Source organism: Ruegeria sp. AM7 (genome assembly GCF_056535965.1).
This window is the reverse complement of sequence record NZ_JBQFJE010000001.1, coordinates 688613-741138: the sequence shown is the minus strand read 5'-3', so window position 1 is coordinate 741138 and position 52526 is coordinate 688613. Positions and strand designations below refer to the sequence as shown.

At 53.6% G+C, this 52526-nt stretch carries 56 protein-coding genes, 1 tRNA gene and 3 pseudogenes (1 of these 60 cut by a window edge); 38 read left to right on the top strand and 22 right to left on the bottom strand.

All coding sequences use genetic code 11. The features are described from left to right. A pseudogene (locus tag ACR3EG_RS03255) lies at window positions 1-959 on the bottom strand (pyridoxal phosphate-dependent aminotransferase); the annotation flags it as partial. After that, window positions 956-1603: a TetR/AcrR family transcriptional regulator gene (locus ACR3EG_RS03250; protein WP_480482838.1), complete on the bottom strand. Its 648-nt coding sequence runs from the start codon at window positions 1601-1603 to the stop codon at window positions 956-958. The pseudogene ACR3EG_RS03255 and the gene ACR3EG_RS03250, both read right to left, overlap by 4 nt. Window positions 1604-1696: 93 nt before the next feature. Here ACR3EG_RS03250 and ACR3EG_RS03245 point away from each other — a divergent pair, with 93 nt between their 5' ends. From ACR3EG_RS03245 to ACR3EG_RS03230, 4 genes and pseudogenes are all read left to right on the top strand, one after another. Continuing rightward, window positions 1697-2491, top strand: a complete 795-nt coding sequence (locus ACR3EG_RS03245; RefSeq protein WP_480481861.1) for an ABC transporter ATP-binding protein — start codon at window positions 1697-1699, stop codon at window positions 2489-2491. Window positions 2492-2527: 36 nt separating this feature from the next. After that, the gene (locus ACR3EG_RS03240; RefSeq protein WP_480481859.1) at window positions 2528-3292 is read left to right on the top strand and encodes a transporter substrate-binding domain-containing protein; all 765 of its coding nucleotides are present in this window, start codon (window positions 2528-2530) and stop codon (window positions 3290-3292) included. A gap of 9 nt (window positions 3293-3301) precedes the next feature. Then, window positions 3302-4048 (top strand): ABC transporter permease, encoded by a 747-nt coding sequence (locus ACR3EG_RS03235; RefSeq protein WP_170356311.1) that lies wholly within the window; start codon window positions 3302-3304, stop codon window positions 4046-4048. Beyond that, window positions 4045-4804, top strand: a pseudogene (locus ACR3EG_RS03230) (ABC transporter permease). The gene ACR3EG_RS03235 and the pseudogene ACR3EG_RS03230 overlap by 4 nt, the downstream one beginning before the upstream one ends. Before the next feature lie 70 nt (window positions 4805-4874). Here the strand turns inward: ACR3EG_RS03230 and ACR3EG_RS03225 are convergent. Further along, entirely contained in the window at window positions 4875-5810 is a 936-nt protein-coding gene (locus ACR3EG_RS03225; protein WP_480482836.1) for a helix-turn-helix domain-containing protein, read from the bottom strand. A 204-nt stretch (window positions 5811-6014) separates the two neighbouring features. Here ACR3EG_RS03225 and ACR3EG_RS03220 point away from each other — a divergent pair, with 204 nt between their 5' ends. The 7 genes from ACR3EG_RS03220 (at window position 6015) to ACR3EG_RS03190 (ending at window position 10636) form a co-directional block, all read left to right on the top strand. After that, the gene (locus ACR3EG_RS03220; protein ID WP_480482834.1) at window positions 6015-6665 is read left to right on the top strand and encodes an amidohydrolase family protein; all 651 of its coding nucleotides are present in this window, start codon (window positions 6015-6017) and stop codon (window positions 6663-6665) included. Window positions 6666-6711: 46 nt separating this feature from the next. After that, a complete protein-coding gene (locus ACR3EG_RS03215) occupies window positions 6712-7161 on the top strand; it encodes an amidohydrolase family protein (protein WP_480482832.1) in 450 nt (149 codons plus the stop codon). Then, window positions 7149-7409, top strand: coding sequence for a Xaa-Pro dipeptidase (locus ACR3EG_RS03210; protein WP_480482830.1), 261 nt, complete (start codon window positions 7149-7151; stop codon window positions 7407-7409). The genes ACR3EG_RS03215 and ACR3EG_RS03210 overlap by 13 nt, the downstream gene beginning before the upstream one ends. Before the next feature lie 86 nt (window positions 7410-7495). Then, window positions 7496-8200, top strand: a complete 705-nt coding sequence (locus ACR3EG_RS03205; protein ID WP_480481852.1) for a DUF3299 domain-containing protein — start codon at window positions 7496-7498, stop codon at window positions 8198-8200. Beyond that, window positions 8197-8520 carry a hypothetical protein gene (locus tag ACR3EG_RS03200; RefSeq protein ID WP_480482828.1) on the top strand — a complete coding sequence of 108 codons (324 nt, stop codon included), beginning with the start codon at window positions 8197-8199 and terminating at the stop codon, window positions 8518-8520. Before ACR3EG_RS03205 ends, ACR3EG_RS03200 begins: the two co-directional genes overlap by 4 nt. Window positions 8521-8633: 113 nt before the next feature. Beyond that, window positions 8634-9374: a carbohydrate porin gene (locus ACR3EG_RS03195; protein ID WP_480482827.1), complete on the top strand. Its 741-nt coding sequence runs from the start codon at window positions 8634-8636 to the stop codon at window positions 9372-9374. Between the two features lie 50 nt (window positions 9375-9424). Further along, window positions 9425-10636, top strand: coding sequence for a dipeptidase (locus tag ACR3EG_RS03190; RefSeq protein ID WP_480481848.1), 1212 nt, complete (start codon window positions 9425-9427; stop codon window positions 10634-10636). Between the two features lie 510 nt (window positions 10637-11146). Here ACR3EG_RS03190 and ACR3EG_RS03185 read toward each other — a convergent pair. Continuing rightward, window positions 11147-11926, bottom strand: coding sequence for a site-specific integrase (locus tag ACR3EG_RS03185; RefSeq protein WP_480482842.1), 780 nt, complete (start codon window positions 11924-11926; stop codon window positions 11147-11149). A 682-nt stretch (window positions 11927-12608) separates the two neighbouring features. Here ACR3EG_RS03185 and ACR3EG_RS03180 point away from each other — a divergent pair. Further along, window positions 12609-13037 carry a hypothetical protein gene (locus ACR3EG_RS03180; RefSeq protein WP_480481846.1) on the top strand — a complete coding sequence of 143 codons (429 nt, stop codon included), beginning with the start codon at window positions 12609-12611 and terminating at the stop codon, window positions 13035-13037. Between the two features lie 94 nt (window positions 13038-13131). On the opposite strand, the gene ACR3EG_RS03175 is transcribed toward ACR3EG_RS03180, so the two are convergent. After that, window positions 13132-13431, bottom strand: a complete 300-nt coding sequence (locus ACR3EG_RS03175; protein ID WP_480482825.1) for a recombinase family protein — start codon at window positions 13429-13431, stop codon at window positions 13132-13134. A 504-nt stretch (window positions 13432-13935) separates the two neighbouring features. On the opposite strand from ACR3EG_RS03175, the gene tnpB reads away from it, so the two are divergent. The 5 genes from tnpB to ACR3EG_RS03150 all read left to right on the top strand — a co-directional run bounded on the left by tnpB (window position 13936) and on the right by ACR3EG_RS03150 (window position 16594). Then, window positions 13936-14286 (top strand): IS66 family insertion sequence element accessory protein TnpB, encoded by a 351-nt coding sequence (gene tnpB, locus ACR3EG_RS03170; protein ID WP_170779991.1) that lies wholly within the window; start codon window positions 13936-13938, stop codon window positions 14284-14286. A gap of 20 nt (window positions 14287-14306) precedes the next feature. Next, window positions 14307-14549: a hypothetical protein gene (locus tag ACR3EG_RS03165; protein ID WP_480481841.1), complete on the top strand. Its 243-nt coding sequence runs from the start codon at window positions 14307-14309 to the stop codon at window positions 14547-14549. A 304-nt stretch (window positions 14550-14853) separates the two neighbouring features. Continuing rightward, window positions 14854-15678 carry a hypothetical protein gene (locus ACR3EG_RS03160; RefSeq protein ID WP_480481839.1) on the top strand — a complete coding sequence of 275 codons (825 nt, stop codon included), beginning with the start codon at window positions 14854-14856 and terminating at the stop codon, window positions 15676-15678. Next, complete coding sequence (locus ACR3EG_RS03155; RefSeq protein ID WP_480481837.1) at window positions 15675-15857, top strand: hypothetical protein; 183 nt, start codon at window positions 15675-15677, stop codon at window positions 15855-15857. The genes ACR3EG_RS03160 and ACR3EG_RS03155 overlap by 4 nt, the downstream gene beginning before the upstream one ends. Before the next feature lie 260 nt (window positions 15858-16117). Further along, complete coding sequence (locus tag ACR3EG_RS03150; protein WP_480481835.1) at window positions 16118-16594, top strand: hypothetical protein; 477 nt, start codon at window positions 16118-16120, stop codon at window positions 16592-16594. Window positions 16595-16668: 74 nt separating this feature from the next. Here the strand turns inward: ACR3EG_RS03150 and ACR3EG_RS03145 are convergent, their stop codons facing one another. The 4 genes from ACR3EG_RS03145 to ACR3EG_RS03130 form a co-directional block, all read right to left on the bottom strand. Continuing rightward, complete coding sequence (locus ACR3EG_RS03145) at window positions 16669-17130, bottom strand: helix-turn-helix domain-containing protein (RefSeq protein WP_480481833.1); 462 nt, start codon at window positions 17128-17130, stop codon at window positions 16669-16671. A 53-nt stretch (window positions 17131-17183) separates the two neighbouring features. Beyond that, window positions 17184-17516 carry a DUF4258 domain-containing protein gene (locus ACR3EG_RS03140; protein WP_480481832.1) on the bottom strand — a complete coding sequence of 111 codons (333 nt, stop codon included), beginning with the start codon at window positions 17514-17516 and terminating at the stop codon, window positions 17184-17186. Between the two features lie 365 nt (window positions 17517-17881). Then, entirely contained in the window at window positions 17882-18913 is a 1032-nt protein-coding gene (locus ACR3EG_RS03135) for a hypothetical protein (protein ID WP_480482823.1), read from the bottom strand. A gap of 872 nt (window positions 18914-19785) precedes the next feature. After that, window positions 19786-20940 carry a hypothetical protein gene (locus ACR3EG_RS03130; RefSeq protein WP_480481828.1) on the bottom strand — a complete coding sequence of 385 codons (1155 nt, stop codon included), beginning with the start codon at window positions 20938-20940 and terminating at the stop codon, window positions 19786-19788. 222 nt (window positions 20941-21162) lie between these two features. Here ACR3EG_RS03130 and ACR3EG_RS03125 point away from each other — a divergent pair, with 222 nt between their 5' ends. Then, complete coding sequence (locus ACR3EG_RS03125) at window positions 21163-22131, top strand: hypothetical protein (RefSeq protein WP_480481826.1); 969 nt, start codon at window positions 21163-21165, stop codon at window positions 22129-22131. Window positions 22132-22882: 751 nt separating this feature from the next. After that, window positions 22883-23101 carry a hypothetical protein gene (locus ACR3EG_RS03120; RefSeq protein WP_480481824.1) on the top strand — a complete coding sequence of 73 codons (219 nt, stop codon included), beginning with the start codon at window positions 22883-22885 and terminating at the stop codon, window positions 23099-23101. Window positions 23102-23307: 206 nt separating this feature from the next. On the opposite strand, the gene ACR3EG_RS03115 is transcribed toward ACR3EG_RS03120, so the two are convergent. Continuing rightward, window positions 23308-23865 (bottom strand): hypothetical protein, encoded by a 558-nt coding sequence (locus tag ACR3EG_RS03115; protein WP_480482821.1) that lies wholly within the window; start codon window positions 23863-23865, stop codon window positions 23308-23310. Between ACR3EG_RS03115 and ACR3EG_RS03110 the strand changes: the two genes are divergently transcribed. The 6 genes and pseudogenes from ACR3EG_RS03110 to ACR3EG_RS03085 all read left to right on the top strand — a co-directional run bounded on the left by ACR3EG_RS03110 (window position 23841) and on the right by ACR3EG_RS03085 (window position 29041). Continuing rightward, entirely contained in the window at window positions 23841-24260 is a 420-nt protein-coding gene (locus tag ACR3EG_RS03110; RefSeq protein ID WP_480482819.1) for a helix-turn-helix domain-containing protein, read from the top strand. The genes ACR3EG_RS03115 and ACR3EG_RS03110 overlap by 25 nt on opposite strands. Before the next feature lie 175 nt (window positions 24261-24435). Beyond that, window positions 24436-25886 (top strand): annotated as a pseudogene (gene tnpC / locus ACR3EG_RS03105) (IS66 family transposase); the annotation flags it as partial. After that, on the top strand, window positions 25869-26072 hold the full coding sequence (locus tag ACR3EG_RS03100; protein WP_480482870.1) for a transposase domain-containing protein: 204 nt from the start codon (window positions 25869-25871) through the stop codon (window positions 26070-26072). The pseudogene tnpC and the gene ACR3EG_RS03100, both read left to right, overlap by 18 nt. 670 nt (window positions 26073-26742) lie before the next feature. Next, window positions 26743-27045, top strand: coding sequence for a helix-turn-helix transcriptional regulator (locus ACR3EG_RS03095; protein ID WP_480481818.1), 303 nt, complete (start codon window positions 26743-26745; stop codon window positions 27043-27045). Then, entirely contained in the window at window positions 27029-28003 is a 975-nt protein-coding gene (locus tag ACR3EG_RS03090) for a reverse transcriptase family protein (protein WP_480482817.1), read from the top strand. Before ACR3EG_RS03095 ends, ACR3EG_RS03090 begins: the two co-directional genes overlap by 17 nt. 69 nt (window positions 28004-28072) lie before the next feature. After that, entirely contained in the window at window positions 28073-29041 is a 969-nt protein-coding gene (locus ACR3EG_RS03085) for a hypothetical protein (protein WP_480482816.1), read from the top strand. Between the two features lie 255 nt (window positions 29042-29296). Here ACR3EG_RS03085 and ACR3EG_RS03080 read toward each other — a convergent pair whose 3' ends face one another. The 5 genes from ACR3EG_RS03080 to ACR3EG_RS03060 all read right to left on the bottom strand — a co-directional run bounded on the left by ACR3EG_RS03080 (window position 29297) and on the right by ACR3EG_RS03060 (window position 35118). Continuing rightward, window positions 29297-29740, bottom strand: coding sequence for a recombinase family protein (locus ACR3EG_RS03080; RefSeq protein WP_480482814.1), 444 nt, complete (start codon window positions 29738-29740; stop codon window positions 29297-29299). Window positions 29741-30009: 269 nt separating this feature from the next. Further along, on the bottom strand, window positions 30010-31137 hold the full coding sequence (locus tag ACR3EG_RS03075) for a hypothetical protein (protein WP_480482812.1): 1128 nt from the start codon (window positions 31135-31137) through the stop codon (window positions 30010-30012). Continuing rightward, window positions 31134-32975: a DNA cytosine methyltransferase gene (locus ACR3EG_RS03070; protein WP_480482810.1), complete on the bottom strand. Its 1842-nt coding sequence runs from the start codon at window positions 32973-32975 to the stop codon at window positions 31134-31136. Before ACR3EG_RS03070 ends, ACR3EG_RS03075 begins: the two co-directional genes overlap by 4 nt. 458 nt (window positions 32976-33433) lie before the next feature. Continuing rightward, window positions 33434-34669: a hypothetical protein gene (locus ACR3EG_RS03065; protein WP_480482808.1), complete on the bottom strand. Its 1236-nt coding sequence runs from the start codon at window positions 34667-34669 to the stop codon at window positions 33434-33436. Further along, a complete protein-coding gene (locus tag ACR3EG_RS03060; RefSeq protein WP_480482806.1) occupies window positions 34666-35118 on the bottom strand; it encodes a plasmid mobilization protein in 453 nt (150 codons plus the stop codon). The genes ACR3EG_RS03065 and ACR3EG_RS03060 overlap by 4 nt, the downstream gene beginning before the upstream one ends. A gap of 310 nt (window positions 35119-35428) precedes the next feature. Between ACR3EG_RS03060 and ACR3EG_RS03055 the strand changes: the two genes are divergently transcribed. Together ACR3EG_RS03055 and ACR3EG_RS03050 are read left to right on the top strand one after the other, a co-directional pair. Then, the gene (locus tag ACR3EG_RS03055; protein ID WP_480482804.1) at window positions 35429-35551 is read left to right on the top strand and encodes a hypothetical protein; all 123 of its coding nucleotides are present in this window, start codon (window positions 35429-35431) and stop codon (window positions 35549-35551) included. Then, the gene (locus ACR3EG_RS03050; RefSeq protein WP_480482802.1) at window positions 35548-35748 is read left to right on the top strand and encodes a hypothetical protein; all 201 of its coding nucleotides are present in this window, start codon (window positions 35548-35550) and stop codon (window positions 35746-35748) included. The genes ACR3EG_RS03055 and ACR3EG_RS03050 overlap by 4 nt, the downstream gene beginning before the upstream one ends. A 26-nt stretch (window positions 35749-35774) precedes the next feature. Here the strand turns inward: ACR3EG_RS03050 and ACR3EG_RS03045 are convergent, their stop codons facing one another. The 4 genes from ACR3EG_RS03045 to ACR3EG_RS03030 all read right to left on the bottom strand — a co-directional run bounded on the left by ACR3EG_RS03045 (window position 35775) and on the right by ACR3EG_RS03030 (window position 39121). Then, a complete protein-coding gene (locus ACR3EG_RS03045) occupies window positions 35775-36155 on the bottom strand; it encodes a hypothetical protein (RefSeq protein WP_480482800.1) in 381 nt (126 codons plus the stop codon). Between the two features lie 266 nt (window positions 36156-36421). After that, complete coding sequence (locus ACR3EG_RS03040) at window positions 36422-36766, bottom strand: hypothetical protein (protein ID WP_480482798.1); 345 nt, start codon at window positions 36764-36766, stop codon at window positions 36422-36424. Window positions 36767-37840: 1074 nt separating this feature from the next. After that, window positions 37841-37917, bottom strand: a tRNA-Pro gene (locus ACR3EG_RS03035). An 88-nt stretch (window positions 37918-38005) separates the two neighbouring features. Further along, a complete protein-coding gene (locus ACR3EG_RS03030) occupies window positions 38006-39121 on the bottom strand; it encodes a THUMP domain-containing class I SAM-dependent RNA methyltransferase (RefSeq protein WP_480482796.1) in 1116 nt (371 codons plus the stop codon). Between the two features lie 288 nt (window positions 39122-39409). Here ACR3EG_RS03030 and ACR3EG_RS03025 point away from each other — a divergent pair, with 288 nt between their 5' ends. Genes ACR3EG_RS03025 through nqrF form a run of 6 tightly spaced genes read left to right on the top strand, consistent with a single transcriptional unit; the run spans window position 39410 to window position 45270 of the window. After that, window positions 39410-40753: a Na(+)-translocating NADH-quinone reductase subunit A gene (locus tag ACR3EG_RS03025; protein WP_480482794.1), complete on the top strand. Its 1344-nt coding sequence runs from the start codon at window positions 39410-39412 to the stop codon at window positions 40751-40753. A 5-nt stretch (window positions 40754-40758) separates the two neighbouring features. Continuing rightward, complete coding sequence (locus tag ACR3EG_RS03020; protein ID WP_480482792.1) at window positions 40759-41967, top strand: NADH:ubiquinone reductase (Na(+)-transporting) subunit B; 1209 nt, start codon at window positions 40759-40761, stop codon at window positions 41965-41967. After that, window positions 41960-42775 carry a Na(+)-translocating NADH-quinone reductase subunit C gene (locus ACR3EG_RS03015; protein ID WP_480482790.1) on the top strand — a complete coding sequence of 272 codons (816 nt, stop codon included), beginning with the start codon at window positions 41960-41962 and terminating at the stop codon, window positions 42773-42775. Before ACR3EG_RS03020 ends, ACR3EG_RS03015 begins: the two co-directional genes overlap by 8 nt. After that, entirely contained in the window at window positions 42775-43428 is a 654-nt protein-coding gene (locus tag ACR3EG_RS03010; protein WP_480482788.1) for an NADH:ubiquinone reductase (Na(+)-transporting) subunit D, read from the top strand. Before ACR3EG_RS03015 ends, ACR3EG_RS03010 begins: the two co-directional genes overlap by 1 nt. Continuing rightward, window positions 43428-44036, top strand: coding sequence for an NADH:ubiquinone reductase (Na(+)-transporting) subunit E (nqrE, locus tag ACR3EG_RS03005; protein WP_039526851.1), 609 nt, complete (start codon window positions 43428-43430; stop codon window positions 44034-44036). Before ACR3EG_RS03010 ends, nqrE begins: the two co-directional genes overlap by 1 nt. Window positions 44037-44046: 10 nt before the next feature. Continuing rightward, on the top strand, window positions 44047-45270 hold the full coding sequence (nqrF, locus tag ACR3EG_RS03000; protein ID WP_480482786.1) for an NADH:ubiquinone reductase (Na(+)-transporting) subunit F: 1224 nt from the start codon (window positions 44047-44049) through the stop codon (window positions 45268-45270). Between the two features lie 35 nt (window positions 45271-45305). Here nqrF and tviB read toward each other — a convergent pair whose 3' ends face one another. The 3 genes from tviB to ACR3EG_RS02985 all read right to left on the bottom strand — a co-directional run bounded on the left by tviB (window position 45306) and on the right by ACR3EG_RS02985 (window position 48218). Continuing rightward, window positions 45306-46589 carry a Vi polysaccharide biosynthesis UDP-N-acetylglucosamine C-6 dehydrogenase TviB gene (gene tviB / locus ACR3EG_RS02995; RefSeq protein WP_480482868.1) on the bottom strand — a complete coding sequence of 428 codons (1284 nt, stop codon included), beginning with the start codon at window positions 46587-46589 and terminating at the stop codon, window positions 45306-45308. Between the two features lie 5 nt (window positions 46590-46594). Beyond that, window positions 46595-47608, bottom strand: a complete 1014-nt coding sequence (locus ACR3EG_RS02990) for a GDP-mannose 4,6-dehydratase (RefSeq protein ID WP_480482784.1) — start codon at window positions 47606-47608, stop codon at window positions 46595-46597. Between the two features lie 85 nt (window positions 47609-47693). Then, window positions 47694-48218 (bottom strand): CBS domain-containing protein, encoded by a 525-nt coding sequence (locus tag ACR3EG_RS02985; protein WP_480482782.1) that lies wholly within the window; start codon window positions 48216-48218, stop codon window positions 47694-47696. A 110-nt stretch (window positions 48219-48328) separates the two neighbouring features. On the opposite strand from ACR3EG_RS02985, the gene ACR3EG_RS02980 reads away from it, so the two are divergent. The 5 genes from ACR3EG_RS02980 to gpmI form a co-directional block, all read left to right on the top strand. After that, the gene (locus ACR3EG_RS02980) at window positions 48329-48514 is read left to right on the top strand and encodes a hypothetical protein (protein ID WP_170773143.1); all 186 of its coding nucleotides are present in this window, start codon (window positions 48329-48331) and stop codon (window positions 48512-48514) included. A 66-nt stretch (window positions 48515-48580) separates the two neighbouring features. Beyond that, window positions 48581-49606 (top strand): FAD:protein FMN transferase, encoded by a 1026-nt coding sequence (locus ACR3EG_RS02975; RefSeq protein WP_480482780.1) that lies wholly within the window; start codon window positions 48581-48583, stop codon window positions 49604-49606. A 12-nt stretch (window positions 49607-49618) separates the two neighbouring features. Further along, window positions 49619-49861, top strand: a complete 243-nt coding sequence (gene nqrM / locus ACR3EG_RS02970; protein ID WP_480482778.1) for a (Na+)-NQR maturation NqrM — start codon at window positions 49619-49621, stop codon at window positions 49859-49861. Between the two features lie 65 nt (window positions 49862-49926). Continuing rightward, window positions 49927-51600, top strand: a complete 1674-nt coding sequence (locus ACR3EG_RS02965) for a sulfatase-like hydrolase/transferase (RefSeq protein WP_480482776.1) — start codon at window positions 49927-49929, stop codon at window positions 51598-51600. Window positions 51601-51689: 89 nt separating this feature from the next. Further along, on the top strand, window positions 51690-52526 hold the 5' portion of the coding sequence (gene gpmI, locus ACR3EG_RS02960; RefSeq protein WP_480482774.1) for a 2,3-bisphosphoglycerate-independent phosphoglycerate mutase. It continues 681 nt past the right edge of the window; 837 of the gene's 1518 nt are visible here — the first part of the coding sequence; it begins with the start codon at window positions 51690-51692; the stop codon falls past the right edge of the window.

Genomic DNA, 52526 nt, shown 5'->3' with positions numbered 1-52526 from the left:
CCGGCCTCTGGGCGGTGTACGACAAGCCCGGCTTCGGCGTGTAGCGTGTTCAAGGATCAGGGCGCGGCTTGCAAAGCGGGACGCCATGCCCGCCGCAACCGACGATCCGTCCCGGACTGCTTTTTCCGTCATGTCTGCGATGAAGGGTTGGTTACCGAACAGCATTGTCTCGGAGACCGGCAGAAGCGCTGCACAAAACTCGGCTGGGCCAACACACCAGCCGCTGCGAAAACCGGGGGCGGCGTGGGATTTTGATATCGACGATACCGCGATGACCCGGTCTGCCAGCTGCGGATCAGAAAGCGGCGACACAAAGTTGGCATCATCGAACACCAGATGCTCGTACACTTCGTCCGAGATGATCCACAGGTCATGTTGTTGCGCAATTTTACCGATTTTACTGATATCTTCCGCGGCTAGGATCGCGCCCGTCGGGTTGTGAGGAGTGGTCAACAGTATCGCCCGGCTGCGCGGCGTGATACGCGCGGCAAGATCGTCGGCCTGAAGTCGAAACCCGTTTTCAGCGCGCAGCACCGGAACCGGTTCAGCCCGCTGGCGCGGATGACGCCCTCATAGGTCGCATACATGGGATCGCCGACCAGAACTTCGGACCCGGCTTCGGCAACGCCCTGCATCACCGCATAAAGCGCTGTCTGCGTGCCGGGAAAACACAGAATGTTTTCAGGCAGAAACTGCCGCCCACGGCTTTCGGTGTATGTTTCGGCCAAAGCTGCACAAAGCCCGGCCTCTCCGCGCCCGTTTGAATATCCGGTACGGCCCGATTGCAATGCCAAGGCCGCCGCGTCGCACAACTCTTGCGGTGTTGGCACGTCCGGTTCGCCGATCGTCATTTCCACGAGATCTGCGCCTGCCTCGGCCAATGCGCGCGCCTTCAGGTGGACTTCCCACTTGCCGCCGCCCAATCCGGCCAGCCGTTCGGTGATTGCTGTCAGCCTCATTTGGGCTTGCTCTCCTGCGTTAGATCCAAATCGAGAATGGCGGAAACGGATTGCAGCCCGATTTCAACCAGTTCACCTTGTTCAAATGCGTCCGGCAGCGCCCCGCCTTCAAGCCACAGACCATCGATCACCGCGTTGCACGCAATGGCCAGTTGCCGCAAACGGGCAGGGGGCGCGGGCCGGTCAACTTCGTTCAGCGAGGCTGCAATCAGTTCCTCAAGCTGGTCCCGAAAATAGGCATATGTCCGTTCATGCGTCGCTTTCATCTGCGGGTCGTGCTGCACCTTGTTCAGAAAGCTGGCCCACAGGGCGATGGCGCGGGGGTCGACAACGGGTGGTGTCAAAGACGCCGTCACGAAAGCGACCAGCCTGGTTTGCGCGCCGACCTCTGTGCCCGTCGCAGGTGCAAAGGTCTGGTCGGTCATCGTGTTCATGTGGTGCTCGTAGGCGGCGACGATCAGATCTTCTTTGGAGCTGAAGTAGTGGCGGATCAGCCCCCCCGTGACATTTGCGCGTTCTGCGATTCCCCGCACCGTGGCGCCGCGCACGCCCTGCTCGGCAATCAGTTCCAGCGTGGCTAGAATCAAAGCTTCCTGCCGGGATTCGGCCGACTCGCGCCTGAATTTTTTGCGTTCTTCGCTCACAACTGGTTCGTTTTCGCTGATTGCATTAATTATACGCTTGCATAATTACGATGTTCACGGCTTACTGCAATCGGAAAATTGGGGTCGCAAAATATGGACACAGCCGCTGCCGCATCAGCACAGCAACCTGACACCCGCCGTGAGGCGATCCGGGTGGAGGATTTGCATAAATCCTTTGGCGATTTAGAAGTGCTGAAAGGCGTAGATCTGATCGCGCATCAAGGTGATGTTGTTGCGATCATCGGCGGTTCGGGTTCTGGTAAGTCGACCATGCTGCGCTGCATCAATTTTCTGGAGACGCCAACGTCGGGCAAAATCGTCATAGGCGGCGAAGAGGTCGCGATGCGTTCAGATGGCAGCCCGGCCAGCCAGAAGCAAATCGAACGTATACGCACCAAACTGGCGATGGTGTTCCAGCAATTCAATCTGTGGACGCACCGCACCTTGTTAGAGAACGTGATCGAGGTGCCGGTGCATGTCCTGAAGGTCCCAAAGGCAGAAGCGATCGAGCGCGCGCGCGAATTGCTGGTCAGGGTTGGCCTAGGCGGTAAAGAGGACACGTTTCCCGCTTACCTTTCGGGTGGTCAGCAGCAGCGAGCCGCGATTGCACGGGCGTTGGCCGTTGATCCGTCTGCCATGCTGTTTGACGAACCCACATCCGCGCTGGACCCTGAACTGGTCGGAGAAGTTCTGACCGTGATCCGTGACCTGGCCGCTGAGGGGCGCACCATGCTGCTGGTCACGCATGAGATGAAGTTCGCCCGCGAGGTCGCGAACCACGTCGTCTACCTATATCAAGGTCGTATCGAAGAGCAGGGCCCACCTCCCGAGCTTTTCGGAAATCCGCAATCCGAGCGGCTGAAACAATTCCTCAGCTCGGTCGGATAAAACAAAAAAATAAACACTATCAACATGGAGAAACTTATGAAAATCAAAGCATTCCTGACTGCAATCTCTGCCGCAGCCATGCTGGCGGCAGGCGGTGCTGCAGCCGAGCAAGTCAAGATTGGTATTGCAGCTGAACCCTATCCACCATTCGCCTCGCCGGACAGCGCGGGCAACTGGATCGGCTGGGAAATCGAGGTAATCGAAGCGGTTTGTGCCGCGGCCGAGCTGGACTGCGTGATTACGCCTGTTGCCTGGGACGGCATCATCCCATCCCTGACCGGTCAGCAGATCGACGCGATCATGGCCTCGATGTCGATCACCGAAGACCGGTTGAAAACCATCGACTTCAGTGATGCGTACTACAATACGCCTGCGGTGATTGTTGCCGACAAATCAATTGATATCGAGCCTACGCCTGAATCGCTGGCTGGCAAGATTATTGGCATTCAGGCCTCGACGATTCACCAAGCCTATGCGCAGGAATACTTCAAGGACGCCGAGTTGAAAGTCTACCAGACTCAGGACGAAGCCAATCAAGATCTGTTCGCAGGCCGAATTGATGCGACCCAGGCAGACAGCATCGCGATGGCGGATTTCGTGAACTCGGACAATGGCAGCTGCTGCGAAATCAAAGGAGCCGTTGCGGATGATCCCGCCATTCTGGGCCGTGGTGTAGGTGCAGGTGTACGTAAGGGCGATACCGAGCTTCTGGAAGCGCTGAACAAAGGGATCGCGGCGATCCTGGCTGACGGCACGCACGAGAAAATCACCGAGGGCTATTTCACCACCAGCATCTACTAAGGCGCTGTTGTGACCGGACTATTCGAGACACTGGGCCTCGGCGCCAGCGCCGAGTTGCTGTCGCTGTCAAGCTGGGGCGGCAACCTGTTGCGCGGGCTTGCCAATTCTCTGCAGATCGCCGTGGGCGCTTTTGGAATGGGGCTGGTAATCGGGCTGTTCGGTGCCTACGGGAAACTCTATGGGGGGAAGGTCACACGTGACCTTCTTGCCATTTATACAACGGTAATCAGGGCGGTGCCCGAACTGGTGCTGATCCTGATCCTGTACTATGTCGGCAGCGATATCATCAACAAGATCTCTGAGGCGTTCGGAGGAGGTCGAGTTGAAATCAGCGGTGTCGCCGCAGGCATCTGGGTCTTGGGCGTTGTACAGGGGGCCTATGCCACCGAAGTGCTTCGTGGGGCTATCAAGGCGGTTCCGGTCGGGCAAATCGAAGCGGCAAAATCCTATGGAATGCCCGCATTTATGATCATGCGTCGCGTGACGATCCCAGCAATGATGGGATTTGCGGTGCCAGGCTTGGCCAATCTGTGGCTTATCGCGACCAAGGATACGGCCTTGCTGGCTGTTGTCGGGTTCAGTGAATTGACACTTGAAACACGACAGGCGGCAAGCAGTACCCGAGCTTACTTTACCTTCTTTCTGGCTGCGGGCTTTCTGTATCTCATGGTCACCCTTTTCTCGGGTGCGGTTTTTGCCCGTATTGAGAAATGGGCGCGCCGTGGCCAGCCTTCGTTGAAAGGGGGTTCCTCATGATCACCGTGAAAGCGCTGATGCAGCCGCACCGCATCGTCATGATGCTGTTGTTTGCGGCCCTGATTATCTGGTGTGCCTTTTCGCTGCGATGGGATTGGATCCCGCAATACGCGCCGCTGGCGTTGCAGGGCCTTTGGACGACGATCTGGCTGCTGGTGGTGACAACCGTTCTGGGGTTTTTATTGGCGGTGCCGCTGGGCTTGGCGCAGGCGATCGGCCCTTGGTACCTGGCGACACCTGCCCGAGTGTTCTGCACCATAATCCGTGGCACACCACTGCTGTTGCAGATTTGGCTGTTGTATTACGGACTGGGTTCGCTGTTTCCGCAGTTTCCTTGGATAAGGTCGTCAGAGCTGTGGCCCTACCTGCGCCAAGCATGGCCTTACGCGGTGCTTGCGTTGACCTTGTCCTTCGCTGGTTATGAAGGTGAGGTCATGCGGGGTGCGTTTTCCAGTGTCGCGAAAGGGCAGCTTGAGGCTGCAAAGTCTTTTGGAATGCCACGTTTTACGATGTTCCGCCGGATATGGCTGCCCCAGGCTGTGCGCAACGTGCTGCCAACCTTGGGCGGAGAAACGATCCTGCAGCTCAAGGCGACCCTTGGTTGCAACGATCACGGTGGTCGAGATTTACGCCGTCTCTTCGCGGGTTCGATCTGACACGTTTATCGTATACGAACCGCTTCTGTTGTTGGCCTTGGTCTATATGGTCCTAGCCGGGTTGATCGCTTTGGCTTTTCGCCGATTTGAAGGTGTTTGAAGTCAGACACTGTCTTGTCGGCCCGCACTTGTTAAGTAGTGGATAACCAGTCCGGGTATTTGCAACTTAATTACAAGCCAAGGCGGAACTTGGTCGGTGTCATTCCGGTTTGACCTCGGAAAAAGCGAGTGAAGTGGGACTTGTCGGAATAGCCAAGCATCAGACCAATCTCCGCAATTGTCATCCGGTCTTCTTTTAGGTGCTTCTTGGCAATATCGACACGCAGCCGTTTGATTTCGCGGGGTAGCGTTGTGCCTTGCTGCTGAAGCGCTTTCAGGAACCGTTCCGGCTGTATTCCCAGCAACCTGGCCACCATCTCCGGCCCCAAATCGGTTTCATCCAATTTGTCGCGCAAGACAGAGCGCAATGCAGCCACCACGGTTACTTCTTCATCTTGTTGCGGCGAGGCTATTGGCCTGGCAGAGCCGTCAGAGACATGGTGCAAAAACAACCATTCCACAGGAAAACTAATTTGCATTCCGGGATCGGGTCCAAGGCCAACCTCGATCCCCTTGTAGTCGATCGGTAGACCATTGATGTATCTGCTTTCCCATCGTACGCGCGAAGAATCCCAGGAATCGCCGACGACGGTCTGCAATAGACGTACATAGATTGCGGCTCCAAAACCGGTCACCTGAACGGGTGGAACAGTTGGTTCTTGCTGCCTCTCGATACGATAAGTCGCTTTGTCCGCTTCAATGATAAGGCTGTGCCGTACAGAATTGGATTCCTGCGGCACAAGCCCAACAAAGCGGGTAAAGAACTCGAACAGCGTTTTTGTAGTTTGCAGGGCTTGAGCGAACGGAGGCCACTCTTGCAGGTTAAACGTCTCGCCTACATTCAGTCCAAGGTATCGGTCCCCTGACACTTCTGAGAAGGCATTTACCAAGCCGTAGACCAGCTCTGAGTGAACGAACACGGATGGGTCGGTCAACAGTTCGGCTTTCAAGCCGACCTGATCCAGTGCTGGTTGCGGATTGATCTTACGTTCGGTGAGATATTGCAAAAACGGAGCAGCTAAGGAGAGGCGAATAAAGCCCTCGCTATGCTCGGGAGGTGGCGTTGAAAGGCAAGCTCGTCATCCTTGTGAGGATTAGCAGTTATATTCAGTGGCCATTTTTATTATCACATTCGAACATCCTAATTCAAAAGTGGCAACCGAGGCAAAACTTTCCGGACTACAGTTGGCAGAACATGAATATGAGCACTTATGTCCGGTCTGCGAATGTCTCTTTGTTCGGTGGCAATTGTCGCTGCCGGTCTTTCTGTTGGAACCTCCGCGCACGCTCAGGATCAGGAAGAACCCCAAACGCTTTTCACCAACGTACATGTCTTCGACGGCGTCAATGAACAGCGTATCGAAAATGCGAGCGTTCTGGTTGAGGGCAACCTTATCAAGGCCGTCTCAACTGATGCGATCGATGCCCCCAATGCCGCGGTCATCGACGGAGAGGGACGGACCCTGACCCCTGGGTTTATCGAACTGCACGCGCACCTGATGCTGATGGGGCCGACCTTGCCCGCGATGGAGGCCAACACAACGTGGGAAGACTTTGCCATACACGGTGCGCGGATGGCCGAGATGTATTTGATGCAGGGCTTCACCACAGTCAGGGACGCGGGTGGAGCCAATGGCGGGTTACGCCGCGCAATTGACGCAGGCCAAATTGACGGACCGCGTTACTTTCCGTCCGGTGCATTTATCGGAACGCGAGGTGGTCACGCCGACTTCGCGAATTTCACCGCTCCACCGGGCTCGGAGACCAACATGAGCCGTCTGAACATGGCGCAGGAAGTTAGCGGGTGGACGACGTTTACAGGTTTGCACGCAACAATTTCCGCATGGGTGCGACACAGTTGAAGTTCATGCAATCCGGGGCGTCGTTTCGGCATTCGACCCATGGCAATTGCTGGCTGGATCGCCCGAAGAGATCAGGGCCGCCGTGCAAGTGGCAAATGAGTACGGCAGCTATGTCATGGCGCATTCCTATCGTAAGGAAGCGATCCTCAGTGCGCTTGATGCAGGTGTGATGTCAATCGAACACGGCTTTTCGTTTGACTGTGAAATTGCCCAAGTCATGAACGAAAAAGGGGCATACATTACCACCAACCTGACGGCCTTTGATCCAGGATTGCTTGATATTCCGGCAGTGGCTAACGTCCCGTCGAGCCTTGCCAAAGCAAAGTCCGCCTCGGCAACATTTGCTGGCTACATTGACAATATGAAGGAATGCCCGGTGAAACGAGGATTCCAGACCGACTGTGTTGGTTCCGTCGAGGCCTGCAATATCCAGATTGCCTATGAAAAGCACCTGAACAACGAGTTTTTCGAATTTCCACATCCATGGTCACGCTGACATCGACAGGTGGCGAGGTGGTCGCTTTGTCAGGTGACTTCATGAACCCGTATACCGCCGGAAAACTGGGTGTGATCGAAGAAGGCGCCTATGCCGACATCCTGCTGATAGACGGCAACCCCCTCGAAGACTTCTCTGTCGTCGGAACGGGTGATCAGTGGTTTGGTGCGGACCCGAGGCCGGACAGCCCGGAAACAATCCGCCTGATCATGAAGGACGGCGTCATCTACAAAAACACACTGGATTGACACCTCTAAAGAGCCGGAGAGCATCTATGCACCATGTGTTTCGCTCCGTAGTTTTGGCAGGCTTGGTTTGGTGTGGACAGTCTGCCATGGCGACGCCCGATACCGCGTTAGACTGGGCAGACCTGCCGGACCCATTCTGGCAGATCTTTAAAGACCCCTACCGTGATCTCAGCCCCGAACAATTCGACGATGTCCTCTACGTCGTGCGATTGCGTGGCAAGCTGCAGCAGGATGGTGGCAGTGAAGAAGAGAGGCAAAAGTGGCAAATGCTTTTGACTGAAACTGAGGATGCCTTGGCAGTTAATGGAATTGATGTCGACTGGTTGCTCGATCAGCGCGAGGTTGTCATGGAACGTCGAAGAAAGGCTGGGACGAACGGAAATCCACAATTCGATGGTCAAACAATCACAATCGCGGGCTTTGCCATTCCTGCTCCGAATGATCCGGACGGGCGGCCTGTCGCGTATTTGGTACCAGAACGCGGGATGTGCAGTCACATGCCTCCACCTCCGCCCAACCAGATGATCCGTGTGCGGTTGAATGGAGACTGGACGCCTAGCTATTTCCACGAACCCGTTCGGCTGACGGGCATGCTCACTATTGATCCTTCCACTCAGAATATGATGGTTGTGGATGGCCTCATGCCGATGATCGCGACTTTCCAGTTGGAAACGGAACGTGTCGAAACTCTGGAAACTGAAGCAGATAGGCTGGAATGGAAGCAGCGTGCCGCTGATCGCATCCGGGCGGCGGGAAATCGCAAGACCGGCGGAGCAAGGGCGCCTGAATGATAAGACTTTTGGTTGCCGCATTGAGCATTGCCTTCGCTGGCGCAGCGTCGGCTCAGGGATTATCTGGGCCATCTTCGGTCGAGGCTGATCTAGAGCCCGGAGATGGGCTGACCGACCCACAATACCGTTCCGATTTTCCGCGCAACATCGCACCGGGTTGGTTTGGGTGGAAAGACCGACTGGCTGAGGGTGGGTTTCGGTTCAACATTGATTACTTGGTGTTGGGTCAAACCACGAACGCGGATCTGGGAACCGGCGAAGCGCCAGCGGCATCGCTCGTTTCTACGGCAGTTGGCAGGCCACTGAACGGGGCTCCCTAACGTTCAAGATCGAAGACCGGCACAGTTATACGGACGTTGCTCCGCAATTCCTTGGGCTGGATGGCGGAGCCCTTTCAATCACGGGAACAGCCTTCAACGACAATGGTCTGCTATTGACTAACCTGTTCTGGACCCAAAGGACCGAGAACGGTTCATGGACGCTGCAAGTCGGGCAGATTGATGTAACAGACTTTGTGGATATCTATGGGTTGGTAAGCTCCTATAGTGGTTTCCAGAATCTGTCTTTCAATACCAACCCAACAATTAACACGCCCAACCAAGGCCTTGGTGTTGCCGGTGGGGTAAAGCTGAGTGAAAACCTTTACGCCGTTGCCAGCGTATCCGACGCAAACGCCGACCCGTCCGATCCAGACTTTGATGTGTTTAGCGACGGCAATCTCTTCAAATCACTCGAACTTGGTTACACCTCCGGCTTTGATCGCATCTACTTCGACAATATCCATCTGACCCTCTGGCATGCGGATGCGGCTGACGATGGCAGTCGAGCGGAAGACTACGGCGCTGCGTTCTCTGCCGCATGGTTCGTCGACAACAAGTGGATGCCGTTCTTTCGGGCTGGGGCCTCAAAGGGGGCCGCAGCGCTTTATGACCGGTCTATCTCTGCAGGTCTGGGCTACTATGGTCGCAATACCGATTTGGCGGGACTGGGCCTGAACTGGGCCGAGGCAAGAGGCATAGACGGTGACCAATTCACGCTCGAAGCATTCTACCGGTTTTCAATCTCGCCCGGGCTGCAGATCACGCCGTCATTTCAGTTCATTTCTGATCCGCTGCTGAACCCCACTCAGGATAGCATTACTCTCTTCGGCCTAAGAACACGGATCGTTTTTTGAGGTGGTTCGAAAGTGGCAGCTAAAAGCAAAACAGTTAAGGAGGTTTTGTCATGAAGACTCTGTTGGCCATCAGCGCTATCGCGGTCACCCTTGGTGGCGCTCTACGGGCGAGCGAGGAAAGCAAGACATGGGACGCCTCGCCCGAGGCAAAACAGTTCGTCATGGACACGATCGTAATCGGCATGCTGGCCAGCCCCTATGGCACCGGCTGGACCGAAAACAAACAGTTGCACGACTATTTCGCGCTCGCCCGCGAGAACGGTATCACCGGTCATGAAATGACCTTGGCCGCCGCCGATATGACTTTCGACACCCTGCTGGAGCAGCACTATCACTTTCGGGCCGCCATGGCGGAGCAATCGGACCAGTTTGTGATAGTGAACGAAACACGTGATATCGAGGCGGCGCATCTTCAGGGCAAGACGGCCGTTATCTGGAACAGCCAGACAGCGACAATCCTCGATGGAGATCTGAAGAAAATGGCGCTGTTCAAGGACATGGGTATCAAATCCATGAACCTTGCCTATAACGACATCTTCCGGACAGGGTCTGGCGGGCTTGCAGCTCAGAAGGGGCTCGATATCGGCCTGACGCGCTGGGGCAAGTCGGTGATCGACGAGATGGTGCGCTTCGGCATTATGCTCGATCTGAGCCATACCGGCATCAAAACCGCCAATGACGCCATGGACTACATGGACGAAAACTACCCCGGAGTGCCCTATATCTACACCCATTCGTTGCCCGCCGGTCTTTACAAAGATGCGCCGGAGGCCTCACCCAAGGGATGCTATCGGAACATTACTGATGAAGAAGCGATCCGAGCGGCGGAGTCCGGTGGCTATGTCGCGCCTACATTCACCGAGTGGATGATGGACGGGATCTGGCCCGAGGACATTTCGCCCAAGCAGGCTGCGGACATGATCGACTACTACGTCCAGCTGATCGGCGTAGATCATGTAGGTATTGCTTCGGATGATATGTTCTCCACCCAGTTGGTCGTGGATTTCGCCAAGGCCAATCCCACCATGTATGATGACGGCGGCTACATGATCGATGCTTTCAACAGGGGCGCGACGGGCAACGGCGAACTGGCTAAAATCCTCGCTGCCGTCACCGATGATCTCTGGGCGCGGGGCTATACCAATGAGGACCTTGCGAAGATTTATGGCGGTAACAAGATGCGAGTTTATGCGCAAGTTTGGGAGGGCAAACCACCCGAACTATTCCTGAAAGAGTACCCGGAGCGTCTGCGCCTAAGGTGACCTGAGCCCCTGAAACTCTTCCAGTTTTGTGTAGAGTCCGCCCAACCAGAGGATGGACACATGAAGGCGGGATTCACAGACGAGCAGATCATTCAGATGACGGGCAAAAGGTATTGTTGGTGAAAGCGCAGAAGGGAACGGAGCCAGCGTTTTTGGACGACACCTTTATGTTAGAACCAACCCTGCCACCGATAAGCTTCAGGGTGAGCGCCTCTACAAGTATCTATCTGAGCGGTTTTAATGCGAAATTCGGTAGTTGGTGTATGCCGGTAGTGAACGAACTGAGCACATCTATCGAACGAAACGTTGCGGATATCGTTGCGGCCAATCCTCTGAAAACAACAAAGGCGCCCTCAGGCGCCTTGTTTTGCTGGTCGGAGTGAGAGGATTCGAACCTCCGACCCCTGCCTCCCGAAGACAGTTCAAACACTTTTTTACTCTTTTTGTTTTTGTTTTTTCCATGCTTTGTTCGCATTTCCGACGTTCCTTTTCGATTGAAAGCGTGAGGTCTCACAGTTTCCGTCCTCCAGCTGAGACGGCATCTGCTGCACCTTCTTGGTAATCTGGGTGGTGATGAGCATAGACACGAAGCATAGTTTGCGGGCTTACACCAAAGAAGCCAGCAAGTTCCCAAGTGTTGGCGCGGCCTGTCCTCATTGCCCAAGTGATTGCTGTATGGCGCAATGTGTGCGGCGTAACTCCGGTTCCTTCCAGGCCCGCTGCTTCAACAGCTGTTTTCCACGCGTTTTTTACAGATCCGACGCCATTGCCCTTATAGTCAACAACCCAACGACTTCCGGAGGCCTCCCAGCGTTTTAGATGTGCCAGCAGGCGTGAAGGGATTGGAATTGGTGGTCGCCTTTTTTTTGTTTCGGTCTCCAAGGAGCCCCGGCGATACATAATTCGGCCTGTTGTGTCGACCCAGCCGCCCGACGTGTTGGCCATGAAGCGCATCCTAAGAACCGCGGTTTTTCGTGTTCCTGTGTACAGCGACACTAGAATAAACCTCGCCAGATGCTTGGTTCTAGGATTGCGTCGTGCTGCTCGCAGAAGCTTTGCTGCTTCATTGCGAGTCAACCAGCGATCATGCGGTTGCGGCTTTTCAGGAAGGTGTACTTCCGGAGGGTTTAGGAGGCGTTTTTTACTCACACAGAAATTTAGCGCTGCGCTTAGGGTTCCTAGCTCTTTCCGAATGGTGCCTTCTGAACACTGTTCGAACTCCAGCGCTTCCTTTGTAGCCGGGTCGCGTTTTACAACTTTGAACCTTTGGTCGCCGTATGCTTCGCACATTTCTTCAGTGATTGCCGATACTGGCAAGGCCCCCCAATAGGGCAGCAGCGCGGCGATAGCGTAGCCAATTCGAGCAGGGTCTTTCACTTTCTTTGCACGCTTTTCACCATAAAATGCAAGCGCCTCTGCAATAGTCATTTCGTCTTCGCTGAGTGGACCCGGCGGTCGACTTTTTTCTGCGACGTAGATGGCGAGAGCGCTTTCAGCTTCTGAGCGGTCTCTTGTGCCCGTTGAACACTCCCCGCGTCCGGTGTCGCGGATGAGGTAGATACCCGTGTCTTTGCGGCGATAGAGGCGGGGCCTTTTGCGTGCTGCGGCATGCGTTGATGATCTCCTTGAGGTCGTTTGGATCGATTTTCCTGCGGTTTCCAAAAACAATGAGCAGTCCGAGTTCATCAGCCACTCTTTGGACCACAGCTTTGGGTGCGCCGAGACGTTTGGCGGCGGCTGTGATTGTGATGGTTAGTTCGTCGTATTCAGATTGGGCCAAGGCAAAAACCTTCGTGTGTTCAGCATGACTGGAAGCCCGTAAGGACTATTTTGGCAGTTTCAAAAACGCCAAAATATCATGTAACCTACGAAGAAATTTAAATTATGGGTACGCATAGATACTACCTACAACTAGAAATCATGTTGCGCAACAACTTTTTTATGCGTACCCATAGAAGCGTGGAGGTCAGCCATGTTATTCATGTTTTTGGGCTTTTCAGTTGCCGTATCAGAAGAGTTGCGAAGCTTCTTGGAAGCGGAACAGCTGTCGTTCGATGAATTGGAAACTCTGTTGCGCAGATGTAGAAACGAGCGAGCAGATATGACTGTGGGTGCGCTTCATACTTTCATCCACATCGCTCGCTCGACGAAGCCGGGAGCAGAGAATGCACCAACCATCGCGCAAATTGCGGAAGACTTAGAGCTAAGCTATCCAACTGCCGCTAGGCACTGTGATATCCTTAGTACAGGTGTCAGAGGGAAGTCGGGATTGCATTGGGTACGGAAAGAACCGGTAGCAGGGACCCGGCAAAAGAAAATTTTCCTTACCCAAATGGGTGTCCAAGTGCTGGAAGAAGTTGCTGGAACGAAAACAATTCGACTTTTGCCGACAATACCTTGACCGGTTCAAACTGAGTCTTTGAAATCCTAATTTAACTCAATCAAACACCATTTGGGTTAGCCATTATTTCAAATTGTTTTTGGTGCAAGTCTCTTCAGGAATTACTGATAGCCAGAATTTCTTTTCTAATTCTGTAAACGGTCGATAGGTGAATCCTTGCCAGTTTAGCTACTTGTGGGGGCTTGAGACCACTATTCAAGAGTTGTTGGATCTCGGTTCGATTATCTGCTGGCGGACGACCACGATAACGGCCAGCGAGCTTTGCTTTCTCTATGCCCTCACGTTGTCGTTGTAGAGTGAGCCCCCTTTCAAACTCTGAAATAGCCCCGAGCACTTGGAGCATCAATTTGCCAGTTATGTCAGTTTCCGAGGCGCTAAATGGTAAGCGTTGCATGTAGCCCCACATTTAGCACCTGATTAGGTCAACGAGATCAGTTTATGATGCCTCCAAAAGGATACAGGCATCATGAATTCTCAAGCTTTAGGTGAGCTCGCCAGTGACCAAAAATCGAAAACGTCTTCCATGCCTACGGTTACTCAATTCCCGTTGGGAAAGACGCCGTCGTCTGTGGACCCGAAAATTTAAAGATGAAATGGGACAGCGTATGAGGGCTGGTCGTTTATCTGTTGACGAAGTAGCAAAGACCTGTGGTGTAAAGCAGGAGACTGCAGCCAGGTGGAAGAAAACGTCCGAGAAAAAGGCGTCAGGTCCGCATTCCACGTTAAAATCCAAATCCAAACCGTCGTTTGCTGAGATTAAAGTCAGCTCTCGTGAGCAAACTGTCCCAGTCGCGTCAGAAAACATCATCTTCAAGCGAGGTAGCTGCGAGGTCCTATTTCCCGCCAGTTACCCACTTGGGAAACTGGCGACACTGATCCGAGCATTTGAGGGCGAAGTATGATTACACCGTCCGGGAATTTTAAGTTCTACGTAGCGACCGAACCTGTGGACTTTCGCAAAGGTATGGATGGTCTAGCGTCTATCGTGCTGAACGAATTTGACCTCGACCCCTTTAGCGGTGCTGTGTTCATTTTTCGCTCCAAACGTGCAGATCGGCTCAAACTCATTGTTTGGGACGGAACCGGGCTCGTGATGACGTATAAGCGCATCGAGAGCAAAGGCTTCGTGTGGCCAAGACTTCGAAACGGTATGATGACTATGAGCAAAGCGCAGTTTGAAGCGCTTTTTGAAGGTCTCGATTGGAGACGAGTCGTTGGTGCAAGACCGTTCAAGCCTACTGCTGCATGAGTTCTGACAAGGCGTTGGGAATGGAAGAGAAGATTGCAAATCAAATTCACGACTTGGTGCAACAACTGCGGGAAGTGACAGGCGTTATCGATGATGACGCTATCGTTCGCGACGCACTAAAATTTCACCTCGCCAGCCTGAGTGACAAACAGAGCCTTCGTGAGCGCATGCAACTGATCCAAAGGAAAGTTGAGGCTCTTGGTGAGCTAGATGAGAATTTTGATTTCAAGAAGTTTCGTAACGAAATGTTGGACGACAATTAGCTCCGAGCTGATCAATCAGCGCGCAGCTGTAGCAGATAGTAATTCTAAAAATGCGGACGATTGATGCAACTCCGTTAGTGCCTGGAACGCGGACTTTGTTGCCGTTCGGTGTTTGCTTTCCAATGACCTGACACAGCCCAAAGCAGAATTTAGTTGCTCTACCGCTGGTTACATGTGGACTGGAAGGCACAGAATTTTCCTCGGCCTATCCCTTGAGTCGTAAGCCTCAGTCGCGCTATCGAAAGGCATAGAAAACTCCGCGGCTCTGCAATTTAGTAACGCGGACGCGGCAGGAGCATTGATCGTGGGAGAGGCGAAAATCAGAAGTCGTCGGCGGCAAGAGATCCTTTCCTCACACCCTCGGTGCATTTATTGCCCCAATACCCACGCAAGCACGCTCGAGCACATGCCGCCACGAGGTCTTTTCAAAGACAAACAACGTTCAAGTGGCTGGGAATTTCCCGCATGTTCAGATTGCAATGAGGGAAGTCGCGGAGCTGACGCCGTCGCGCAGATGCTGTCATTGATCCAACCTTTCGAGGAAGATGGATGGCAGTTCGAGCAAATGAAGAAGGTGCTGCCATCAGCAAAGAAGTACGCACCTCGCGCCTATCAAGAAATCAGTTCAAATAATAAGGCAAAGTCGTGCTGGGTTAAAAGCCGTGGATTGCTGAGGGATGTGGTCGAGGTCACAGTGGATGGTCCAAGTACGGTGGCGCACTTAGACGCATTCGCAGGTAAGATGGCTTTAGCTGCGTTCGCAGAACTCACAGGGCGACCGATAGAGCTTGATGGCACGCTGTTTACGCAGTGGTATTTGAATGCTGGCCTCAGTCAAGAGGCCTACCATGCCCATCTAAGAATCCTGCCAAATTTCTCTAAATTACAGCAAGGCAAAAAGACTTCGGATGGCCAATTCTGGTTGCACTATAACACTGATATGAAGTCGATCATTGCAGCGCTTATTGTTTTTCACGGCAACTTAAGTGTCATGACCATTGCCTCAGATGGTGAACCTTACAAGCAAGCACTGGTTGAGTTCTTAGGCGACATTTCTGGACCAAACCGCCCGGGGTCTCGGTTGATGCATCCCATTGATCTGAAACTTAAGACTCTACGAGATATGTGACCGACACAAGATTGGAGCAGACATCCGCTGCGCCTAACGCTATCGTCGGTTTTGGATCGTTCAAAGGTCTGTATCACATGGCTCCGCAAAGTTCGATTTCCTGCGCATTGGCGAAATCGGTGCTGACTGAAGCATCGGTTATTCTGGGCTCAAAGCAGACCTCCGAAGGTCAACAATAAGGAGCAGAAAGTGATTTTCACGAGGATTGGTTCGGTCATAGCCTGGGTGCTAGTCGCCTTAGGGCATTTAGGACGGCACTCGGATTTCTCCTGGCCTTTGGCGCGGATGATAATGAAGCCGCTGCGCGCGCCTTGTTAGCTGCGGCGAACACCGGTGAAGCCATCAATGAAGGTATGCTAGCAATACTCGCTGGTGTCGTGGTGGGAGTTCTTGTCGAAATCAGTAAATCTGTAGCTCAACGATAAGGAGCTTGGCCTTGGTGAAACCAAAGGACAAACAGCATCAAATTTCAGATGAGCTTGCTCTGATTATGCTGCGACATGACTTTGATCTGAAAGGGTTGACGGATTTTATTTCTGAAAATCATCAGCCTGTTATAGCGGCATGGACCAAGAAACTGAGGCACCGGGATTACCTCGCGCACCGCAAAGTTGTGCGAAGGGAAGTTCTTCGGCTTAGATGGGAGGGTGTTCCGCACAAAAAGATTCACGAAATCCTAGATGTGCCGCTTTCTCGGATAACTGAGATCAAAGCCGAAGAGATGGACAAGATCTGGAAGGCTTACACGCGCAATCCTGAAAGTGTGCATGATCTGGCCGAAGAGTACCAGCTTACAGCAAACGATATATTTGCCATCTATCAGGATAGGCAGGAGCGTTGGGAGGCTCAGGAAGCGGAATACTGGGAACGTCAACAGGAGCGCTGGGACGAAGAGGAAGAACTCTACAACGGTTAGTTCACTAAAGGGAGCGCTTTAGACGCAAAACGCCGCCCTGCAGGGCGGCGTCACGGTTGTCTTTCAGGGAAATACTAGGAAGCTTGTGCTTCGTGCCACTCTTCCCCTTCGAATTCGAAGATACGGTTCTCCAGACTTACGATCTTGCGGTCCAGCGTCGCGAGATGCGCCAAAAGCTCGGCGATCCGACCCTCTTCCTTGCTGTCGAGGTAATACGCCTTCAACAGGTTCTGAACCGGACCGGGAATCGTTTTGGTTTCCCCAGTTTCCCAGCGCGCAAGCGTCTTCTCAGTTGTGTCCAGAATATCCGCAAGCAGGCGCTGCGACAGGTCGAGTTCGATTCGCAGGAATCGGAACTCATCCTTGGTCATCGGAGATGGTCTGCTGACGATAGACATAGCTATCGCATGGTGCAGTTCATCCGCGTGTTCGATGGACACGACGACGCCGCGCGGCGTCTCAGTCATGGTCACGCCATTCGCCAAGAAGATGTTTGGCAGACCACTTTCAACGTAATGATATCCTTGATCGGTCATATGTCTCATCCTTTCATCAGCCCATTCATTCGGACCAATGCCCCTCGCTTTGCTTAAGTTGTGCGTCCGACCGGGTAGGTCGTCACCACCGTGACGGTCATCACGCCGTCTTTGATGGCACACACAACAACCAATTCAACTCCTGCCGCTACCCCTTGCATTTCGCCGACCCAATCGGCGCAGTCGCGATCCCAACACGGGTTCTTTCTGAGCGAACCGTTCAAAATCGCGCGTTGAACCATGCGGGGCGTGATGTCTCGCTCGCGCATCCGCTCAAGACAGTGCACGGTCGGATTGACCATGTGCAGCATCTTGGCATAGTTCTTCACAGCGCTCTCAAACGCCTGCGGAGTCATTAGTGGTATGGGTTCGGTCGATTTGGTCACACACCCCATATTGGGGGGGTTACGACGAAATGTCAATCAGTTTCGCGGTCGCATAGTTAACGAATCGCCAATGAAATAAGGCGAATCTGTGGCGCTCACCAGATGTTGTGCGTTTTGGCAGGTAACCCTCAAGGGGCAGCCGGTGCGGGTCTTCTCGACTGATCGCTCCCATTTGCCCTTACAATAGCTGTGTTTTCAAAGGGGTACCTAATTCTTGGATATGCTCTGCTGTTTTAGGCAGTTCACAATAAGGAGCCAATGTCGGCTGTGCGGACGAAGCAGACCTTTGTTGTATTTGCATCAATGTCTGCTCAAAACGCGTTCGCCTAAAAAACGAAGCGACGTCGTTGGCACGCTTGGATCGATCATTGTTGGATTACGCTCGCCCAGATTACACTCGCATATTCCAACATGGTTGTTGCCTGCGATTTCATTTCAGAAGTCTCAAACCTATCAAGATAGACAGCGGCAATCACATCAGCAGCAACGCTAAACTTGACACGGCAATAGCGACTAAGGTGAGGACTGCTCAGTATGCTTTCATCTCGGCGGGCATTGCATTCAATTGCAATAGGATCGCCAACATAATCTGTCCCGAGGCTATCTGTATCAGCACCTAACCAGTTTTCCTCCTGGAGTTGCCGCAAATTGCCTTCAGACACAGGCGAGAATACCACCCTATGCCTTGGCCTCCCCAGGCACCAGATGCTCTCAGAAAGCGCCACCCTTGTCTCACACCATCTCTGAAGTTCGGACTGTTTCAAGCATGCGTTCAGTGGCGCGGTGGGACCGTCACATGTGCTATGCACGGGGATCAGCTCAATTTCAGTAAAACTGACTTCGCCCGCCCCATATGCAACCATGTCTTGCAGTGTGTCTCCACTGCGCCAAAATTTCGTGTAGCAGTGCTGATCTCCCCTACACGAATGAATGGTCTCGAGCTGTGGACTTGCGGGAAAACGAATCTCTTCGTCACCGATTTGCCCAGCAAGCTCGCCAGCCTGGAAAGCAGCCAAGTCATCCCTGCGCTGCTGTTCATCTATGTGTTGGTTCCACCATAAAAACAGAATTGCCAAAGAAGGGCCGACCAACGAGATTACCCGGACGGCATGGGCAGAAATCGTCAGGTCTCGGTTTGCAAGGTCATTTGCAACTGCTGACGTGACAAGGCCAATTCCAAGAGCGAGTATGGGAAAAAGAAGAAAAAGTGGTATGGCACCAAAAATAAGGCCACCCATTTTTATGCCGCTTATCAAAACAAAAAAGGCAACCGTAGTAAGCAGAGAGATAACGGTTAGCCAAACACCAATTCTCTTGGTTTTCGCGGCATCATTGCCTCGTCGCGTTACCCCGAAAATCCAAGCCAGAAGGTAGAAAAAATAGTAAACGTAAATCAAAGGAGTGAATCCATCCTTCGGTCAGATTTTGCCAAGTTTCTGTTCAAAATTATGCTTAGCATGGCACTTATTCGAGTGAGTTTCAACAAAAGTGCAGAGCTCAACAGATTTCACCGAAGCAGACCTTTGTGCACTGCGCAGCATCGGACATTATGGGCTCACAGCTGACCTCAGAGCCAATGCGGCACCGGCCTCTGCCCCGCTATGCACTGATCACACGGACGGCCCAAACCTGCCGTTCACTCAGCAACTAGATTGCTGCGGCGCGGCCCGTCAGAGGAGACATTCGCTGCGACCGCAAATTCTGAGCCGTGGTGAACTCACACTTCGCGGACTAACCCGACCTTGGGTTTTCGCACTTTGCTTACGCAGCAGCGCCTCGCAAAAGCAGCATTGATTTTGCAGCGCTGCAGCGAACTCACGTCCGATCCCTGCAACAGAGTTGATGTCGTTGTATTTGAGTCTGTGCTTTGAACGCAGAGCAAAAAACCAAGGCTTCCGGTATGGACTCAATCAGCTTGTTTAGGTCCACCGGAGAAAGTCGGCAGCGAGCCCAACCAAGTTATTGAGACTTTGTACTGCATGCGCTCGCAGCGGAAAAACCGTTTCGCGTATCTTGATAGGAATGCTGATGTGCGGCGAGAATAGCCGTCATTCGAACTTAGCGCAGCGATCAGGTAGGCTCAAATTCGCAGAGCGCGGGACAAACTGATGTTTGCCATTCTGAGTTAAATTTACCACCCGAAACCCCGAACAGAAATTCAGTACTGAGTTTCGCAATTCCAACTCAGTCGACCTAGTAAATCACTGCACCACGGAATTGTGATTTGGAGGTCCATTTGTTGAACGCAATCCTGTTTGTTCCAGTAGATTTAATCGCCGCTGTTCAGAAAAAGCTTGGGGCTTGTGACCATCGCCAAGCGAACAAGATCAAAGCGTCGTTCGCAATCTAGCTTTTGCATGATCGATTTGATCTGCCCTCTTACCGTTTCCAATGCTGTACCACGAAACTCGGACACCGATGCGGTGCTTAGCCCACGGAGTAGTAGATCACAGATTTCTGTCTCAGCTTGCGTCAGGCTACCAATTTGAGCCAATCCATCTGCGGTCAGATGCTTCTGTTCGGTAGGATCGAGAGCAATGAACATCAAAATTCGCCCGCGCCGTATCTCATAGTCATTGACAGGCGTAACGTGGATTACCAAAGACGTTTGCCCTGATCGACCAGCAAGCGACAACGTCGCTTCGCTCGGTTTGAGCCCTAAGGAAACGCTTTTTCCAAAAACCGCACGAAGGGTTGGTTTATGGATTTCTTTGACTGCTTCTATCTTGTTCTGAACCGTAACAATGACGTCTTTTTCGCCAAGCCACTCACGCAGCTTTTCGTTGGCGACAACTACGCCACCAGTTGCATCGCAAAACGCCACTCCAAAATTGAGTCGGTCGAACAAATCTAACAAAATTGAGTAGCTTTGGGTTAGCCGGTTGATTATTCTTTTGGCTTCAAGCGTTTTCTGTAGAATTGCGGAAAGCGCGGGTGCATAACTCTTGAGCTGTTTTGATGCGTTGTAGTCGTTTTGCTTGTCGCAAGTAATTGCGACGTCCATCCAAGGGCCGATCTGGTTTACTTGAAACGCGCTTCTCGATGTGCCTCCCGTCACCGCAAACACCCTATCACGAGTAGGATTCACTGGTGGCGGCCCCGATGGATCAAAGCCGAAGGCTTCTGCTTCACCCAGCACAGTTCCAGGAGTGGTGTTTGCCAAAGAAGCGTATCCGTTCCTTTCTTCGATGGTATTGCTATGACCTGCAACAACTTCTTCGAGAATCTGTCGGCCTTCACCAGTTCTCATAGTCTGGGACGCGTAAAAGGTTGGCGTCGAATGTTGGAGCACATTGTACTCCTGAAGCATGAAAGCTCTAGCGCCCAGTCGAGTCGCAACAACGTCGCATAGCGCGTCCCATCTCTCCGGGCATGTCGCTGCGTCTATCGCCGCAATTGCGATTTCAGCGTCTTCAATCTTCATTTCCCCAGTTTCTCTAAGTCTAAGTAAGTAAGCCCGTTGTAGGTTCAGAAGCTATCCCCCATTTGGGGGATGAACGCGCGCAGCACTTCAGCCTAAGCTTTAGTACAACCTACGGATAAGCTGGTTCCACAAATTCCTCTGGATAGTATCTGTGAACTGTTTCTCGAGAACAAGTTCCTATGTCGGCACGATTTAAACGTATTGCACTTTCGAGTTTCAACGATGGCGATAAAATTGGAGGTAAAAAAGAAGCTAATGCAGAACGTGTGTATTATTTTGGCTCTCGGAGCGGCTTTGTGTTCGGCATCGTCGGCGAACGCACAATCAAGCTTGTGCAATGCCGTGCTTCAAGGAGGCGTTTTTGATATACATAGAACCTTTGATGCTAGTCAGAATTACCGCATGGTAAAAACTGCACAGTGTGATCAAGCAAGTGGCGGTTTTTCGGTTCCTGGCTACCTCGATGGTTCTGCCCGAAAGAAACTGTGTCAGTCGAACGAACAAACGTCACTATCAGATGAGGAAGTTGTTGGTTACGTACAGCAAGCTTCGTCTGTGATTATCGGCGCTTGGAATCAGTGCATCCGTGACAATAAAGCCGGAGTTAGCCACTATCTTCAACCTACGCTAAACCCCGCAGAGATCGTCTACAAAATTGTCTATACAAATGACGGCTTGCCTTTCACATCCAATATAAAAACCTTTGAAATTTCCGGGGTGGACAAATGCCGACCTCAAAAATTTAAGAAGGGCGATCAAATCGATAGCGCTGGGAGCACAATAATCTGTGACAGAGACCCGGATTCACCAATCACTGTCATCCTTGACATGACCACCGGAACGAAAAACCTCCGCCCGATTGAGCTTCCAGAATATGTAAAAACTGCGCGTGTGTGCGACATGCCAACGTTTGGGCAGATTAAACCGACATTTGGCTGCGGTTTTTACCCAATTGGATGGCAACGCAGTGTGATATCTGGCAAAGAGACATTTGAAAGCTGTACGCGTAGATGTACAGATCCTGTGTTTGGCCAAGGATGCACTTGGTCGCTCTGTAACTCTTTATGTCGTACGAAATGGCAAACCTCTGACTTGAGGGTCGATGATCTCCAGGCGAAACGGCCACTCCCGGAGTACAACAAGGTTACCGGTTTCATGTGCACTGGGGATGCCCACCGAGTTTTGAATTAAAGTCAAAATCTGTAGATGATACGGACCATGTGGGTATTCCCGCAACCATACATTGGGCCGTTCCGGATTGAAGTGGCGGGTCTTTTCAAAGTCGTCTTTTAACTTTTCTCTGACTTATGTGCTAGTCAGCAACGAAAGAGTGGCTACAGTTCCAAACAAAACGTGGCCGCTACATGATCAGTATGATGATGCTGGCTGCAACGTAGCAAAGACCATGCTGCGCATGAGAACAAATGCTGGTTTAGCAATATGCGCGTTTGCAAAAGACAGATGTGTCCGCTCTCGCACCATTCCTGCCAGGGAAATCCAACGCCCGGTTTCTGCGGTTCTCGACGTGCGGCGCTGGCGACATCAGTCGTGCTAGCGGAGGACTGCAAAGGGCTCAGTGCCGTCGTTTTCTGCGGTCTGCGCGAACGGCGGCTTCGGAGTCGGTGATGGTGCGTTTGACCAGCAGTTGAGCTTACCACTCAACCGAGATCGCTTCACATAACACCTGTTCAACGATGTTCGCGGTTCGGTATGGTCCGAGAAGGCAGCGCAGGGTTGTGCACTTGGTCTACTCTTGGAAAACCGCATCAAGCATCGTACGCTGTAGATCAGCCTTTCAAGTTCGTGGTCCTTCCAATGTCCTGATGACGATTCCGCTTCTTGCACCGACCAGTCCGACATGTTGTCGGACTAGGGACAGGTGTGTTCAAAGAAAGGAAGCCAAATGGACAATGCAAGACGCGACTTTCTCCGTAGACAGAAAGTGAATGTCGAAGATCTGGGCGATATCGGGGAAATACTGCTCGAAAAGGCGGAGCATTGGCTGGTGCCGATCTTCAAAAACGGCGAAGCGGTGGCGATGGTCATCGAGATAGATAGGTTCGATCGCGATTGGGAATTCAAAGGCGAACCAAGGAAGCAACAAAATGAGGGGTTTGACGAAGAGCTGCTCAAAGTGTTGAGGCAACAACTGGGCGAGTAATCAAGTCCATGGGTGTACGCGTTACGAGGTCATCGGCGCGTACATCCACTCACCAAAGCCGCCCGAGTTTTGTGAAGTTCTGGCATTGAGATACCAAGTTTTTGCAATCGCAAGAAGCATGGCGCTTTGGCGAAGGATCGCTCCCGCGCTTTGATGCAAACCTGGAGCGAAAGTCATCAAATGTGCGCATCGCACTTTTCACGGTTTTATCTATCCATCTGTTCTTTCGCCTTTGCCCAAGAGATCTGCAGCCTCCGCCTAAGCTCGTTGATTGACGGATCGTCTTTCAATGCATCTTGGACTTCCGCAGCATCTAGTTGGACCGGGATTCTTCCGGAGCGAATTGGAACATCACGCTGCTTCAAGCCATCCGAAAGCGTCGTTGACTTCAAACCATGACGTTTTGCAACCTGCTCCAAAGACCTGGGTGTTTCATAATCTTTGATGACACGACCCCATGGGTCTAGACCGAGTTGCTCAAGCAACTTCCAAAGAGATTTACGGCAGCAATAGTATGTTTCGCACAGTTCTTTAAGGGATTGTATGGCGCGAAAGTCAGAAATGAGATGCTTGGGTGAGAAATGGAAAGGCAACCCTGTTTTGTCCTTCAACCACACGGACGCACGAATATCACCATCTTTTTCCAGCTGGATCTGGGACCGTTTTATTGCCGCTAGGTCTAATTTGCGGAAACCTGTGTAGTCGTTTTGAACTTCCCAAATATCGCGGGCATGTTTGCATGCGGCTTTCTCGTCGGCTCTCATTTTCCATGCCCCTTTTGCATGTAGTCTTTTTGAGATTTCGGGCATCGATAAAAAGATTTGACCGGCCCGCACACAATCGATTCTATCTGGAGCAGTCGCAAAATCCAGTTCATTCGCGAGGTGAACTCATGAAGCACATTGATATCCCTATCGATCGCGCAAGGCACGCGCGGATCAAGTGTGAATTAGAAATCAGAGGGCTGAGGCTAGCGGATTTGGCTAAGCAAATCGGTGTCGGACCGAGCGCCGTAAGCTCTGTATCGCTCGGGAAAAGCCGCTCGGAGAAAATTGAGAGGCACCTGGCTTCCATTTTGGACCAGCGAGTAGAGGATTTGTTCCCGGAACGCTACGCCCAATCCGAGATAACCGAGGAGGTCAAATCGATGGGGCCTTAAACACAAGGCTCTGGAAAGGTTGAGCCCGGCGGACTGGCATCCATAACCGGGCTCGTAAAATCGTAGTCGACCACGATCTCTTCCCTTTTCATCCCATTTCCGCGCTTGGAAATCAAGCGCAATCGCGTCCGGCTCGCCGGACGCGACCTACTGCTGCGCTTACCGCGCATGAAGGATGAACTGGGTTATGGATCCTCTGCAAAGGCATCAGAATATCTTTGAAGAGATGTTGTCATCGCAAGATGACAAACTGATTGCCTTTGCCGAGCATCTGATAGCGACCTTTGACGATGTTGTTGGGTTCATTAACGATCTGCTCGAAAAGAACCAGAAGCTAGAGAAGCAGAATGGGCATCTGCAGAGTAAGATAGCAAAAATGCTCCGCGATGCGCATGGCCCGAAAGGAGATAACCCTCCCGATCAGGCGAAAGATGACGGGCAAGAACCCGATAAGTCCGGCGAGAAAAGTTCGCAGGACAAAATGAAGAAAAAACGTGCTCCGAAACCAAAACCCAAAGGCAAGGGTAAGGCGAACTGGGCCAAGAATGCCGTGAAAACGGATCGCGTGTTCAAGACCGCAGACAACAAATGTCCCTGCGGGTGTGGCGGCAGCTTTCGCAGCTTCAAGCCGCGCAATTCAGTCGTCTATATACCCGCCCAATATAAAACTGAGGTCCGGTGGTACGCCAATTACCGCTGCCGGATTAGAGGCATGTATTCTGTTCCGTCTGTACCTAAAGTCTTCCCAGGCGGAAACATCGATAACACTTTCATCGCTGGCGTTGCGGTCAACAAGTTTCTCTGGGGGCTGCCCTGCCACCGCCAAGAGCAGATGCTGCAAAACAACGGCATCACGATGAGTCGGTCTACCTTTAACCGGTATCTCAATCGAGTTGCGTTGGAAGCGCTTTCACCAATCTGTCTGCGAATGATTGAGATGCTGCTCAAATCATCGACGCGTTTGCTCATGGATGAAACGCCGGTGTCTATTCTTTCTTCTGGAACGGGAAGGCGGCCAAGTTTTACATGTATGCAATCACGCGTGATGACAGTACATTTGGCGGGACCAGCCCGCCCATGACGGTGTATTTCGCGCGGCCGACACGAGCGCAATATCACATCAAAGAAATCCTCGGTGACTATAGTGAACTGCTCCAAACCGATGGATATCCCGGCTACAACTTCTTCAAAAACCGTGCGGACTGCTGGGCGCATGCGCGACGACACTATTCAGACGCAGCCATCATCACCGAGACAGACGATGCCTACACCGCAATGGGATTTATACGGAGATTATATAAGATTGAGGATAGCATTCGAGGCCACAGCCCTGGTGCCAGGGTCAGTGTGAGAGTAGAGTGTTCGCAACCCATACTGAATGAGTTCAAGGTTTGGCTTGAGAAAGCGCTGACCCGCCATCTTTCTGAATCGAATGTGGCCAAAGCAATCCGTTACACACTGAAGCGGTGGACTGGCTTGACCAAATTCGTTCACGATGGGCGCCTGGATCTCGACACCAATGCAGTGGAGAGGCAGTTCAAACCGATCATTCGGACGCGGAAGAATAGCTTGTTCGCGGGAAGCGCTGATGGTGCAGATGCCTGGGCTATCTATTCAACTCTTTTTGAAACCTGCAAGACGCACGGTGTGGACAGCTATGAGTACCTGTATTGGGTTCTGAACCAAATTTCCCAGAAGCTGCCTCGCAGCAGATATGACGAACTTCTCCCTTGGAATGCGCCTGAACACTGCCGTATGGGCCGGCCCCCTGTCCCGCGATACAAACACGCGCCATATGAGCAAGCTGCCTGAAGCGGGGACGGTGAGCCGACCTTCGTTGCGATACCGAGGATCGAATAGATCGCGGTTGAAAGCAGGCGTTCAATCCGAGAAGGCTTACGCTGTCGAAAAAAAGTTCACTTTTAGCGAACTTAATCCTTGAAACGGGAAACAGCCATCCCCATCTGAAGACTGTGTGAAAGACGGAAGAAGTTCTCATACCCAGCTTTGGCGGCAGTCAAAGCGCGGAGGACGAAAGTTCTCTACCGTTTCTTCCGCAGAGGCCGCAAGGGCCCCGGCGACGGGGAGAGACGCGGGCGGCGGGCGAAGCAGACGCGATAGACGAGATTTCTATCGCGTCTAGGTAAAGGGTGTAGCCACCGGGTCCGTTTCCACTGTTTGGCGAGATGCCTTGGCCAGCTCAGTTCGTTGTGAATTGGGCACCGAGGACAAACAGAGGAGGAAAAGCCATGGCTTTTTCAGACTACACATGCCGGTGGCGGCGGTGGCGCAACTTGAGGGGTAAACTCCAAAAGATGCGTCGTTGGTTCTGGAGGAAACTCTTGAACCGCCAAACTTGGATTTCCATCGTTACGGTGGGGATCTTTATCTTCCGGGTAGTCCGGTGGATCAAAGGAGTTCTTGAACTCTTCGAGTAGACCGCCAGCCTAATATCTAAAGAACATCCGTAGGTGGGTCCAAAATGATAAATGAAGCCCTCAGATTGATACGAGTTTTCCATGACCTCAAGCAGTTCGAAGCTGCTGAGCGGTTGGGTATATCCAAATCGCACATTTCTGAAATCGAGAAGGGCAATAAAACACCCTCGCTGGACTTGATCGAACGTTACTCCCAGGAATTTCGGATACCTGTTTCAGCCATTATGTTTTTCGCGGAAGAATTGCCGAACGCTAGGCGTGGGGACGCTACAAGAACGAAAATCGCTTCTAAGGTTGTTGATTTGCTAAAATTCATTGAAAGAAAATCAAATGCCGAAGCCAAGTAAAACAAAGAGACATTCCCTGCGTGACGGCCCGTTCTTTCGCATGAGAAGTCGGCAAAAGTTAGCTGCGCTTCTTTATGTATCTGAGGATGCCCTTGCAGAATTGACAGCAAGCAACGATCTCTATCAACGTCTTTGGAAGCACAAAGAACTGAACAAAGGTCCAGAATCTTGGCGTCGTGAGCCACCTCACCCCGGCTTGGCAGAGAAGTATCGCCCAATCGACATTCCCGACCCGCGACTGAAAAGCATCCAATCTAGGGTTGGTGATCTACTTGGCCGTATCACCCCGCCCGATTGGCTTTTCAGCCCTGTCAAAGGTCGGTCCTATGTTGACAATGCCGCCAGGCATACAGGTGCGAAAGCATTTTGGCTTCTCGACATTGCTGACTATTTTGGAAGCTGCACAGCGAACAACGTCGCACATTTTTTTCACAAGAAACTGGAATGCTCACCGGATGTCACAGCCGTTTTGATACATTTGGTTTGCCACAACGGGTCACTACCCCAAGGCTCTCCTTGCAGCCCCATTCTTGCGTATTACGCAAACTTGAATATGTGGCTCGAAATTGAAGCAAAGGTTGCCAAAACAGATATCCTCCACAGTGTCTATGCGGATGATCTAACGTTCTCTGGGCCCAGAATTCCAAAGGCGTTCATTTGGGACATAAAGAAATCTGTGCATAAGCATGGCCTTACGCTCAAAGCTGAAAAGGAGGTCAGCATCATCGACGGCCCAGCCGACATCACAGGTGTGATTGTTCAAGACGACAAAACCAAGCTACCGAACCGTCAGATGAAGAAGCTGTTCGAGCTTCGAGAACAGCGGCAAAAGCCAAGAGCGCGAAGCTCAGGCGATTGCTCGACAATCAGATTTCGGGTCGTTTGGCTCAAAAGAAGCAAGTTGAGCAAGCATAGCCAGATCTTTTCAATGCATTCCCGACCCTCTGAACGGCGGTAATTGGGAATTCTGCACCGCAGGGCACATATTCGCTCCAGGTGTAGTAACAGGCCGGAGAAGCCAATCACCATGTCAGAACTGAGCATTGCAAATGCAAACTCCACGGCGTTTAAAACATTCAGTAGCACACATGAAGAACTTGGAAATGCTTTGAAGGTGTTAAGTGTAGGGCTTTCACTGACCACCGAAGAAATCCAAGCCGGAACATCTTCAGCAGCACTTTGGTCCCGAGTCGTTTTACTGGCTGAGCAGTGGGGCACTGAGCCAATGTTCTCCAATACAGTCATCGAGACTGCCTATTCTGAAGTGGCAAATCTCGGACTCGCCAGAAGTTTTTCAGCTTTCGACAAGTTTTTGACTGATGTAGACGCAGATCTATCCAGCCTCGAATATCACAACCTCCTTACACCCTCACAATTCTCAACTCAGGCGGAATGGGAAGCCGGGACAGTCGATGAACCGGGCTTGACGTTTGAACGGTTTTATCTCCGTCGCAGTTTCGATGCGTCGAGGGTAGACTTTGTCGCTCCAGTTTTTGACTACTATCGGTCCGCTCGTAACTGCATAATTCATCGCAGCGGCGTGGCGAGTTCTGAGCTGGAGTCTTTAGCTAGTTCAACCAGGCTCGCCGAGGCACTTCAAAACTGGGTGGAACGCACACACGAACATGGTCCCTTGAAACTAAAGACATTCAAAGAAGGGGAAGTCATCAAACTCGATTACTTTGATGCGATTCTATGTTTCTCAGTACTGCGGCGCCTAGCTCTTGATACTGACAGGCAAGTTGTGCCGCGGATTGGGGTCAAAGGCTTGACCTTTCTCGCTGCCAAGCACAGCCTGAAGCGGTGGGAATCTGGTGCTGACGAACTCGAGCATTCAACTGCCTCAAAAGCAATCGCTTCACATCTTTCACGGGTCAACCGAGTTGTTGGCTATGGATGGAGAATGGTTGAACCCCAACTGAATCGCCTAGGAATTCTCGGAGACTGCAACCAGGCTTTCCCCGGTCGGTTTAAGAATGATCCGGATCCTGAGTAAATTTCACCTATGGTAAGGACCGGTTCGGCAGGTTGTGCTGCAGAAAAGCATCAGAGGGGCGAAGGTCCGGTTTGGGCCGATTTTGTTGAAAAACTCGAAAATCCGGGAAGCTCGTATTTTCTGCGAATAGACGGTCAACCGGAAGGGTCTGCTACCGACATCGCCTACAGTCGTTGACGTGCCCTCTGGCAGCCAGTGTCAAGTTTAGACCGACCCCTCAGTTGAAAAACTATACCGGCTCTGTAAGGACATTTTTTACATCAAGATTCGGCGAATTCGGAGTTTTTCAACGGAATCGGCCGAAAGCGTTCGAGCGTGCCGATCTGTATATTGGCCGTAAGGCCAATATACTAAGACAGTTGTGTCATCGAAAGACCTTAATCCGGGGCTGCATGCAACGCTTACGCTAAATGTGAGGCTTTCCTTCATAAAGTGAACAGCCGCCCCACGGGCTACGATCTCGTCAACAATATCCGTGAGATCTCGCAGCGATCTGGCTAAACGGTCGATTGACCAGACGAACACCTCGTCACCAGCTCGTGTACGTTTTAACATTGCCGCGAGTTCTGGCCTATTCCTTCTCGACTTACCGCTGGTCTTTTCCTCGTAGATATCATCGTTTTTGATATCATTTGGGAGTTCCTGCCGGTCAGTTTTTTGTTCGCTTGTTGAAACTCTTCGATATCCTAATTTCGCCATCAGCTAGCTGCTCCTTTTCGCGATTGATCCTTAGAGATAAGCGCGAAAGGTTGTTCTAAATTTAAATCCAACTCAAATGCGAAAAGTTCATCCAATTTTTCCTGGGTTTTAGATCTTCGCAGACGCCTCTAGCCAATTGAGAAACCAGGCCGCTTGCGAGGTTTGGTTGCCCACGAAGCTCTCTATTGGCTACGAGTGTGGTGAAATAGGTGTATCCCGGAGCCATAGAGAGCTTACATCAAGGCACTGGTCGTGCGCCAAGTCCTTAGTCAATCAGGTAGGACGATTTCGTTCCACTTTATTCGGTGTTCGTGAGAGATTGCGGGCTCCTCGCGCAGCAACTCGGTGTAGTATGGAAAGATGTCGGCAGGGTTTTTTACAAGGCGCAGATAATATCGCATGGTTGGCAAAACGCCATTTGCAATTACTTGGCACCCAGTTCGCTCTCTGACCTCTTTTATTTTTGCGGCTACTTCGTCGGTTTGACCGCAATCCTTGTGGGTTGTTAAAATATAGAAACGGTCCACACGCCGCGCTACCAGTTTCTTTGCAGCATCAGCTATCAAATCCAAAGAAACAGGGATGCCATGCTTAACTTCAATTGCCTCAAATACAGTCCCGTCGTCATTTTTCACCTCAATGTCCCCTGTAGCACCAGTTTGAGAGTCGGCGGCGCTGTGCAATTCCAAATTCGCTAGATCTAACCCTTGAAACCTTTGAAGTTCGGGCATGATCAACCTGTAGAGGCTATGTAGTGCAAGGACAGGCAAACGAGCTTGGCCACGAGCCTTGTATTTAGCGAAAAAATGCGCTTCGAAATGCCCCATAATGGTATTGATGTCATCGATCCGAGGTTCGATTAAGTCGATACGTTTTTCATTTCGTCTTTTTACCTGCCCCAAGAACAGATAATTTAGCATACTTGCTGCGTCCATACCTCCGGCTGTCACTGCATGGTAACTGGCAAGAAACTCGTTCTTCACTGCACTGATGTTCTCGTCGTAGTCCAGAAAGTATGGCTTAGGTCGTTCCAGCGTGCGGGTTTGCCAGCCCGATTTCGCACCATCAAAATCCTGGTCTCGTAAAAATGGATAAACCGTATTCTCGCTCACTCCGCGATGGTTAAAGTGCTGCGGATCTTGGATTTGGATTTGATGATAGCGAACGTCTAACTCCGGGTAGGCAACTTTTATGGCTATACCTGTTACTAGGTTAGTGAAGGCGGCAGTTGCGTTGCTATCCGCTTTTTCATTCATCTTATCCAGGGAATTTCTTAAATCCTGCGGCAGGCCAAATGTTTTATCCGCCTTATCGTCTCTTTCCACCTCATCTGCGATTACTAGCGCCGCTTGAAGAGCATTTGAGATTTGCTCTTGATGATCTGCATAGTCACTCAATTTTGAATCCGTTTCTCTGTAACGTAAGATGCGGCGCTCTTACGGGTCTGGGGTTGTTTGACTGAGAAGTTCATTTGTTTACTCTGTGGAAGTGTGAACGGGTAAGCGATCATGTATTTACCCTTGGGGATGGCGATGTTCGTCTCACGAGTGCGAACATCGTATCGCAAAGCGCGTAAGCAGGTTGCCAGAGCATCGAAGCTTTCGACTTCAAACACATCACCAAGCTCCGACAACAGATCTTCTTTGTTTAGGTATCTGGAGCATCTTGAAAAGTCGGACACGTATGAGGCAAACCGCAATAGAGGATCATTGCCAACCACATCAAACTTGGTGACCTTAAAAAAAGGGTAAGGTTCAGTGAAATGACCGTATAGCTCAAAGAGCGATCCAAACGAACTCACTGCCCTGACCCATTCGTCTACCGCATTCCAAAGCAATTGTGGAGCTTTAGGACCCTGTCCAAATAGCTCCACTTTAAGTGAAGCAATAGGCTTTCCACTGAACTGACGAGGTGTAGACCAAACATCCAAATGGATACTTGAGCTCAGGACACCTTGTTGTTCGTAGAACACATTGAGTTGGTGATTGCTGTCTTTTGAGTGACCTAAAACATTTGGTTTGCTCGTAGAGCCCGCACATGGCTTCAGTGAGAAAACAAAATTTTTGTGTCCGCTTGCGATAATTGCATTGCCCGATCTCTTTCGCTCTACTTTGTTGTGAAGAGCACGGGTGCCTGCCGCCTTGACGCCTTTTCTTTTATCGAAAGATAGCTTGGTATCCTGGCCAAGTAACTCGATGGAAAGCTCGGCGCCAAAAATTTGCTTTAAGATTGAACTGGCTAAAGCATGTGCAATTTTCGGTGACACAGAGTTACCAATTTGCTTCACGATAGAGGCACGTTCGCCGTAAAACTTGTACTCTTGCGGGAAACCCTGGATCGCCTTGTACTCGGCAATGGAGAAATAGCGATTATCCCAATGCAATGGTCCGGTGTACTTCCCGGGACTCGCAATAATTGTTTTCATTGGGTAACCGCGGTGTGCCTTGTACAAAAAGTCGGAAAATCTCGATCTGTACGCGAATACTGGGCTTGGGTGTCCACGTTTGGCAGTGAAGAACAGGTAGTTTTGGCCTTCCGGGACTTCTGGCAGCAAATGTGAGTACTTCCCACCTTCGAAGCCGAGGGTGGGCGCCTCAGAGTTCTTTATTCGCAGGCCCTTAAAAGCTTCTTTTGGAGATACGTGCGGAAATTGGTCTATTGAGTCGGGACCGAACGTCGGTCTGGGAAACAAGAATGGCCGTTCTGTCTTGTGGCCAACAAGAAAAATACGTTCTCTGTGTTGCGGCACCCCATAGTCTGCTGCATCTAGCAGTCGGTAGTCTACAGTATAACCCAAACTGTTGAATGAAGATAAAATTGCTGCCCAGTCTTTTCCCTTGTTAGTAGCCAAGATTCCACGGACATTCTCAAAAACAAATGCTCTCGGTTGCACGTATGCGATTATATCCCTGTAGGCCTCGAACAAGTTACCTCGATCATCTAGCCGCCCGGCAGCACCGCCGGCTCTGCGGCCAGAGGCTGAGAAGCTCTGGCATGGGGGCCCGCCTACTATTAAATCGATATCCTTAGGCAAGCTGCTTGGGTTTATCTCTCTGATGTCCCCGCAAAAAATCTCGCAGTTGTCCGAGACTACGTTTCCTTTATTGAGAGACAGTGTTTCGCAGCAGTCTTCGTCGATATCTGAGGCAAAGACAATCTCGAACCCAGCGTCGTGAAAGCCAAGGTCCAGCCCTCCTGCGCCTGCAAAAAAACTAGCGACGCGAATACTGCACATAGTTGCCTCTCCTCAATTTGCGTCTTGCCTTGAAGTGCAAGCTGGTCTGCCCACAACCTATAGCGCACGTACACAACCTAGTGATAGTGGAAAAAGCTGATTACGCCATATCTGAGCTGAAAGTCATATAGGGTGACAGAGCAAGATCAGGTTAAGCACAAAAATGTTGGTGCATAGGCTTTTTCTACCCAAGAACATATGTCTAACCGTTGCTTAATGCTGCAAATATTCTGCGTACTCAAACACACTAAAAGTGGCTTGGATTTTCACGTTCGTCGTAAGGCATTGGCTCTTCATTGGGATCCAAAAGACAAGTAACAGTCCAGTTTTGTGAAGTTGCGGTGCAACGCTGCCTGATTTGACGCAGAAAGCCCCCTTGCCAGTTCTTACTTCTGCGTCACGGTGTCTCTTGCTGCCGAGTCTGCAAACGCCAACATCTAACGCACGTTCGACTCAATTTACATTTTCGATGAAAACATGGCTCCGCCTTGCTGCATGCTACGAACAAGAGCAGCTGTTTTTTCCACCTGTCTCTTTAACATCATAGCGAGCTTTTGCATCAAGTTTGGGTCGTTCACGTCTGGGATCGGCTCAAGATCGACGGCGCTTAAATCACCTGCACGATTGTTGGCGAAGCTCTGGGCCTGCGGCTGCAAGGTCTCGGCTGCCGCCACCAGCACGTTGGCGTCAGTCAGCTCTTGGCTACTGCCTGAAGTATCCTCAATAAGGCGTTCTGGCGCTGGATCATTGCCTGATTTGATTGGTGAATCTTCTCCTGACCGTCGATGATCTGCGATAGCAGACTCCGCAAGGTCTGGTCGTTCGGTTCTTTCAGATCTGAGAGCACGCATAATTTCCTTTGTCTCATGAATAAATTGGGCGACTTCTGCCGTTTTGATTTTCAAAGTTCTGTTTCCGTTGTGTGCCTTCAAGCCGCCAGGTAGCTCGATGTTTATGCGTGATCGGCCTCGGCCCTCGCTTACTGCTTCGGCCAGCTCTAGCCCTTGATTGTGGATCAACTCGGCGAGCGCCTCTGGCTGGTCTAAGCGGGGCAAGGAGACAATCTCTGTGAGCTGCTGGCGCAGGCCTGGCAAATTGAAATCTTTACGCTTGGCCTGCTGGTGGTTTTCGCGGGAATAGGCGGCACGGGGTTTGTCCTCGCCGCTCAGCTCGGCGGCTAGGAAGTCGGCCATCTCGTCGTGGCCCAGCTCGCGTAAGCGCATTTCGGAAAAATCATTATTGGCCCCGCTGGTGAGCTGGTGTCCGAATTGTAGCTCACAAAGGCGCGAAACAGCTTCGTCCTTCGCTTTCGACCTGAACAGCTTGTAAGTGCGGCCCGTTTCGCTGTCGGCTGTGGGTCTGACAAGGTGGTAGTGCTTTTGCAATGTGCCATCGGCCCGATTGCTTTGGTGCAGCGTCAAAGTTTCTGGGTCGTTCGGATTGAATCTGAACTCAGAACGGATTGCGGAGACGGTTGCTTTCAGCTCGTCGGCGGTTAGCTCTTGGCCGGGTGCGATCACGATATGCAAGAGGCCGTTCTTTCGGCCTCTCAGCTCGGCAAACTGGTCGGCAATCAAGAGTTGGTCGTTTTCATCCTGAATGACCTGGACTCGCTCGTTGTCAGCTTGTGTCACCGTATAAGCGGTGATGCGGGAGCCATCGCCTGCTGATATGCCACCCGTCTTGATAATCATTCGGCCGCGCCCAGCTCGTCGCCGCTGTGATTGTCAACGTTGGTAGCAGGTCTCAGTTTGCGAAGCTCGGCTCGCAGCTCGGTAAGCGGATCGGTCCAAAGCTTCCGGCCTTCGGCAATCGATTTGTGCATGGCCTCGAATTGAGCGGGTGATAAGGTGCCGGATTTCTGGGCCTCATTGATCGTGTGTTGGCACTGATTGATGTTCGTAGCGATACCGCTGAGTTGGCGGGCGATGGTCTCCAATTTTGAGGCATTCGGCGGCGCAAACGTGGTGCGGGCAAAGATCATGAAACGCACGAAATCAGCCTGTGACAGCTCGTTTTCGTGCGCCCAGCTCTTGAGTTTTTTGGCTTCGGGTTTGGTCAACCGCATTTTGAACATGCGGTCCCTGCGGGGGCGGTGGCCCGGTAGTACTTCCGGGGTTTGCGGTGTCGTGTGGGTCGTCATAAAATCCTCATTTTGTGTGGCCCGGTGGGGGTCAAGGGGGATGGCGCGGCCTCCCCTTTGCAAGTGTCTGTGTGTCCCGGAGGGCCTGAGCAGTCCCACTTGCTTCTTTCTTCCCCCAGCACTCGGGTGGTTCATCTAGTAAATTGCTGTGAAACTCGAAATTGCAAATTCAACAGAGTAAGAACTATCCCAATTTGGCAAAATTAACAGCAGGTTAAAGACGGCTTGTGGTTCTCCTTGATCTGCACATCTCCTAATTTTGGGAAATGAAATGAACACAATAGATTTCGAGATCCAAAGGGTTCTTGCCATGTATTTTCAGGAGCAATTTTCGCTGCAAGAAATGATCGTCAAACAGCTTGGCTCAATCGAAAAACAGAACCGGGCGCTTCTGGCAATCTTTGCTGCGGCAGGGCAGGAGTTAGGTAAATGAAGTTCTTGGGAGCGATGTTCAGTGCAGCTTCGATTGCTTCGGTAGAGCTGAAAAAAGCGGTTGCCAAGTCCGCAGGCGACGGCGGCACAGGCTTCCGCAAAAACAAACGTACGATTGCGACCGGACGTGCTCTGCTGCTTGCTTACGCGATGCAGGCAAGGGCAAAACGCGATATTGGAATGCTGCTACGGATGTGATTTCTTAGCGATAACCATCGCACAGATTAAATAGACAAGTCGGGGTCATCGCCAATCTCTCGTGTTATAATTGCGTCCACGTCGATCCCGCCATCGCCCTCGTCATCCTCGGCGGCTTCTTGTGCTTCGACCAGCTGCGGCTGCTCTTTCAGGTAGTAGTGACGGCTAGCTGCGTAACCTTGGCCGACAAGCCAGCCCAAGGCGCGAATCCAACTATCGTTATTCTTAGCGAAATACCGGCTAATTATGGTCTCGGCCTCGTCGCGATCCAGAGGGTGCTTCCCCGCTGCGATGTTGTCAGCTCTGATCAGACGTATTGCCTTCTTGCTGGCGCTGATCTTAGCCAGTGCGTCTTTCATGATCGTGTATCTGAGATATTCGCGGGCGGAATCTGAGTGTGTAGCCATTACCTGACAATAGGGCAGGTCACTGAAAGTGACGTTAAATATCTACAGGCGGTCACCCTCAGCGACCGGGAAAAGATCTGAAGGGTCGTGCGGAGATGTCCGGCCCATTATTTTCGTCGTCCTCTGTCTTGATCTGACCGCATTGGTGACACGCCCTTTTACAGCTTGTCTTTGTGAATTTGACGGTGTGTTCAGTTTTCTCATTACAAACGATGCACATAAGTTCGCTGTTTGTGTCTGTATGTTCTGCCAATTTCCCTATTTTACTATTCGGTGCGCCTTGTCGATGGTTTCGTTGGTTTTCGTCGCGCATGGGGCGTTGTGATCTGCATAAGCAGTTTCACCTCTGCGATCTTCCGATCAGCTCTTTCGAGCATTTCCCATGCGTATTCGTGCTGCCATTTCCAATCCTCGGCAGCGACGGGGAACTCACTCTTGCGGTCGTGTAACCAAGATTCCCAGTTGTAGACCACGCTTGAGGGTCGAATATAGCTTGCCGCGAATGAGTCAGCGATATGTTCGGGGCTGTGATCGTTGATCGCTTCGATCAGCTCGCCGGGGTCGTCCGAGGCTCCGGGCAATGCCGGAACTCCGATTGAAAGATTGTGCATGCTTGGTGTCCTTGTGAAGCAAGAGGAGTTTTTGGAAAACGGTGAGAGCGGCTTGGCCTCGATCACTGCCTGAGGCTTTTGGAGATTGAATGGCGCCCCTTTCGGTAGGCGTTGCCTTCAATGACACCCTGTTGGACATCATACTTTTCAGATGTAATGCGGCCCCCAAATGCACGTCCGCGTTCCAGTTTGTGAGTATTGTCTACCAGGTTCCCACGAAACTGCCTCTGAGAAGGTTCAGATTTCCCAAGGTAAGCGGCTAGCCAGTATCCGCTGAATTCTGGTGAAGCGTCCTGCACCTCAACGCCCAGGTGCCATCCACCGTCTAGGCTACACGCAATTTCACCCTTCGAGCGCTCATTGAGTGGCCTCCGGTGCTTTGCGGCAGCCTCTCCTAACGCTCGGCCAATGAAAGCAATAAAGTCTTTGTGGTGTTTGCTTGGCAGATGCAAAGCTAGGTGGAAGTGCTCCCCAGACCGAGCTGCACATTCTCTAACCCAGATGTAAGCAACGGGACACTTACGTTTCGCTCTGGTCAAGAACTTCCTGATTCTTTCGACCAAAGATTTGGCTCGATCATAATGGTGGAGAGTTGACCAAGAAGTGTCAGAGTACTCAAGAAGCTTGGACCAATTTACAGTCAAGATTGCATTTAGCGGGTATCCGTTTTTGAACCCGACGTGGGCTGCCGAGATAAATCGATACTGGGTCCTTGTTGGCAGGTCGGTGGACGTTTTTGCTGCCACCACCTGGTCGTCCAAACAGTATGGAACTTGTTGGTCACTCCCAAATGGATGGTATTCCAAACTAGGGTCATACGAACAATGAAACGCGCGATCCTTATTATAGGTGGGTGTCCGTAAATCGAGATTTTCATCGTTCTGACGATTTGAACAACTGGTTCCCCTTGGAAGTTCTTGAACACAACCAGCATCAGCTTGGAGATTGCGCCTAGGGTCCATCCACAAAGCAAAAGCAGCGTCGATATTGTTCCCAGGATCGATGAAACTGTGATGCCTCACAGAAACGGGGAAATCAGCAAGGCAAATATAGCTGCAATAACCCCTATAAACTTGGTCGGAGTGGCGAGATTCGAACTCACGACCCCTGCCTCCCGAAGACAGTGCTCTACCAGGCTGAGCTACACTCCGACCGTGGCGGCGGGTCTATACCCGGCAATTTGGATGCGCAAGAGGGATTTTGCGGATTCAAACACCGCGGCTTTTGCTGCGATTGGCGTCAGGGCAGGGCGTCCGTGCGGTAGAGGCGGATTTTGGTGCCGCCGTGGTCAACCACCGGTCCGGGCGGCAGCAAAGGCAGGCGAGTTGCGCGGGCAAGCCCCGCATTGCTGGTCACGATCCCCACACGCCAGCCGCTGAAACGGGAGGCGAGTACTTTGCCCAACGCCCCGTAGAGAGAGCGCAGGCGTTTTTCATCGCCGATTCGTGCACCATAAGGTGGGTTGACGATGACCAGACCGGCGTCGCCAGAAGGGGGTTTGATGTCGCTGACGGCGCGGGTTTGGAACCTTGCAACCTCACCCACTCTGGCCTGCGTCGCATTGGCTTGGGCGGCTTCAACAGCGCCAGAGTTGCGGTCGGAGCCGGAGAAAACAAGATCGGTTTCGGATATATCCTCATTAGCACGTAGGTTACTCCACGTGGCGGGGTCGAACCCGGCAAGGTTTTCGAAGGCAAAGCTGCGGCTGCGACCAGGGTTCAGCCCCAAGGCGATCTCGGCGGCTTCTATGACAAAGGTGCCTGAGCCACACATCGGGTCCAGAACCGGTTCGGATCCGATGTATCCGCACTCTCGCAGGAACATAGCGGCCATGGTCTCGCGCATGGGGGCTTTGGCAACTGCTGGTTTGTGGCCGCGTTTGTGCAGGGGCTCGCCGGATGTATCGACTGAAAAAGTGCAGATATCCTTTTCAATGCGCAGCAGGACCCGAAGGGTGGCATCGCCCGAGATCGGCGCGCCGAGAGTTTCGGCAATTGCGTGCTCGACCCGCTGTTTCGCGGCGCCTGCATGGTAGATACGGGATTTGCGGCTGGTCGCCTCAACTTTGACCGGCACTTCCGGGCGCAGAAAATCTGACCATGGAAACTTGCGGGCACGTTTGTCGAGCTGGGCCAGGTGAACGGCGGGAAAGCTGCCGATGCGCAGCAAGACCTTGTTGGCACCCCGCAGACACAGATTGGCGCGCCAGACATCGGTCCATCCGCCGTGCAGGCTGACACCACCGGATACAATTTTGGCGTTTTCGAACCCGTTTTCGACCGTCTCGGCCAGCAAGGGAGCCTCAAGCCCGGGCGTGGCCACCAGAAATATCTCGAATTTGTCGCTGTGTTCCATTCCCGGTGCATACACCGGATGCGATCCGGGCGCGATATGCATTTTCCTCGCATTGAAACTGCGCAAGATGGTAGGAATGTGACAATTACTTGCGACTTTGAGCGGTAACAGGTTTGCGTTTGTGAACATCCCCGCGTAAAGGGTCCATGATCGAAAATATGCCTGCGGATTTTGGACCGTTTTCGGCGCTTGTGCGACGAAGATCCCGATAAACCGTGCTATTGCAGGATTCCGAAAGGACGACAGCAGAGTTGGCGCAGACAAAGAGGCTTGGAAGACCGTAGCGACATGCAAACTTTCAAACTGAAAAAAGGGTTCGAGCTGCCGGTGCAGGGTGCGCCGGATCAGACGATTCATCCGGGACCCGAATTTTCGACCGTCGGGATTCTGGGCGGCGACTATATTGGCTTGAAGCCCAAGATGCTGGTGCAAGAGGGTGACGACGTCCAGCGCGGTGCGCCCCTGTTCTGCCACAAGGATGCACCGGACGCGATGATGGTGGCCCCAATGACCGGAAAGGTCGTAGCCATTAACCGGGGTGCGCGGCGCGTGCTGCAGAGCGTGGTGATCGAGGTCTCGGACCCCAATGACACCGGCATTGATTTCTCGGGCGTGGGCAATGGCGACAGCGCGGCTGGGATCACCGAGAAACTATGCGCAGCGGGTTTGTGGACCGCGTTCCGCACCCGGCCTTACTCCAAGACGCCTGAACCCGGAAGCGCACCCGCGGCGATTTTCGTGACTGCGATGGACAGTGAGCCTCTGGCGGGTGATGCAGCAGTGATTATCGCTGATGCAGGGGATGCGCTCGCTGCGGGTCTGGCGGCGATCGCTAACCTGACCGAAGGTAAGACCTATCTGTGCCACAGAGAGGGTGACTCGGTACCGGGCACCGACGTGCCGGGAGTTGAAGCCGCAGCATTTGCAGGTCCGCACCCGTCGGGGCTGGCGGGGACGCATATCCATTTCCTCGAGCCGCTGTCGGGGGACAAGCAGGTCTGGACCATCGGGTATCAGGACGTCATCGCCATTGGCCGCCTGATGCAGACCGGCCATCTGGACCCCAATATCGTGGTCGCCCTGACCGGTCCGGGCGCGCGACAGCCGCGATTGATCCGCACGGTCATGGGCGCGTCGACCGACGATCTGACCCGCGACGAGGTAGATGTGGACGGGACGCCCCGGATTATCTCGGGCTCGATCCTGTCGGGCGCGCAGGCCGAAGGTCCAACCGCCTATCTGGGGCGTTTTGCGCGGCAGATTTCGATCATCCGTGAAGATCATGATCAACACACGATGGGTTGGATTCTTCCAATGCCGTCGAAATTCGCCGTACAACCGGTGTTGGGCTCGGCCTTTGCGAAAAAACTTTATGCGTTCACGTCGAACCTGAATGGTGGCCGTCGTGCGATGGTGCCGACTGGCGTGTTCGAAGAGCTGATGCCGCAGGATTATCTGCCCACGCAGCTGCTGCGCGCATTGCTGGTCATGGACACGGACACGGCGCAGGCACTGGGTGCGTTGGAGCTGGATGAAGAGGATTTGGGCCTTGTGGGCTTTGCCTGTCCGGCGAAATATGAATACGGGCTGGCGCTGCGCGACTGCCTGACCAAGATTGAAAAGGAGGGCTGATCCACATGGGTTTGCGCAGCTTCTTCGATCGGATTGAGCCGAACTTTACCAAGGGCGGCAAGTACGAGAAGTATTTCCCCATCTACGAGATGGTCGAAAGCTTCATCTACACTCCGAAAACCGTCACCACCGTAGCCCCACACGCACGGTCCTACGTGGATATGAAGCGGATCATGACCTATGTCGTGATCGCTACGATCCCCTGTATCCTGTGGGGGATGTGGAATACGGGTTATCAGGCCAACACGGCGATTGCGACGCTTGGCCCGGATGCGGCGACCGGTTGGCGGATTGCTTTGTTGCAGATGTTCGGGATTTCGCTGAACCCAGAAAGCCTGTTTGCCAACGTGTTGCACGGGTTGCTTTATTTTCTGCCAATCTACATCACGACGCTGGTTGCGGGTGGTATTTTCGAGGTGATTTTTGCCACGGTGCGCGGGCATGAGGTGAACGAGGGTTTCCTTGTCACATCGATGCTCTATACGCTGATCCTGCCCGCATCGACACCGCTTTGGCAGGTCGCTTTGGGCATCATCTTCGGCGTTGTCATCGGCAAAGAAGTATTTGGCGGTACCGGTAAGAACTTCCTCAACCCCGCACTGGTCGGGCGGGCGTTCTTGTATTTCGCTTATCCCGCGCAAATGTCGGGGGACTCGGTTTGGACTCCGGTGGATGGTTTCTCGGGCGCGACCGCGTTGGGGATCACCGCAGCCGAGGGCGTTCAGGCGCTGGCGGCTGAGGGGATCACCTGGGCCAATGCGTTCTTCGGCACCATTCAGGGCAGTTTCGGTGAGACATCGACGCTGGCCTGTATGATCGGCCTGGCCTTCCTGCTGACAACAAAAATCGCCAACTATCGCCTGATCCTCGGCTGTTTGGCGGGAACCATCGGCTTCTCGCTCTTGCTGAACCTGATCGGGTCAGACACCAACCCGATGTTTGCGATGCCTTGGTACTGGCACATCGTTCTGGGCGGCTACGCCTTTGGTCTGGCCTTCATGGTGACCGAGCCGGTTTCGGCCAGCCACACCAACATGGGCCGCTATATCTACGGTGCGCTGATTGGTGTCATGGTTGTGATGATCCGCGTCATTAACCCTGCTTTCCCCGAAGGCATGATGCTGGCTATCCTCTTCGGAAACGTCTTTGCGCCGCTGATCGACTATTTCGTCGTGCAGGCCAACATCAAACGGAGGGCGCGTCGCCATGTCTGATACGCAATCCCAAGAACCAAAGGGCGCGATTGCCAAGTTTCTGGCCGCCTCGCCGGATTCTGTGAGCAAGACGATCATCGTTGCGGTCGCGGTCTGCCTTGTGGCTTCGATGGTCGTATCCGCCGCAGCCGTCAGTCTGCGCCCGGTGCAAGAAGCCAACGCGCTGAAGGACAAGCAAGTCAACGTTCTGCAGGTTGCAGGCGTCTACGAACCCGGTGTCGATGTCTCCGAGGCATTTGCCGCGTTCGAGCCGCATGTGCTGGAACTGGCGACCGGTCAATTCGTGGACGATCAGTTCGATCCGGCTGCCTTTGACGATATCGCCGCCGCCAGCGACCCCGAGCTGAGCGTCGCGCTGGACAATGATCCTGCGGGCATTGGGCGTCAGTCCAAATATCGCGTGATCTATCTGTTGCGCGACGATGCGGGCGAGTTGGACAAGGTGATCCTACCGCTACATGGCTATGGCCTGTGGTCCACGCTCTATGGCTTTATCGCGCTGGAGAACAACGGCAACGATATCTTCGGCCTGCAATTCTATCAGCACGGTGAGACGCCGGGCCTTGGGGCCGAGGTGGACAACCCGCGCTGGAAGGCACTGTGGAATGGCAAACGTCTGCGCGATGACGCGGGTGAGTTGCAGATCACCGTTGCCAAATCGCAGCCCGCCGCTGGCCCCGACTTTTACGTCGACGCGCTGGCCGGGGCGACGCTGACCTCGGTGGGTGTCGATAACCTTGTACGGTTCTGGATGGGGGATGCGGGCTACGCTCCGTTTCTGGCCAAACTGCAAGCAGGAGAATTCTGATGTCTCAGACCAAGAAAGAGATGCTGGTCGACCCGCTTGTCGACAACAACCCGATCACTCTGCAGGTGCTGGGCATCTGTTCGGCACTGGCGGTGACCTCGTCGCTGCAAGTGTCGTTCGTGATGGCGCTGGCGGTGACGTTTGTGACTTCGTTCTCGTCCTTCTTCATCTCGTGCCTGCGTAACCAGATTCCAGGTTCGATCCGTATCATCGTACAGATGGTGATCATCGCGTCGCTGGTGATCCTAGTGGATCAGGTGCTCAAAGCCTATGCGTTTGAGATTTCGAAAACCCTGTCGGTTTTTGTGGGTCTGATCATAACCAACTGTATCGTGATGGGCCGGGCCGAGGCGTTTGCGATGAAAAACCCGCCGGTTGCATCGTTCATAGACGGTCTGGGCAACGGGATGGGCTATGGCTTGATCCTGCTTTTGGTGGGTTTCATTCGCGAACTGTTCGGCGCCGGGTCGCTGTTCGGCATCACCATCCTGCAAACCGTCAACAACGGTGGCTGGTACGTGCCAAACGGCATGCTGCTGCTGCCGCCGTCGGCATTCTTCATCATCGGTCTGATCATCTGGGCCTTCCGCACATGGAAGCCGAACCAGGTGGAAGAGCGTGAATACAAAATTCAGCAGGTAGAGGCCCACTGATGGAAGGTCTGATTTCACTGGCCGTAAAGGCCATCTTTGTCGAAAACCTTGCGCTCAGCTTCTTTCTGGGGATGTGTACTTTCATCGCCGTGTCCAAGAAGATTTCGACCGCGCTGGGTCTGGGCATTTCGGTCATGGTCGTGCAGGCCATCACCGTGCCTGCGAATAACCTGCTGCTGAACTACCTGCTGAAACCGGGCGCGCTGGCATGGGCGGGCTTCCCGGATGTGGACCTGACCTTTCTTGGCCTGATCTCATATATCGGTGTGATTGCGGCGATGGTTCAGATCCTTGAGATGGTTTTGGATAAGTATTTCCCACCGCTCTACAATGCGCTGGGGATCTTCCTGCCGCTGATCACAGTGAACTGCGCCATTCTAGGTGGCTCGCTGTTCATGGTAGAACGCGACTATAACTTTGCCGAGGCCACAACTTATGGCCTGTCTTCCGGCTTTGGCTGGGCGCTGGCCATCACCGCGATGGCGGGCGTGCGGGAAAAACTGAAGTATTCGGACATCCCCGACGGCCTGCAGGGGCTGGGCATTACCTTCATCACCGCGGGTCTGATGGCGATGGCCTTCATGTCCTTCTCGGGCGTGAAACTGTAAGGAGGGCGCAATGGAAACCTTTGGCTTAGGCGTAGCCCTTTTCACTGTCATCGTCATCGCGCTGGTGACGATCATTCTGGCGGCTCGGTCGAAATTGGTCTCGACTGGTGATGTGAACATCACCATCAATGGCGAGAAGACCATTTCGGTCCCCGCTGGTGGCAAGCTGCTGCAAACCCTTGCGGCCGAGAAGCTGTTCGTGCCTTCGGCCTGTGGCGGCGGTGGCACCTGTGCGCAATGCCGGGTGCGGGTGCATTCTGGCGGCGGCTCGATCCTGCCGACCGAGGAAAGCCACATCACCAAGCGCGAAGCGTCGTGCGGTGACCGTCTGTCCTGTCAGGTCGCGGTCAAGCAGGACATGGACATCGAAGTCCCCGAAGAGGTCTTTGGCGTCAAGAAATGGGAATGCACCGTTCGCTCGAATGAAAACGTGGCGACCTTCATCAAGGCCCTGACGCTGGACCTGCCGGAAGGCGAGGATGTGAACTTCCGCGCCGGCGGCTATATCCAGATCGAAGCCCCCGCGCACCAGTTGAAATACACCGATTTCGACGTGGAAGAGGAATATCGCGAGGATTGGGACAAGTTCAATCTGTGGCAATACGAATCCAAGGTCGCCGAACCGATCGAGCGCGCCTATTCGATGGCCAACTACCCGGATGAAAAAGGCATGATCATGCTGAACGTCCGCGTGGCCTCGCCGCCTCCGGGGTCCGAGGGTATCCCTGCGGGTCAGATGTCGTCCTATATCTTCAACCTGAAACCGGGTGACAAGGTCACGATCTCGGGTCCGTTTGGTGAATTTTTCGCCCGTGAGACGCAAAAAGAGATGGTCTTTATCGGCGGTGGCGCAGGCATGGCCCCTATGCGCAGCCATATCTTCGATCAGCTCAAGCGGTTGCAGAACCGCGATCGCAAGATCAGCTTCTGGTACGGGGCACGGTCGAAGAAAGAGATGTTCTTTGTCGAAGATTTCGACACGCTTGCCGAAGAGTTCGACAATTTCGACTGGCATGTCGCCCTGTCGGATGCTCAGCCCGAGGACGATTGGAAAGGCTATACCGGCTTCATCCACAACGTGCTGTTCGAGGAATACCTCAAGAACCACCCCGCACCCGAGGATTGCGAATTCTACATGTGTGGCCCGCCGATCATGAACCAGTCGGTCATCAACATGCTGCTGGATCTGGGTGTGGACCGCGAAGACATCATGCTCGACGATTTCGGCGGGTAAGACAGGAAAACCGGCGCAGGACAGCGCCGGTTTTTTTACAGCCGCAGGTCGCTGGCCTCGGGCGGCAGACAGGATTTGACGTCGAACAACACGCTTTGATCCTTGCCAAGGGCGCGTATCTCGGCTGGGTCGAGCGTCAGAAATTCCCGATGCGCAACCGCCAGAACGATACCGTCATAGGCACCAGTTTCCGGCTGCGAAGTCAATGAAATCCCGTATTCCTGCTGCGCGGCATCTGCATCCGCATGGGGGTCGTGGACATCGACTGTGACGCCATAGTCTTGCAACTCGTCAATGATATCCACTACGCGCGTGTTGCGCAGGTCGGGACAGTTTTCCTTGAAGGTCAGCCCCATCACCAGCACGCGGGCGGCGGCCACGTTGATCCCCTCGCGCATCATCTGCTTGACCAGTTGCGAGACCACATAGCCGCCCATACTGTCGTTCAGCCGCCGCCCGGCTAGAATGATCTGGGGGTGATGGCCGACCGCTTCGGCCTTGTGGGTCAGGTAATAGGGGTCGACGCCGATGCAATGCCCGCCCACCAGACCGGGGCGGAAGGGCAGGAAGTTCCACTTGGTCCCCGCGGCGCGCAGAACTGCATCGGTGTCGATATCCATCCGGCCAAAGATCATCGCCAGCTCGTTCACCAATGCGATATTCAGGTCGCGTTGGGTGTTCTCGATCACTTTTGCGGCCTCGGCCACACGGATGCTTTCCGCCTTGTGGGTGCCTACCGTGATGATCCGCGCGTAAAGCGCATCCACCAGATCGGCCACCTCAGGCGTCGAGCCGGACGTAACCTTGCAGATATCCGCGATCCGATGCGTCTTGTCACCGGGGTTGATCCGCTCGGGGCTGTAGCCTGCAAAGAAATCGCGGTTGAACACCAGGCCCGAGGCGCGTTCCAACACTGGCACACAGTCTTCCTCGGTCGCGCCGGGGTAGACGGTGGATTCGTAGATAACCAGATCACCAGGTTTCAGCACGCGTCCAACCGTTTCAGACGCGCTGAGCAGCGGTGTTAAGTCAGGCTGCTTGCCCGCTGTGATCGGGGTGGGGACGGTGACGATATAGGTGTCGCATGCGGCGATATCTGCCGGATCGGTGGTGAAGGACAGGCCGGTTGCGGCGTGCAGGTTCTCGGGCTCGACCTCATGGGTTGCGTCCTGACCGGCGCGCAGGGCGGTGATCCGAGCTGTATTGATGTCAAAGCCGATCACAGGGCCGATTTTGCCGAAGGCCACCGCAAGCGGCAGGCCGACATAGCCCAGTCCGATCACGGCGATCTTGCGCGCGTTGGGGTCTGTTTCAAACATCGTCGTCATTTATCATGATAGTCGCGGAACCACGCGACGAACCGGGCAATGCCCTCTTTGAAATCGGTTTGCGGGCGGTACCCTGTCAGGGATTGCAGCAGGTCATTATCGGCCCATGTCGCCGGCACATCGCCCATCTGCATGGGCATGTAGTTTCGGATAGCCTTTTTGCCCAAGGCATCCTCAATGGCCTCAATGAAGTCCATCAGCCGCACCTTGTCTCCATTGCCGATATTCACCACCCGCCACGGCGCTGCCGGAGACAGGCTGTCGCCCTCGGCAATCTGATCCGCACTGTCCGGACGCTCGGGCGGGACGTCGATCAGCAGGCAGATACCCCGGACCAGATCCTCGACATAGGTGAAGTCGCGGTACATGTCGCCGTGGTTGTAGATGTCGATCGGGCGGTCATCCAGAATGGCGTCCACAAATTTATAGAGCGCCAGATCGGGGCGGCCCCAACTGCCGTAAACAGTGAAAAAGCGGAACATCGTCGTCGGCAGGTTCCACAGATGAGCGTAGGAATGGCCCATCGCCTCATTTGCTTTCTTTGTGGCTGCGTAGATGGTCAGAGGGGTGTCGGCCTTTTCGACCTCGGTAAATGGCATCTCTTCATTGGCGCCGTAAACGGATGAGGTCGAGGCCATCAGCAGATGCGCAACCTTGTGTTCGCGGGCGACCTCCATGACGTTGAACGTGCCCACGACGTTCGAGTTGATATAGCTGCGCGGGTCTTCCAGGCTGTAGCGAACCCCGGCTTGTGCGGCGAGGTGGACGATGACCTCGGGCTTGAAGTCATCGGCGATCTGTTTCAGGCGGTCGTGATTTTCCAGCAGGTCCTCGGTTGCGGAAAAGCCCGGATTCTGCAGAAGCATCTGGTGGCGGCGCTGTTTGAGTGTGACGTCGTAATAGTCGGTCATCCCGTCATAGCCGTGCACACGAAAGCCTTCGGCCAGCAAGAGCTTGGCCAGATGGAACCCGATGAACCCGGCCGTTCCGGTGACAAGAACCCGTTTCATGCATCCCTCTGTTTCATCGCCGTTTGATGCTGCATCAGGGATACTGTCACGGGGCCGAGGTCAAGGGGATTTTCGCCGCATTCGATCAGCCAACAATCATCTGTTTCATGCGAAGGGCTTCGTATTCTAGCTCTTTCAGGCGAAAATGCACAACGTCGCCGATGGTGATAACACCGCGCAAGGCACCGTCAGAAAGAACGGGCATGTGGCGAAACCGCCCCTCGGTCATGGTTTTCAAAACGTCGTTCAAAGGGTCTTCGGGCGAGCAGGTCTTGACCTCTTGCGTCATCAGATCCGCGACCGATTGAGGCAAGGTCTGGCCAGGTGTATCTGCCATACGGCGCACGATGTCGCGTTCGGACAGGATGCCCTGCAAGGCGCCATTTTGATCGGTCACCAAGACGGCCCCGATCCGTTTTTCCTTGAGAGTGTTGACCACCGAGTGGATCGTATCGTTCGGACGTACCGAGAAAACCGCGTCGCCTTTGCCCTCAAGCAGTTTGGCCACTGTCGTCTGCGAGTGTGACAGGTTCGAATCGACCGATTGACTGCGCGTGCTGGTCTGGGCCTTGTCGCCGCGGGTCGGTGGCTGGTAAGAGCTTGGGGCCATGGGCAATCTCCTTCTGCTTTGTTATTTACCTTAGCGCAGCTAAACGACCTGTATAGGGTGCAATTGCCCGTTCCGGTGAAAACTGCCGAAAACCAAGGATACCCGAACTTTTGTCCGACCTCTCTCTGACCCCGCCTGTTGCAGCGCTGATCTTTTTCGCAGTGGTCGTATGCGGGCACAATTTTCGCATGGCGTGGAAACAACAAGCGCCGGGGTGGCAGAAAAAGGCGTGGCTGTTTGGGGTGCCTGCCGGAATCGGTCTGCTGGTTCTGGGCTTCATGCCGCTGAAACTCTGACGCTGGTTTGACTCTGATCCGGGGCGCTGGCATATGCCGGGCACGTTTTCCTAAGAGGGTGCTGTGATGCGTCTTGTCCCCGTTTTGGCTGTTGTCGCGCTGGTGTCTGGCTGTTTGTTCGACAAAGAACCAGAGGTCGTGCGCCTGTCTGGCGAAACCATGGGAACGACCTTCAACATCACCGCCATCGGCGTGGACGTGGACGAAGAGGTGCTGGCAGGTGCGGTCGATCAGACGCTGGCCGAGGTCAACGCCAAGATGTCCAACTGGGATCCGAATTCCGAGGTGTCCACCTTTTCTGCGTCGGACAGCACCGATGCCGTTGCGGTATCGGACGAATTCGCGCTGGTGATAGATGCGGCAAATGACGTGCACGAGAAATCGGGCGGCACGTTTGACGTCACCCTTGGCCCGCTGATCGAGCTGTGGGGCTTTGGCCCGCGCAAACCTGAAGACCCTGTGCCATCGGATGCCGAAATTCAGGCCGCGTTAGACAGCGTCGGTCAGTCCCGCCTGTTGACGCTGGACCGCAAGGCCGGGACGCTGGCCAAATCGGATGCGGGTGTAGGCATCAACTTGTCGGCCATCGCCAAAGGCTATGGCATTGATGCGGTGGCCGAAACGCTGCGCGACGCCGGGATCGAGAATTACATGGTCGAAATCGGCGGCGATCTGGTCACTATGGGTCAGAATGACAAGGGTGAGGCATGGCGGATCGGGATCGAAAAACCTGAAACTGGCGTGCAGGCCATTCAGTTGATCGTTCAGCTTGACGATCTGGGGATGGCGACTTCGGGCGATTACAAGAACTTCTTCGAACAGGACGGCGTGCGCTATTCACATATTATCGACCCTGTGACAGGCCGCCCGATCACGCACCGGACCACCTCGGTCACGGTGCTGGCGGAAAACGCGATGATGGCCGATGCCTGGGCCACGGCCATGTTGGCGCTGGGGCAGGAAAAAGGGCTGGAACTGGCCGAAAAGCATAAACTTGCCGTGTATTTCATCTCGCGGGATGTGACAGGGGGCGAAGATGCCTATATCACGGTCCATAGCAGCGCGTTCAAAGACGCGTTGGGCAGCAACTGACGGATACTGATCATGAGCACCTTTATTCTGGCTTTCATACTGCTGGCTCTTGTGATGGTCGGCATGTCGCTGGGCGTGATGCTGATGGGCAAGACCATCAAGGGCAGCTGTGGCGGTCTGAACGCGATCTCGGGTGCGGATAAATGCGTGGTCTGTCAGAAAGATGTCGACCCTGACAGCCCCCTGCGCGATCAGTTGCAGTGCAAGCGCGCCAAGAAGATGCTGGAACAGATGGAACGCGACGCGCAGGCGTAAATTCCGCTTCGCCGCTGACACAGAATTGGTTAGCCTCAGCCCCGGACGATCAAAGGGGCGCATCCGTGGCCAAAGCCAAAAACATCCTATTCATCATGTTCGACCAGCTGCGCTGGGATTACCTGAGCTGTTACGGCCATCCGCATCTGCACACGCCGAATATTGACCGTTTGGCGGCGCGGGGTGTGCGATTTGACAGGGCTTATATCCAATCACCCATTTGCGGCAGCTCACGCATGTCCACCTATACCGGGCGCTATGTGCATTCGCACGGCGCCTCGTGGAACGGCATCCCGCTGAAGGTCGGCGAGATGACGATGGGCGATCATCTGCGCAGGGCCGGAATGGAGTGTTGGCTGGTCGGCAAAACCCATATGCGCGCGGATGCCGAAGGGATGGCGCGGCTGGGTCTGGAACCTGACAGCCTGATCGGTGCCCGTGTGGCCGAGTGCGGTTTTGACGTGTTTGAACGCGATGACGGGATGCTGCCCGAAGGACCGGATGGCTATTATGATCCGGACGGCGCGAAAGAGTACAACAAGTACCTCGCTGCCAAAGGGTATGAGAGTGACAACCCGTGGCATGACTTTGCCAATTCTGGTCTGGACAAGGATGGCAATGTGCTGTCCGGCTGGTTCCTGAAGCATTCGACCGAGGCGGCAAATATCGCCGAGGAAGACAGCGAAACCCCATACCTGACCGGGCGCGGGATCGAGTTCATGGATACTCATGACGGCCCCTGGTGTTGCCATCTGAGCTTCATCAAGCCCCACTGGCCTTATATCGTGCCCGAGCCCTATGCCTCGATGTACGGCCCCGATGACGTACTCCCGGTAAACCGGTCAGAGGCCGAGCGTGACAACGCGCATCCCGTTCTGCGCGCTTTCATGGACACAAAGATTGGCCAGACATTCTCGCGGCAGGATGTGCGCGAGGCGGTGATCCCCGCCTATATGGGTTTGATCAAACAGGCGGATGACCAGATGGGCCGCCTGTTCGATTGGATGGAAAAAACCGGTCGGATGGAGGACACGATGATCGTGCTGACTTCGGATCACGGCGATTTTCTGGGCGATCACTGGATGGGGGAGAAGACATTCTTCCACGACGCTTCGACCAAAGTGCCGCTGATCATCTTTGATCCGTCGCCCGCCGCTGATGCCACACGCGGCACCGTCTGTGACGCGTTGGTCGAATCCATTGATCTTGCACCCACCTTTCTGGATGTGGCCGGTGGCGGTGATGCCGCGCATTTCCTCGAAGGGCATTCGCTGTTGCCGATCTTACATGGCGAACAGGCCGAGACTCCGCGCGAGGTGGTGATCTGTGAATATGACTATTCGGCCTCGCCACTGGCGGAGAAGCTGAATGCCTCGGTCCGCGATGCGGTGATGTTCATGGTCGCCGACAAGAAGTGGAAGCTGATCCATTGCGAGGGCGGCCATCGTCCTTTGCTGTTTGATCTGGAAAACGATCCGCAGGAATTGACCGATCTGGGCGATAGCGCCGACCACGCCAACGTCATTGCGCAGATGTATGCCCATCTGTTTAAGTGGACCCGCAGACAGTCTCAGCGCACCACGCGGTCCGCGGCGCAACTGATCGAGATGCGGACCAAAAGCCGGGGCAGGGGGGTTGTTGTCGGCATCTATGATGAAAACGAGATGCCGTTAGAGTTGACGGTGAAATACCGAGGCCGCAAAGCGCGCCCATATAGGGATATTGTCGGCAAGGATTAAATTCACCGCGTCTGCGCCAAAAGGCGGTTCACCCGGCGCAGGCCAAGGGGTAAAAGGTCAGGCAAGAGCAGCAAACCCGGAGAGTCCGAATGACCGCCCCCAAACCTGTCGTCCTGTGCATTCTTGATGGTTGGGGTCTGTCCGAGGACACCAAGGCCAACGCCCCCTATCTGGCGCAGACCCCGACATTTGACGCAATTATGGCGCAGGGGCCGCATGCGCAGCTGATTACACACGGCCCTGACGTGGGTCTTCCCAGCGGTCAGATGGGCAATTCCGAGGTTGGCCATACCAATATTGGCGCAGGCCGCGTGGTGGCGATGGATTTGGGGCAGATTGATCTGGCAATCGAGGATGGGTCATTTTTTGACAACGCGGCCCTTCAGGATTTCATCGCCAACGTTAAGGCGGCGAATGGAACCGCGCATTTGATGGGTTTGGTCTCGGACGGGGGGGTGCACGGGCACCTAAACCACATCGTCGCGGCGGCCAAGGCGATCACAGATGCGGGTGTGCCCGTGGCGCTTCACGCGGTGACCGATGGCAGAGACGTGGCGCCCAAATCGGCTTTCACATATATCGCCGAGCTGGAAGAGCGTCTGCCCAAAGGCGCACGCATCGTCACCGTCAGCGGGCGCTATTTTGCGATGGACCGCGACAATCGGTGGGAACGTGTCAGCGAAGCCTATGCCACGATGATCAACGGGCAGGGGCGCGGGGCGAGCACGGCGCATGGGGCCATCGACCACGCCTACAATCAGTCGGAAACCGATGAATTCATCGTGCCAACGGTGCTGGACGGGTTCGACAGGGTGAAGGATGGCGACGGTTTCTTCTGCCTGAACTTCCGCGCCGACCGCGCCCGCGAAATCCTGCGCGCCATTGGTGAGCCTGGATTTGCAGATTTTGACACCGGCCCGCGCCCT

Bases quoted from the DNA above. Each gene is read 5' to 3' on its own strand.
- ACR3EG_RS03050 (WP_480482802.1), top strand. From the start codon at position 35,548: ATGAAGTTCTTGGGAGCGATGTTCAGTGCAGCTTCGATTGCTTCGGTA.
- ACR3EG_RS03145 (WP_480481833.1), bottom strand. From the start codon at position 17,130: ATGACCGATCAAGGATATCATTACGTTGAAAGTGGTCTGCCAAACATC.
- ACR3EG_RS03040 (WP_480482798.1), bottom strand. From the start codon at position 36,766: ATGCACAATCTTTCAATCGGAGTTCCGGCATTGCCCGGAGCCTCGGAC.
- tnpB (WP_170779991.1), top strand. From the start codon at position 13,936: ATGATTACACCGTCCGGGAATTTTAAGTTCTACGTAGCGACCGAACCT.
- ACR3EG_RS03010 (WP_480482788.1), top strand. From the start codon at position 42,775: ATGTCTCAGACCAAGAAAGAGATGCTGGTCGACCCGCTTGTCGACAAC.
- ACR3EG_RS03180 (WP_480481846.1), top strand. From the start codon at position 12,609: ATGTTATTCATGTTTTTGGGCTTTTCAGTTGCCGTATCAGAAGAGTTG.
- ACR3EG_RS03025 (WP_480482794.1), top strand. From the start codon at position 39,410: ATGCAAACTTTCAAACTGAAAAAAGGGTTCGAGCTGCCGGTGCAGGGT.
- ACR3EG_RS03245 (WP_480481861.1), top strand. From the start codon at position 1,697: ATGGACACAGCCGCTGCCGCATCAGCACAGCAACCTGACACCCGCCGT.
- ACR3EG_RS03185 (WP_480482842.1), bottom strand. From the start codon at position 11,926: ATGTGCGAAGCATACGGCGACCAAAGGTTCAAAGTTGTAAAACGCGAC.
- ACR3EG_RS02985 (WP_480482782.1), bottom strand. From the start codon at position 48,218: ATGGCCCCAAGCTCTTACCAGCCACCGACCCGCGGCGACAAGGCCCAG.
- ACR3EG_RS03095 (WP_480481818.1), top strand. From the start codon at position 26,743: ATGATAAATGAAGCCCTCAGATTGATACGAGTTTTCCATGACCTCAAG.
- ACR3EG_RS03125 (WP_480481826.1), top strand. From the start codon at position 21,163: ATGGCGATAAAATTGGAGGTAAAAAAGAAGCTAATGCAGAACGTGTGT.
- ACR3EG_RS03030 (WP_480482796.1), bottom strand. From the start codon at position 39,121: ATGGAACACAGCGACAAATTCGAGATATTTCTGGTGGCCACGCCCGGG.
- ACR3EG_RS03110 (WP_480482819.1), top strand. From the start codon at position 23,841: ATGCGGCTTTCTCGTCGGCTCTCATTTTCCATGCCCCTTTTGCATGTA.
- ACR3EG_RS03070 (WP_480482810.1), bottom strand. From the start codon at position 32,975: ATGTGCAGTATTCGCGTCGCTAGTTTTTTTGCAGGCGCAGGAGGGCTG.
- ACR3EG_RS03205 (WP_480481852.1), top strand. From the start codon at position 7,496: ATGGCGACGCCCGATACCGCGTTAGACTGGGCAGACCTGCCGGACCCA.
- ACR3EG_RS03175 (WP_480482825.1), bottom strand. From the start codon at position 13,431: ATGCAACGCTTACCATTTAGCGCCTCGGAAACTGACATAACTGGCAAA.
- ACR3EG_RS03220 (WP_480482834.1), top strand. From the start codon at position 6,015: ATGTCCGGTCTGCGAATGTCTCTTTGTTCGGTGGCAATTGTCGCTGCC.
- ACR3EG_RS03045 (WP_480482800.1), bottom strand. From the start codon at position 36,155: ATGGCTACACACTCAGATTCCGCCCGCGAATATCTCAGATACACGATC.
- ACR3EG_RS03015 (WP_480482790.1), top strand. From the start codon at position 41,960: ATGTCTGATACGCAATCCCAAGAACCAAAGGGCGCGATTGCCAAGTTT.
- ACR3EG_RS03060 (WP_480482806.1), bottom strand. From the start codon at position 35,118: ATGACGACCCACACGACACCGCAAACCCCGGAAGTACTACCGGGCCAC.
- ACR3EG_RS03130 (WP_480481828.1), bottom strand. From the start codon at position 20,940: ATGAAGATTGAAGACGCTGAAATCGCAATTGCGGCGATAGACGCAGCG.
- ACR3EG_RS03240 (WP_480481859.1), top strand. From the start codon at position 2,528: ATGAAAATCAAAGCATTCCTGACTGCAATCTCTGCCGCAGCCATGCTG.
- ACR3EG_RS03085 (WP_480482816.1), top strand. From the start codon at position 28,073: ATGTCAGAACTGAGCATTGCAAATGCAAACTCCACGGCGTTTAAAACA.
- ACR3EG_RS03200 (WP_480482828.1), top strand. From the start codon at position 8,197: ATGATAAGACTTTTGGTTGCCGCATTGAGCATTGCCTTCGCTGGCGCA.
- nqrF (WP_480482786.1), top strand. From the start codon at position 44,047: ATGGAAACCTTTGGCTTAGGCGTAGCCCTTTTCACTGTCATCGTCATC.
- tviB (WP_480482868.1), bottom strand. From the start codon at position 46,589: ATGTTTGAAACAGACCCCAACGCGCGCAAGATCGCCGTGATCGGACTG.
- ACR3EG_RS03090 (WP_480482817.1), top strand. From the start codon at position 27,029: ATGCCGAAGCCAAGTAAAACAAAGAGACATTCCCTGCGTGACGGCCCG.
- ACR3EG_RS02975 (WP_480482780.1), top strand. From the start codon at position 48,581: ATGCGTCTTGTCCCCGTTTTGGCTGTTGTCGCGCTGGTGTCTGGCTGT.
- ACR3EG_RS03020 (WP_480482792.1), top strand. From the start codon at position 40,759: ATGGGTTTGCGCAGCTTCTTCGATCGGATTGAGCCGAACTTTACCAAG.
- ACR3EG_RS03065 (WP_480482808.1), bottom strand. From the start codon at position 34,669: ATGATTATCAAGACGGGTGGCATATCAGCAGGCGATGGCTCCCGCATC.
- nqrM (WP_480482778.1), top strand. From the start codon at position 49,619: ATGAGCACCTTTATTCTGGCTTTCATACTGCTGGCTCTTGTGATGGTC.
- ACR3EG_RS03115 (WP_480482821.1), bottom strand. From the start codon at position 23,865: ATGAGAGCCGACGAGAAAGCCGCATGCAAACATGCCCGCGATATTTGG.
- nqrE (WP_039526851.1), top strand. From the start codon at position 43,428: ATGGAAGGTCTGATTTCACTGGCCGTAAAGGCCATCTTTGTCGAAAAC.
- ACR3EG_RS03190 (WP_480481848.1), top strand. From the start codon at position 9,425: ATGAAGACTCTGTTGGCCATCAGCGCTATCGCGGTCACCCTTGGTGGC.
- ACR3EG_RS03080 (WP_480482814.1), bottom strand. From the start codon at position 29,740: ATGGCGAAATTAGGATATCGAAGAGTTTCAACAAGCGAACAAAAAACT.
- ACR3EG_RS03165 (WP_480481841.1), top strand. From the start codon at position 14,307: ATGGAAGAGAAGATTGCAAATCAAATTCACGACTTGGTGCAACAACTG.
- ACR3EG_RS03210 (WP_480482830.1), top strand. From the start codon at position 7,149: ATGGTCACGCTGACATCGACAGGTGGCGAGGTGGTCGCTTTGTCAGGT.
- ACR3EG_RS02990 (WP_480482784.1), bottom strand. From the start codon at position 47,608: ATGAAACGGGTTCTTGTCACCGGAACGGCCGGGTTCATCGGGTTCCAT.
- ACR3EG_RS03055 (WP_480482804.1), top strand. From the start codon at position 35,429: ATGTATTTTCAGGAGCAATTTTCGCTGCAAGAAATGATCGTCAAACAG.